The following is a 56,981-nucleotide window of genomic DNA, read 5'->3' as shown; positions in this document are numbered from 1 at the left end:
TCGGCCTCGTGGAGGACGATGGGTACGACGGCAGGGGATTCGACCCCGACGACGACTTCGAGCCCGAGCTCGACCCGGAGCCCGAGCGTGACCACCGCCGGCACGAGCCGGTGCACCAGTCACACCAGTCACATCAGTCCCAAAGGGATGAATCGGTACGAGTGGTGCAGCCCCCGGTGCAGCGTGAACCGGTGGCGCACGCCACTTCGCTCCCCGCGGAATCGGCGCGACCCGCCCGGATCGCTCCCGTGGCGTCCATCACACAAGAACGTTCGAGTCTGGAGAAGAACGCACCGGTGATCATGCCCAAGGTCGTGTCCGAGCGAGAGCCTTACCGGATCACCACGTTGCACCCGCGGACCTACAACGAGGCCCGTACCATCGGGGAACACTTCCGTGAGGGCACCCCGGTGATCATGAATCTGACTGAGATGGACGACACAGATGCGAAGCGACTTGTCGACTTTGCGGCCGGTTTGGTGTTTGGTCTTCACGGCAGCATCGAGCGGGTGACGCAGAAGGTGTTCCTGTTGTCGCCTGCTAACGTCGATGTCACGGCGGAGGACAAGGCCCGCATCGCAGAGGGCGGGTTCTTCAACCAGAGCTGAGACGTACGACCGGAAACAGCGGTAGAGCAACACGGAATTGGGGAGAGGGAAACACCGGACATGAGCGTGGTCTTGACGATCCTCTACATCGCGCTGACGGTGTTCTTCATCGTGTTGATCTTCCGGTTGGTCATGGACTACGTCTTCCAGTTCGCCCGCTCATGGCAACCCGGCAAGGCGATGGTGGTCGTTCTGGAGGCCACCTACACTGTCACCGATCCACCGCTCAAGCTTCTGCGGCGGTTCATTCCGCCGCTGCGTCTCGGGGGCGTGGCGCTCGACCTGTCCTTCTTCGTGCTGATGATCATCGTTTTCATCCTGCGTGCGGTGGTAGCCAGCGGGATGGGAGCGGTGTGAGAGATGCGGTCTTGCCGAATGCCGACGACTACGTTGAGGTGAAGAGATGCCGTTGACCCCCGAGGACGTGCGGAACAAGCAGTTCACGACCGTCCGCCTCCGAGAAGGCTATGACGAGGACGAGGTCGATGCCTTCCTCGATGAGGTCGAAGCCGAACTGACGCGCCTGCTCCGCGAGAACGAGGACCTGCGCGCCAAACTGGCCGCGGCCACGCGCGCCGCTGCGCAGAACCAGCAGAACATGCGCAAGCCGCCGGAGCCCCAGGACCAGCAGGGCGGCATGCAGCAGGGTGGCATGCAGCAACAGGGCGGTATGCAGCAGCAGGGTATGCGAGGTCCCGGTGGACCCGTACCCGCCGGCATATCGGGCCCGCCGCAGCAGATGGGGGGCCCCATGGGTGGCCCGCCCCAGCTGCCGAGCGGTGCTCCGCAGCTGCCCGCAGGCCCTGGTGGCCAGGGGCAGCAGGGTCCCGGCCCGATGGGTCAGGGACCGATGGGCCAGGGCCCCATGGGTCAGGGCCAGATGCAGCCGCAGATGGGCCAGGGCCAGATGGGCCAGGGTCCCATGGGCGGCCAGCCTCCCATGCAGCAGCAGATGGGCGGTCCGATGGGCGGCCCCATGGGTGGTCCGATGGGCGGCCCCGGTCAGGGTCCCGGCGGCGACAGCGCCGCGCGGGTGCTCTCGCTGGCCCAGCAGACCGCCGACCAGGCGATCGCCGAGGCCCGTTCCGAGGCCAACAAGATCGTCGGCGAGGCCCGCAGCCGCGCCGAGGGTCTGGAGCGGGACGCCCGTGCCAAGGCCGACGCCCTGGAGCGGGACGCGCAGGAGAAGCACCGCGTCGCGATGGGCTCCCTGGAGTCCGCCCGCGCCACGCTGGAGCGCAAGGTCGAGGACCTGCGTGGCTTCGAGCGCGAGTACCGCACGCGTCTGAAGTCCTACCTGGAGTCGCAGCTGCGTCAGCTGGAGACCCAGGCGGACGACTCGCTGGCCCCGCCGCGCACCCCGGCGACCGCGTCGCTGCCGCCGTCCCCGGCGCCCTCCATGGCTCCGGCCGGCGCGAGCGCCCCGTCGTACGGTGGCAACCCGGGCGGCATGGGTGGAGGCATGGGCGGTGCCCCGGCTCCGGCCGCGCCCTCCTACGGCGGTCAGCAGCAGATGTCTCCGGCCATGACCCAGCCGATGGCTCCGGTCCGGCCGCAGGGCCCCTCTCCGATGGGGCAGGCTCCCTCGCCGATGCGTGGGTTCCTCATCGACGAGGACGACAACTGACGATTACTGGTACGCCGTAGGCGTCGGCAGCGTTCAGGGCGGGGCCCCGGATTTTTGATCCGGGGCCCCGCCCTTTGTCGTGTGGGTGTGGGCGGATGTTCGACGTGTGCAACGCCGAAGGCCCGGGGCGCCGGATTTCTTCGGTGCCCCGGGCCTTCGTGGGTTGCCCGGTGGTGGGTGCTGGGCGGGGGTGGGTCTCGCTCACCAGCGCTTGCCCGCAGCTACGCATGGCAGGGCTGGGAGCTGACCGCGCCCCGTCAGGGGCGCGGGCAGGTGTCAGACCTTGCGCAGGCGGAACGTCAGTGTCAGGGGCTCGTCCGTGAACGGGGCGCCGTACGTGTCGTCGGCCTCGCCGGAGGCGAAGTCCGTTGCGAGGACCTCGTCCGCGATCAGGGGCGCGTGCTCGGTCAGGGCCGCGGTGACCGCAGGGTCGGTCGCCTGCCAGCGCAGGGCGATGCGGTCGGCCACGTCCAGGCCGCTGTTCTTGCGGGCCTCCTGGATCAGGCGGATCGCGTCACGGGCGAGGCCCGCACGGCGGAGTTCCTCCGTGATCTCCAGGTCGAGGGCGACCGTCGCGCCGGAGTCGGAGGCCACCGACCAGCCCTCGCGGGGCGTCTCCGTGATGATCACCTCGTCGGGGGCGAGGCTGATGGTCTCGCCGTCGACCTCGACCGTCGCCGTGCCCTCGCGCAGGGCCAGAGACAGGGCGGCCGCGTCGGCGTTCGCCACGGCCTTGGCCACGTCCTGGACGCGCTTGCCGAAGCGCTTGCCCAGCGCGCGGAAGTTGGCCTTGGCGGTGGTGTCCACCAGGGAGCCGCCGACCTCGGAGAGGGAGGCCAGGGAGCTGACGTTCAGTTCCTCCGTGATCTGCGCGTGCAGCTCGGGGTTCAGGGCGTCGAAGCCCGTCGCCGCCACCAGGGCGCGGGAGAGGGGCTGGCGGGTCTTGACGCCCGACTCCGCGCGCGTGGCCCGGCCCAGCTCGACCAGGCGGCGCACCAGGACCATCTGCTTCGACAGCTCGGGGTCGATCGCGGAGAGGTCCGCCTCCGGCCAGGCGGCCAGGTGCACCGACTCGGGGGCCCCCGGGGAGACCGGCACGATCAGGTCCTGCCAGACCCGCTCGGTGATGAACGGGGTCAGCGGGGCCATCAGCTTGGTGACCGTCTCGACGACCTCGTGCAGGGTGCGCAGCGCGGCCTTGTCGCCCTGCCAGAAGCGGCGGCGCGACCGGCGCACGTACCAGTTGGAAAGGTCGTCGACGAACGCCGAGAGGAGCTTTCCGGCGCGCTGGGTGTCGTACGCCTCCAGGGCCCCGGTCACCTGGTCGGTGAGGGCGTGGAGCTCGGACAGCAGCCAGCGGTCCAGGACCGGGCGGTCGGCCGGGGCCGGGTCCGCCGCGCTGGGCGCCCAGTTCGACGTGCGGGCGTACAGGGCCTGGAAGGCGACCGTGTTCCAGTACGTGAGGAGCGTCTTGCGGACGACCTCCTGGATGGTGCCGTGGCCGACGCGGCGGGCCGCCCAGGGGGAGCCGCCGGCCGCCATGAACCAGCGGACGGCGTCGGCGCCGTGCTGGTCCATGAGCGGGATCGGCTGGAGGATGTTGCCCAGGTGCTTGGACATCTTGCGGCCGTCCTCGGCGAGGATGTGGCCGAGGCACACGACGTTCTCGTACGACGACTTGTCGAACACCAGGGTGCCGACGGCCATCAGTGTGTAGAACCAGCCGCGGGTCTGGTCGATGGCCTCGCTGATGAACTGGGCCGGGTAGCGGGACTCGAAGAGTTCCTTGTTCTTGTACGGGTAGCCCCACTGCGCGAACGGCATCGAGCCCGAGTCGTACCAGGCGTCGATGACTTCCGGGACGCGCGTGGCCGTGCTGCCGCAGCCGTCCTGGGGGCAGGGGAAGGTGACCGCGTCGATGAACGGGCGGTGCGGGTCCAGCTCGGACTGGTCGGTGCCGGAGAGCTGGGACAGCTCCTCGCGGGAGCCCACGCAGGTGAGGTGGTTCTCCTCACAGCGCCAGATCGGCAGCGGGGTGCCCCAGTAGCGGCTGCGGGAGAGCGCCCAGTCGATGTTGTTGTTGAGCCAGTCGCCGAAGCGGCCGTGCTTGACCGAGTCCGGGAACCAGTTCGTCTTCTCGTTCTCCTGGAGGAGACGGTCCTTGACGGCGGTGGTGCGGATGTACCAGGACGGCTGCGCGTAGTAGAGGAGCGCGGTGTGGCAGCGCCAGCAGTGCGGGTAGCTGTGCTCGTAAGGGATGTGCTGGAAGAGGAGGCCGCGCTGCTGGAGGTCCTCGGTGAGCTTTTCGTCCGCCTTCTTGAAGAAGACGCCGCCGACCAGCGGGACGTCCTCCTCGAACGTGCCGTCCGGGCGGACGGGGTTCACGACCGGCAGGCCGTACGAGCGGCAGACCTTGAGGTCGTCCTCACCGAAGGCGGGGGACTGGTGGACCAGACCCGTACCGTCCTCGGTCGTCACGTATTCGGCGTTGACGACGAAATGCGCCGCTTCCGGGAACTCCACGAGTTCGAACGGACGTTGATAGGTCCAGCGCTCCATCTCGGCGCCGGTGAAGGTCTGGCCGGTGGTCTCCCAGCCCTCGCCGAGCGCCTTGGCGACGAGCGGCTCGGCGACGACGAGCTTCTCCGTGCCGTCCGTGGCGACCACATAGGTGACCTCGGGGTGGGCGGCGACCGCGGTGTTGGACACCAGCGTCCACGGCGTGGTCGTCCACACCAGGAGCGCGGCCTCACCGGCGAGCGGACCGGAGGTGAGCGGGAAACGGACGAAGACCGAGGGGTCGACGACCGTCTCGTAGCCCTGCGCCAGCTCGTGGTCCGACAGGCCGGTGCCGCAGCGGGGGCACCAGGGGGCGACGCGGTGGTCCTGGACGAGCAGGCCCTTGTTGAAGATCTCCTTGAGCGACCACCAGACGGACTCCACGTACTCGGGGTCCATGGTCCGGTAGGCGTCGTCGAGGTCGACCCAGTAGCCCATGCGGGTCGTCAGCTCGGTGAAGGCGTCGGTGTGCCGGGTCACCGAGTCGCGGCACTTGGCGTTGAACTCGGCGATGCCGTACGCCTCGATGTCCTTCTTGCCATTGAAGCCGAGCTCCTTCTCGACCGCCAGCTCCACGGGGAGGCCGTGGCAGTCCCAGCCGGCCTTGCGCGCCACGTGGTAGCCGCGCATCGTGCGGAAGCGGGGGAAGACGTCCTTGAAGACGCGCGCCTCGATGTGGTGGGCGCCCGGCATGCCGTTGGCGGTGGGCGGACCCTCGTAGAACACCCACTCGGGGCGGCCCTCGGACTGCTCCAGGCTCTTGGCGAAGATCTTCTGCTCGCGCCAGAAGTCGAGCACCGCGTGCTCGAGCGCGGGCAGATCGACCTGGGCGGGCACCTGGCGGTACGTCGGCTCTGTCATGAGCGGGCTTCCTCCAACGGACTTGCTGCCTTCCGTCGGAGGGACGAGAGCTTCGATCCTTCGAACGCCGTGTGCGGCGCGCTCCCGCGGTACCACCCTCCTTGGCTCCCCCGCGCGCCGTACGCGCCGGTGAACCCCCTCATTGAGGTCGCGATACCGGGTCTACTCGCCGCGCCCCACGGACTGCGCCATCGGGTGCGGGTTTCTTCCGGCGGCTCCGGGGTGATCTTCACATCGCGCTCGCCCCCGGGCTTCCACCGTCCCCGGGTCGCTCTGGGCTGCGTACGACGCTACTCGTCCCCATCCACGCTTCTCGCTCCGCCCAGTGTACGGCGCCGTACGGACAGCGGCCGACCGGTTTTCCGGAGGCCGGGGGCGCGCTGCGGCGGGGCTTTGGCCGGGTTTGTCGGGCGGGGGCGTGGTGACCTGCGGGATGACCCGAATGGAGCGGGTCGGGCGTCCGGATCCTGGGACGTCCGGCGCGGCGGAATACCCGGCGGGGAGCTGGGCACAACGCTTGCAGGCTCGTCGCGCGACGGTCGTGAGGCGGGTGAAATGAGTGGTCTGCCCCGTTGCCGCGGGACTCGGGTCGATTTATCGTCCCAGCACGATGCGCGTGCAAGATCACAATATGTGAAGGGGCGCGGCCATGGTGGCGAAGAAGACGGCCGTACCGCGGTCGGCGTCCGGCAGATCCACGGTGGCCTCCGGTGGTGGGGACGAGGGGCAGAAGGCCGCGGCGGTGAAGGCGGCAGGCAAGAAGAGGGTGGCGAAGAAGGCGGTGGCCGCGAAGGCATCGGCCACGAAAGCGGTGGCGAATAAGGCGGCGGCGGGCAGGAAAGCCGCAGCTGAGAAGTCCGTCGCCGAGAAATCCGTCGCCGGGAAGTCTCCCGCCGGGAGGTCGGGCGGCGGCAAGTCGGGCGGCGGAGGGTCGGTCGGTGGCGGCTCGGCCGGTGGCGGGTCGGGCGTCGGGAAGAGCGCGGCCAAGAAGGCGACGACGGCCAGGACCACGGCCAAGAAGAGCACCTCTGCGACGAAGAGCACGGTCAAGAAGGCGGGCGCGGCCGAGGCCGCCGAGACGACGGGAGCCACGACGGTGGTTGCGAAGAACACTCCTGGTACGGCTACGGCGGCGAAGAAGAAGCCCACCGCCGTCCCCAAGGCACGGCCCGCCGCGGTGGAGCCCGGCGAGCTCGCGGTACGCCCCGGTGAGGACCCCTGGAGCCCCGAGGAGGTGACCGAGGCCCGGACGGAGCTGCAGTCCGAGGCGGTGCGGCTGAGGACCGAGCTGGAGGCCTCCGAGCGGGCCCTGACGGGGCTGATGCGGGACTCCGGGGACGGCGCCGGCGACGACCAGGCCGACACCGGGGCCAAGAACATCACGCGCGAGCACGAGCTGTCCCTCGCCCACAACGCGCGCGAGATGCTCGACCAGACGGAGCGCGCCCTGGACCGGCTCGCCTCGGGCACCTACGGACTCTGCGAGAACTGCGGCAATCCGATCGGAAAGGCGCGAATGCAGGCGTTCCCCCGAGCCACCCTGTGCGTCGAGTGCAAGCAGAAGCAGGAACGGCGCTAGCGATCGCCGACTGAGCCCCTGGTCCGCGGCGGGCGTGTCGTACCTTTGTCCTCAGTCAGGAACCTAGGTTGAGGGACTCACGTGGCAGAGGCGGAGCGCATCATCGGTACGCCGGACATTCCAGACGCGGCGGGGGCCGACCCGGAGCAGTCCGACGGCGGCGAGGACGCCGCGGCGCAGCGGGTCGAGGCGACCACCGCGCAGCCGCGCGGCAGGCGCCGGATCGCCGTGCTGTTCGGGGTCGCCGCGCTGGCGTACGCGCTCGACCTGGTCAGCAAGATGATCGTGGTGGCGAAGCTGGAGCACCACGAGCCGATCGAGATCATCGGGGACTGGCTGAAGTTCGAGGCGATCCGCAACGCGGGCGCGGCCTTCGGCTTCGGCGAGGCCTTCACGATCATCTTCACGATGATCGCGGCGATCGTGATCCTGGTGATCGCCCGGCTCGCCCGCAAGCTCTACAGCCTGCCCTGGGCGATCGCGCTCGGTCTGCTGCTCGGCGGCGCGCTGGGCAACCTCACCGACCGGATCTTCCGGTCGCCCGGCGTCTTCGAGGGCGCGGTCGTCGACTTCATCGCGCCGAAGGGCTTCGCGGTCTTCAACCTCGCGGATTCGGCCATCGTGTGCGGCGGCATCCTGATCGTGCTGCTGTCGTTCCGGGGGCTCGACCCGGACGGGACCGTTCACAAGGACTGAGTCCACCTGGGACTGAGCCGACCCGGGGCTGACGGGGCGACGGGGGTTTTCCACAGGCGCGGTCGGGCGTGTCGTGGCGGTCCGGCATACTCGTCGGGTGAGCACGATTCCCGAGATCCGTACCCTGCCCGTGCCCGACGGCCTGGAGGGCGAGCGTGTCGACGCCGCCATCTCCCGCATGTTCGGCTTCTCCCGCACCAAGGCGGCCGAGCTCGCCGCCGCGGGGAAGGTCACGGTCGACGGGTCGGTGGTCGGCAAGTCGGAGCGGGTGCACGGCGGGGCCTGGCTCGAGGTCGAGATGCCGCAGGCGCCCGCGCCGGTGCAGGTCGTGGCCGAGCCGGTCGAGGGCATGGAGATCGTGCACGACGACGATGACGTGGTCGTGATCGTCAAACCGGTCGGGGTGGCCGCCCACCCCAGCCCCGGCTGGTCCGGGCCGACCGTCATCGGCGGGCTCGCCGCCGCCGGGTACCGGATCTCGACCTCCGGCGCCGCCGAGCGCCAGGGCATCGTGCACCGGCTCGACGTGGGCACCTCGGGACTCATGGTGGTCGCCAAGTCGGAGTACGCGTACACGTCGCTGAAGCGCCAGTTCAAGGAGCGGACGGTCGACAAGCGGTACCACGCGCTGGTCCAGGGCCACCCCGATCCCACGAGCGGCACCATCGACGCGCCGATCGGGCGGCACCCGAACCACGACTACAAGTGGGCCGTCACCGCCGAGGGCAAGCCGTCGGTCACGCACTACGACCTCATCGAGGCGTTCCGGGCCGCGTCCCTGCTCGACATCAAGCTGGAGACCGGGCGCACCCATCAGATCCGCGTCCACATGTCGGCCCACCGGCACCCCTGCGTCGGCGACCTCACGTACGGCGCCGACCCGACGCTCGCCAAGCGGCTCGGGATCACCCGTCAGTGGCTGCAGGCCGTACGGCTCGGCTTCGAGCATCCCGGGGACGGCAGCTGGGTCGAGTTCGAGTGCGACTACCCGGCCGATCTGCAGAAGGCCCTGGACAAGGTCCGGGAGGAGACGTACGCGTGAGCCCCGTGCCGGTGTCCTACGAGGTGCGCGTCGCCGACGGTCCCGCTGACCGCGAGGCCTGTTTCGCGGTGCGCAAGCAGGTCTTCGTCGTCGAGCAGGGCGTGCCGGAGGACCTGGAGTACGACGCCTACGACGCCGGGGCCGTGCATGTGCTCGCCGTGCGGGACGACGGGACACCCCTCGGCGCCGGGCGGCTGTTGTACGGGGAGGCCGCCGCCGGCAAGACCGGTGGGGAGCCCGGTGTGGGGTCCCTGGGGCGGTTGGCCGTCGTGGCGGAGGCCCGGGGGCTGGGGGTCGGGGTCGCGCTGGTGCGGGCCGTCGAGGAGGCGGCACGGGAGCGCGGGTTGACCGCGGTCGACCTGGGGGCCCAGACACACGCGCTGGGTTTCTACGAGCGGCTGGGGTATGCGGCGTACGGACCGGAGTTCCTGGACGCGGGGATACCTCATCGCGCGATGCGGCGCAGGCTTTAGCCTTCCGCGGTGCGGGTGGGGCACCCTGGGCATCCGGTCGGTCGTGATCGTCTAGCACCAGCGGAGCGCCCCCATGGATCAGTTGGCCCTGTTTTTCGTCCTGCTGGTCGGCGCCGTGGTCAGTGTGCCGGTGGGGGAGCGGCTGAAGCTGCCGGCGCCGGTGCTGATGACGCTGCTGGGCATCTCCCTGGCCCTGCCCGGGTTCGTGCCCAATGTGGAGATCCCGCCGGAGTTCATCCTGCCGCTGCTGCTGCCCCCGCTGCTGTACGCGGCGGTGCGGCGGACGTCCTGGCGGCAGTTCACCGCCAACCGGCGACCGATCTTCCTGCTGGCCGTCGCGCTGGTGTTCGTGACCACCGCCGCGGTGGCCGCCGTGGCGAACGCGATCGTGCCCGGACTGCCCCTGGCGGCGGCCGTGGCGCTCGGCGCCCTCGTCGCGCCGCCCGACCCGGTGGCGGCGACCGCCGTGGCCGGGCAACTCGGGCTGCCGCGACGGCTGGTGTCGATACTGGAGGGCGAGGGCCTCTTCAACGACGTCACGGCCATCGTGCTGTACCACGTGGCCATCGCCGCCGCCGTCAGCGGATCGTTCTCCTGGTCGAGCGCCGCGCTGCAGCTCGTGCTGTCGGCCGTCGTCGCTCTCGCCGTGGGGATCGGGCTCGGCTGGGCCGCCAACAAGCTGATGGACTTCCTCGAGGACGCGACGCTGCAGATCGGGCTGACGCTGCTGGTGCCGTACGCGTCGTACGTGATGGCCGAGGAGCTCCACGGGTCCGGGGTGCTCGCCGTGCTCACCACCGCGTTGTTCCTCGCGGAGTACGCGCTCGGGGCGGACGATGTCATGACGCGGCTCGCCGGGCACACCGTCTGGGACGTCGTGGACACGCTGGTCACCGGGGTCGCCTTCGGGCTGATCGGGCTGGAGCTGCACAACGCGATCCGTACGGCGTCCGGGCGGTGGGGCGAGATGCTCGGCTGGGCGGCGGCCGTCGTGGTCGTCGTCGTGTTCGTACGGCTGGTGTGGTTGCTGCCGGCGACGTGGCTGGCGCGCCGGTTGCACGCGAAGCGGGACTACGACGAGGAGATCCCGATGTCGTGGCGCGAGACCGTGGTGATGTGGTGGTCGGGGATGCGCGGGGTGGCCTCCGTTGCGTTGGCGCTGGCGATTCCGTTGGAGACGGACAGTGGGGCGCCGTTCCCGAACCGGGACGAGATCGTGTTCATCGCGTTCGGGGTGATCATGGCGACGCTGGTGCTGCAGGGGCTCACTCTGCCGTGGCTGGTGCGGCGGTTGGGGGTGCGGGCGGATGAGGGGGCCGAGAAGGAGTTCGAGAAGGTGCTGGCCGTGCGGGCGGCGAAGGCGGCGAAGCGGCGGCTGAAGGAGATCGAGGAGGTGGAGGAGCTGCCGGAGGAGATGTCCGAGCGGTTGTTGCGGCGGGCCTTCGAGATCGGGGTGCGGATCAGTCCGGAGGTGGGGGAGGACGAGCGGCGCGAGGGGCATGAACAGCGGGTGCGGCGGCTTCGTCGGATGCGGCGGATCCAGGGGGAGATGCTGAGTGCGGCGCGGCATGAGGTGCTGGCCGCGCGGAGTGAGCCGGGGGCGAATCCCGAGGTGGTGGATCGGGTGTTGCGGCATCTGGATGTGCGTAGCCTGCGGTGAGCTTTTGGCCGCTCCTTGCCCACCCGTGCCCGCCCGTGACTCCTCGCTGCAGAGGTGGGGGTCGCTAGTGGGGGCTGGGCGTCGTTGACGGCTGCGGGTGGGGGGGGATTGCCCGCCCGCGCGTCGCCCGTCACTCCCTGGTGGAGGAGTGCGGGTTTCCCGTGGGGCTGGGCGTCGTTGGCGGCTGCCGGGCGTGGGGTGGGGAGTGGGGGGTTTGTAGGGTCGGGGTATGGCTCGCAATGTGGTGATCAGCGGTGGTGGGACGGGGATCGGGCGCGCGGCCGCGGAGGTGTTCGCGGCGGACGGGGACCGGGTGTTGCTCCTCGGGCGACGGGCGGAGGTGCTGGAGAAGGCGGGGGTGGCCGGGGCGGTGACGTATGCGGCCGATCTCGCAGATCCGGGGAGCGTGCGCGGGGTCGCCGAGTTCGTGGCGGGGGAGTTCGGGACCGTGGATGTGTTGATCCACAGTGCCGGGGGGAACGGTGGGCTGGAGCCCGGGGTGGACGGGGGCGATCCGCTCGACGCCGTCGCGCATGCCTGGGGCGTCAACTTCCGGTTGAACACGCTGACCGCCGTCCTGCTCACCGAGGCGTTGCGGGGCCGGTTGGCCTCGCCGGGTGGGCGGGTGCTCTTCCTGTCGTCGATCGCGGCGTATCGGGGGTCAGGGAGTGGGGCGTACGCCGGGTCCAAGGCGGCGCTGCATCCGTACGCCTTCGATCTCGCGCGGGAGTTCGGGCCGCGCGGCATCACGGTGAACGTCGTGGCGCCCGGCTATGTGGAGGACACCGAGTTCTTCGGCGGTCAGGTGGAGGAGGCGCGGCGGGCCCGGCTCGTCGCGGAGACCTCGACGGGCCGGGCCGGTACGCCCGCGGACGTCGCCGACACGCTGCACTGGCTCGCCTCACCCGGCGCCGGACATGTGACCGCGCAGATCGTCCAGGTCAACGGAGGCGCCGAGCGCGGGCGCTGAAGACGTGGGGCGGCCCCCCGAGGTTTCGGGGGGCCGCCCGTGTTCGTGTCGGCGTGACGGTGGTGGGTGTGCTCAGCCTCGGTCCGGGGCCCTCGGGGGCTCGTGGACGCGGCTTCGGTTGGTGCGTAGGGGTGTGGCGTCGCCGTTGTGGGAGTTGGGGTGGGTCGGGGGGAGGACCGCGTCGGCGGTGTTGACGCGGGGGAGGGCGTACGGGTGGGTCTCGGTGAGCCACTGGATGAGCTGTTCGCGGACGGCGACGCGGACGGTCCACAGGTCGTCCGGGTCCTTGGCGGTCACCAGCGCGCGCACCTCCATGGTGGAGGGGGTCGAGTCGGTGACCGTCAGGTCGTAGTGCCGGCCGTCCCAGGCGGGGCAGGAACGCAGGATGTCGCGGAGTTTGTCGCGCAACGCGGGCAGCGGCGCGGCGTGGTCGACGTGCAGAAAGATCGTGCCGGTCATCTGGGCGCCGCCCCGCGACCAGTTCTCGAACGGCTTCGATGTGAAGTACGACACCGGCATCGTGATCCGGCGTTCGTCCCAGGTCCGGACCGTCAGGAACGTGAGGGTGATCTCGTCGACCGTGCCCCACTCGCCCTCCACCACGACCACGTCGCCGAGGCGGACCAAGTCGCCGAAGGCGATCTGCAGGCCGGCGAAGAGGTTGCTCAGCGTGGACTGCGCGGCGATACCGGCGACGATGCCCAGAAGTCCGGCCGAGGCCAGCAGCGAGGTGCCGGCCGCGCGCATCGCCGGGAAGGTCAGCAGCATCGAGGCCACCGCCACCACACCGACGATCGCCGCGACCACTCGCATGATCAGCGTCACCTGGGTGCGGACTCGGCGCACGCGGGCCGGATCGCGGTGGGCGCGGGCGTAACGGCTGTACGTCGTCTCGACTATCGCCGCCACGATCCGGATCACCAGCCAGGCCGTCGCGCCGATCAGCACCAGCGTGAGGGTGCGGCCGACCGCCGTGCGGTGCTGTTCCAGCAGTTGCGCCTCGTCGTACGACGCTCTGAGGAAGGCCGCGCACAGGACCAGCTGGTAGGGGATGCGGCCGCGGCGCAGCAGGCCCCACAGAGGTGTCTCGTGGTGCTGCTGGTCCGCCTTGCGCAGCAGCAGATCGGTCGTCCAGCCGATGAGCAGCGTGAGGACGACCGAGCCACCGATGACGATCAATGGGCGGAGTAGGTTCTCCATGCCTTCGAACGTAACCGGCCATGCGGGGTCATGAACATGTGACTTCGGCCGCGCTCTGGGTAGGGGCGCCGGGATCGGGCGGCGGACGCGTTGTCGGACCCGGCTGGCACCATGGCCCCATGAACATCGTGCTCTTCCACTCGACCTACGGTCTGCGGCCCGCCGTACGCCAGGCCGCGGACCGGCTGCGCGCCGCCGGACACGAGGTGTGGACCCCCGACCTCTTCGACGGCAGGACGTTCGACACGGTCGAGGACGGCAGGGCCCTCAACGAGGAGCTGGGCCGTGAGGAGCTCCTCAAGCGGGCGGTCCTGGCCGCCGCGCCCTACTCGGAGCGAGGGCTCGTCTACGCCGGGTTCTCGCTCGGTGCCGCCGTCGCGCAGACCCTCGCCCTGGGCGACAAGAACGCCCGCGGGCTGCTGCTCCTGCACGGTACGTCGGACATCGCCGCCACCGCCTCCGTGGACGACCTGCCCGTCCAACTGCACGTCGCCGAGCCCGACCCCTTCGAGCCCGACGACTGGCTGAGCGCCTGGTACCTGCAGATGCGCAAGGCCGGCGCCGACGTCGAGGTCTACAGATACGCCGGTGCCGGCCACCTCTACACCGACCCCGACCTCCCCGACTACGACGAGGAGGCCGCCGAGGCCACCTGGCAGGTGGCGCTCGGCTTCCTCGAAACCCTGTGAGTCCGGGGGCGGATCACACCGGGTCGTACGTCCGCTCCACCTTCTGCGTCCCGCTCCGCGTCCGGTAGGAGCGCGCCCAGGACGAGGTCGCGTCGGCCTTCGTACGGTCGGACAGGACGTAGAAGTCCATCTGCGCCCGCGCGGCGGTGATGTCCAGGACGCCGTAGCCGTGCCGGTCGGTGTCGACCCAGTGGACGTGCCGGTTCGCGGCGCGGATCAGCGGGGAGGCCACCGCGGAGACCGTGCCCTCCGGGACCTTGACCAGGTCGTCCAGGTTGTCGGAGGTGACCGACGTGACCACGAACTCGGTGGCGGCGGAGGCCGACAGCGGGTACGTGCCGGCGTTGACCGGCACGTCGTTGGCCCAGGCCATGTGGATGTCGCCGGTGAGGAAGACCGTGTTGCGGATCGCGTTCGCCCGCAGATGGGCGAGGAGTTCGCGGCGGTCGTCGGTGTAGCCGTCCCACTGGTCGGGGTTGAGGGCGAGACCCTCCTTCGGCAGACCGAGGAGTTCGGCGAGGGGTTCGAAGAGGTCGGCGGTGAGGTTGCCGAGGGCGAACGGGGCGATCATCACCGAGTTTCCGACCAGTCGCCAGGTCGTGTCGGAGGACTTCAGCCCGGCCTTCAGCCAGTCGAGCTGGGCCCGGCCCGTCAGCGTGCGGTCCGGGTCGTCGACCTCGCCGTCGCCTATGCCCACCTGCTGCGAGCGGAAGGAACGCAGGTCGAGGAGCGAGAGGTCGACGAGCTTGCCGAAGCGCAGCCGTCGGTAGGTGGTGCCCGCGACCGCCGGGCGCACCGGCATCCACTCGAAGTAGGCCTGCTTGGCCGCCGACTGACGGGCCGCCCAGGTGCCCTCCGTGCCCTCGGTGTGGTTCTCGGCGCCGCTCGACCAGGCGTCGTTGGCGATCTCGTGGTCGTCCCAGATGGCGACGACCGGCGCGGCCGCTTGCAGGGCCTGGAGGTCCGGGTCGGTCTTGTAACGGGCGTGCCGGACGCGGTAGTCGGCGAGGGAGCGGATCTCGTGGGTCGGCGCGTGCGGGCGTACGACCCGGTCGCGGGTGCCGTACTCGCCGGTGCCGTACTCGTAGATGTAGTCGCCGAGGTGCAGCCACGCGTCCAGGTCGCCGCGTGCGGCGAGATGCCGGTAGGCCGCGAAGTGGCCGCCCTCCCAGTTGGCGCAGGACACCACGCCGAAGCGCAGGCCGGTGACGGACGCGTCGGCGGCGGGGGCGGTACGGGTGCGCGCGACGGGGGAGTCGGTGCCGTCGGCCGAGAAACGGAACCAGTAGTCCGTGGCGGGCGCGAGGCCGCGTACGTCCGCCTTGACGGTGTGGTCGGACGACGCGCTCGCCGTCGTCGAACCCTTGGCGACGACACGGGTGAACGCCTTGTCCAGGGCGACGGTCCAGCCGACCTCGACGTCCGGGCCGACACCGGAGCCGGGCAGCGCGGCGGCGGTGGGCGTCACCCGGGTCCACAGCAGGACACCGTCGGGCAGCGGGTCACCGGAGGCCACGCCGTGCAGGAAGGCGGGGGCCTCGGCCGCGCGCGCCGGGATCGCGGCCGCCAGCGGCGCCGCGAGGACGGCGCCGGCCGTGGCCGCCTTGACCACCGTACGGCGGCTCGGGGCGGACGAACTCGTGGGTCTGGTCGGGGAGTCGGGGCTGGAGTGAGATCTGCGACTGGTCACGGCGGATGAGATTACTGATGGGTAGGGCCGGAGGTAAGACAGAAGCCCGAAATCCGCTCAATGTTCAGACAGCCGTGCGTTGTTCGTCGGATCGGACTCCGCGATCAGGGCTTCGGGGAGCCGTTCCCCCGGCGGTCACCGGTCCCCGGCATAGCGTCTGGCCAGGGCGATCAGGGCCGCGCGGTCGGGGCTGTCGGTGCGGTGGCGGAGGCTGGCGAGGTGCTTCTCGACGGTGCGGGGCGAGAGGAAGAGGTGGTCGGCGATCTCCTGGTTGCCGAGCCTGGCGGCGAGCAGACGCAGCACCTCGTACTCCCGGGCGGTCACCCCCACGCGGCGCAGCTCCGCCGGGATCGTGTCGTGGCCCTGGCGGCGGCGCGGCACGGGCGAACCGGCGTCGCGCAGCAGCGCCCGGCACGCGGCGGACACCCGGGTCGTGCCCCGCTCGTGGAAGAACTGCTCGGCCGCGCGCAGCCATTCGACGGGGCGGCCCCAGCCGTCGGCGAGTGCGGCCTGCGCGCCCAGCCGCAGACAGAGGTGGGCGGCCAGCGGGATCGCGGCGGTGTCGGTCAGGGCCTCCTCCGCCGTCTTGGCGGCCTCGGCGGCCCGGCCCTCGCGGCCCAGCAGGACGGCCCGGGACCAGCCGGCGAAGGGACGGTCCCAGTGCACCTGGGCGAGCCGCCCGGTGCCGGGGCCGTCGAGCTCGACCCAGTCGGTCGTGCCGCGCAATGTGCGCAGCAGCAGGTACGGGCCGAGGAAGCCGGTGACGCCACGGGTGCTGGGCAGCGCCCGCATGACGGCGTCCGCCTCGGTGAACTCCGCCAGCGCGCGGTCGTGTTCCTCCCGCAGCAGGGAGCAGATGCCCTGGGCCCAGCCCCACACGGAGGTGTCGGCGTAGCCCCAGAGTGCCCCCGCGCCGCGCCCGGCGAGCGCGCGCTCCAGCGTGCGCAGGGTGGCGTCGAGCTTCTCCCGCTCCCCGAGCGCGGCGGCGATGATGCCTTCCACGCCCGCGCCGATCAACTCCACCTCGCGCAACCGCAGTCGGCGGGCCGTCTCCCGGAGGCGACGCGCGGACTCCGTGGCCCGGTCCTGCTCGTCGCGCAGGATGTGGGCGAGGGTCAGATGCATGTCGGCCCAGGCGGTCATGAGCACGGCGCCGGTGTCCTCGGCGGCCGCGCGCGCGGCGAGCAGCCGGTCGGTGCCGGTGAACCGGACGCGGTCGAGCACGCCCAGTTCCAGCAGACCGCGGATCCGCCACACCGGCAGCGCGTGGGCCTCGGCGGTGGCGACCAGCCGCGCGAACGCGTCCTCGGCCTCGCCCAGGTCCTTGGGGCGCAGGCAGTAGCCGAGCATGTTGAGCGCTTTGCACGCCACCTCCGGCAGCCCCACCTCCTCCGCGGTCGCGACGGCGCCCTCGGCGAGCGCGCGGGCACTCTCCAGCCGGTCCGGGCGCCGCGAGTTGAGCACCAGGTGGGCAGCGACCGCGTCCAGCGCGGCGCGGGACGCCGGGTCGGGCGTGTCGCCGAGCAGGTCCCTCGCCTGCCGTACGGCGGTCAGGCCCTCCTCCCACTGCTGCGCGGTCGCCGCGGCCCGCGCCCGGGTCAGAAAACCCGCCGCCCGTCGGCCGGCCGGCGCGCCGGCCGCCGTCAGGACACGGTCCAGCCGGTCACCGAGTGCGGGTACGCGCCGTACGTCCCCGGTGAGGACCAGCGTGCCGAGCAGCTCCTCCAGCAGCCGGGCCAGGGCCTCGGGCGGCGCGTCCGGCGTGTCGGCGATCAGTTCCAGGCCCCGGTCGAGGAGTTCCACGGCGGTCAGCAGCGCGCCCCGTGCGACGGCCTGCCGACCGGCCCGGGCGAGCAGCACGGCCGCCCGCGCCGGCCGGCCCCCGGCGACGCACAACTCCGCGGCGAGCCGGTACAGATCGTCACCGGCGGCCTCGCCGAGGGAGACGGGGGAGAGAGCGGCGGCTGTGGGCGGGGTGCGGGGAGGGTCGGCTGGTTGTGTCCGGCCGGGAGCACCAAGGGGCTCCGAGGAGTGGGTGTTCCCGGGGACCGGCGTGTCGGGGGTCGCTGGGGCTGGGGTGGTCGGGCGTGTCGGGGTGGGCCCGTCGGAACGCGTCCCGCTCGGGGGCGTCTTCTCGCCGCTCACCCCCCACGCCCCCTCGATCGCGTCCGCCGCCGCCAGGCACAGGGCCGCCCGTTCGGCCGGGAGCAGGCGGCGGGTGATGGCGTCGGCCGTGAGGGCGTGCCGGAAGGAGTGCCAGCCGGGGTCGGCGGGGGTGGTGGCGTCGGCGACGAGGTGGGCGTGCGAGGCGTGGCGGAGCTGGGCGAGGGCGGTGGCGCGGTCCAGGCCGGCGGCGTGGGCGGCGACGTCCACGGGGAAGCGGCGGCCGAGGACCGCCGCCGCCTCCAGCAGGGCGACACCGGCGGGCGGCAGCTGGTCCACGCGCTGCAGGACGGCCGCGGCGACGGTGGCGGGGACACCGGCGTCGAGCGAGCCGGTCACCGTCCAGCGGTCCCCGTTCCGGACGAGACCGCCCCCGTCGATCATGGCGCGCAGCAGCTCCTCCACGACGAAGGGCACGCCCTCGGACACGGTGTGCAGCCGGTTCAGTACCGCGGCCGGGACGTCCTCGGCCGCGTCGTGGCCCAGACAGCGGGCCGCCAGCTCGGCGGTGTCGGCCGCCCCGAGGCGGGCGAGTCGGATCGTCCGGGCCGTACGGCGGGACGTGGCGGCCCCGGCGAGGTCGAGCGCCGGGCCGGACTCGCCGCGCAGGGTCGCCAGCAGGACGGTCCGCTGCCCCGAGAGGTTGTCGGTCAGGTAGTCGACGATGGCGAGCGTGTCGGCGTCCGCGTCGTGCAGGTCCTCCAGCACCAGGACGCAGCCGCCGTCCCGGCCGAGGACGTGCAGGAGCCGGAGCACCGCCTCGGCGTACCCGACGAGGGGGGCGCCGTCCTGCGGCGCCAGCCCGCACAGCCGGGTCAGCAGCGGCTCGTAGAGGCCCAGATCCCCGTCCGAGGGCGCCCCGTCGCCCCGTAAAGCGGAGAACACGGCCTCCGCCAGGGGGCGCAACGGCACCGCGCGCCCGGCGGACGCGGCTCGTCCGCGCAGGACACGCGCCCCGGCGTGCGCGGCGGCGGAGGCGGCTTCCTCGACGAGCCGGGACTTGCCGATGCCCGGCTCGCCCAGCACGAACACCGACGAACCCCGGCCGTCCCGGCCCGCCCGGACGACGGCCGCCAGCAGCTCGCGCTCCGCCTCCCTGCCGACCAGGGCGGGCGAGGACAACGACGAGACCGGCGGCTCCAGCGAGAACGACGGCTCCAACGAGAACGACGACAACTCAAGGCCCCCTGCGCCCTGTCGGGATGGTCGTGGCAACCCCGTACGCCTCCCGTACGCCGCGCGCACGTCCCCTCCGTACGCCGGGGGCGCCGCCCCCGTACGCCACCCCCTCCGGGCATTCCTCGCACGCGTCTTCGAGGCGCGTACAGAGTAGCCCCCGGTTTCACAGGGGCCGCACAACTACATGGGGGATCTTCCCCGATACCCGGCGCCCCGGACTCCGGCACGCTGCTGTCTCGGCAGGGCAGGGGGGACAGGGCATGACCCGGGGGGACATGCCCTGCCTGCTTCTTTCACTTTCGGCAGGGAGGTCGTCGATGCAGCGTGCCCGGGTGTGGGTCGCCGCCGGAGTGCTGGGTGTAGTCCTGTGCGGGTGCTCGTCATCCACCGGGAGCAGCGGCAGCACCGGGAGCACCGGAGGAGGCAGCGCCGGCTCGTCGTCGTCGGCCGGTGCCGCCGCCGACGAGCCGGAGGTTCCGCTGACCACCCAGGACCTGGAGCGGGTCTGCACGGACGGACTCGGCTTCGCGGGACTCCCGGCGTACGACCGTACGAAGAAGACGGTGCACCCGGCGCAGCTCATGAACAGCACCGGCGACGGCTGGAACAGCAGCGTGCCCCTCGACGGGGACTTCCCCAAGGGCTGGTTCCTCGGCTACGAGGACAAGCCGGCCCAGACGGAGCTGGTCGTCTGCGTCGAGCGCACCAAGGCCACCGCGACCGGCAAGGTCTGCGACATGGAGGCCGACGGCAAGCCGCTGAAGATCAAGACGTACAACACCTCGTACCGGCTGCGGGTCGTCGAGGCGCGCACCGGCAAGGAGCAGTACGCGCACAGCGGCAAGGTCGAGTCCGACGAGTGCCCGGCCTACATCTTCACCTCGGACGACGAGGACGCCGACAAGTACTACAACGAGGTCCGGCCCGAGGACTACCGCAAGCGCGTCAAGCCGTACATCGCGCCGTAGCCGTAGCCGTAGCCGTAGCCGTAGCCGTAGCCGTAGCCGTAGTCGCGTCGAGCACGCGGCTACGGCCACCACGTCGCCAGGTCGCTACTTCGTGACGCCCGCGTCCTTGAGCGCCGTCTCCCAGTCCGCGACCGAGGACGGGTTCTTGATCGTCTTGTCGTTGATCTTGATGGTCGGGGTCGACTCGACCCCCTCGGCGTCGGTGAACGACTTGCTCATCCGCATCGCCCAGGCGTCGTAGGTGCCCTTCTCGACGGCGTCCTGGAACTTCTTGTTGTTCTTCAGCGCGTCGACCGTGTTCGCCACCTTGATCAGATAGCTGTCCTTGGCGAACTCGTCGGTCGACTCCGACGGGTGGTACTTCGCCGAGTACAGCGCCGCCTTGTAGTCGAGGAAGGCCTCGGGGCTGACGTTCAGGGCGGCGCCGAGCGCGCTGAGGGCGTTCTTCGAGCCCTCGCCCGTGAGGTTGCCGTCGAGGAAGGTGCCGAGGGTGAAGGAGAGCTTGTAGTCGCCGTCCTCCATGCCCTTGTTCACCGTCTCGCCGACGGTCTGCTCGAAGCTGGCGCAGGCCGGGCAGCGCGGGTCCTCGTACAGGTGGACCACGTTGTCGGACTTGGAGTCGCCGATCAGGACGGTCGTGCCGTTCTTGCCGGAGGAGTTGGCCGGCGCGACCACCGTGGCGTCGGCGGCCGCCTCCCACTTCGTGGGCTTGTTGTTCTGGACGACGGCGTAGCCGATGCCGCCGGCTATCGCGAGGACCGCGACGATCGACGACGCCACGATCGCCTGGCGCCTGACCTTCGCGCGCTTGGCCTGACGCTCGCGCTCCAGACGCAGCCGCTCACGGGCCGCCGACTTCGCCGCGTTGCTGTTCCGCTTGCTCATAAGGGTGACTCCCTGGGAAACGCGCACCCGGGGTGCGCGGATGGGTGTGACGTGGAGGTGCTCGTGCCTAGAAGGTGGTCACGCGAACGTGACCGAGCACGGCGGTCCACGCCGTCCCAGGGAGTGGGCGAAGAGGAGGGTGCGGGCGGTGGCCGTACGGTCCGCGACGCGCCGCGGCCGGTGCTCCGCCGGAGCGGGCCGCACCAGGACGGAGGCGACCGCGAGCAGCAGCGGCCGGAAACCGGCGGCGACCGCGGCCTCCAGCAGCTGGGCCAGCGCCCGCTCGCCCCGCCGCAGCCAGGCGGCGGCCAGCAGCCCCACGCCGATGTGCGCGGCGAGCAGCAGCCAGGCGGCGGTCGGACCGGCGCCCGCCAGCAGTGTCGCCGCCCGTTCGGAGCCGCCGGTGACCCGCGCCAGCGGTGCGCCGACGCTGCCGCCGCACAGCACGTCCAGCCCGACCTGGCGCAGCGGACCCGTGACGGGGCCGCCCGCCTCGCCGTAGCAGGCGTGCTGACCCGCGGTGAACACCGTGTCGGCGGCCAGCTCCAGCGGGATCAGTACGCCGGCGATCCGTCCGAAGCCGCGCTCACGGCCGGCCAGCGCGTACGAGACGGCGAAGACGACGGCGGTGATCGCGGCGACGGTGGTCAGCGGGAGCGGGACCCCGGACAGCAGCACGTGTGACGCGGTGCCGAGCGTCACGACGACCGTCGTGAACAGCACCGCGCGTACGGCTCTGAAGTGGGTCCCGGATATGTCCATGGCGTCGGAGAGTCTCCCACGTTCACCCGTAAGGGACCGCTAAAGGGCCCCTGTGAGTGACGAGTTCGAAAGGATGCCGGACGGCTCGGACGGCTACAGGCCGGGGATCCGGCCGTTGCGGAAGAGGTCGACGAAGATCTGGTGGTCCGCACGCGCGCGGGCCCCGTACGCGTGGGCGAAGTCCACCAGGAGCGGGGCGAAGCCCTCCTCGTCCGCCGCGATCGCCGCGTCGATGGCCCGCTCCGTGGAGAACGGCACCAGGGACTGCCCGGTCAGGTCGTCCGCCGCCGCGTGCATCGTGGCCGTGGCCCGGCCGAGGTCGGCGACGACCGCCGCGATCTCCTCCGGGTCGTCGATGTCGCTCCAGTCCAGGTCCACCGCGTACGGCGAGACCTCGGCGACCAGCTGCCCGGCGCCGTCCAGCTCGGTCCAGCCCAGCCAGGGGTCCGCGTGCGCCTGGAGGGCGCGCTGCGAGATCACCGTGCGGTGGCCCTCGTGCTCGAAGTAGTCACGGATCCGCTGGTCGGTGATGTGCCGGGAGACGGCCGGGGTCTGGGCCTGCTTGATGTAGATCACGACGTCGTTCTCCAGGGCGTCGCTCTGCCCCTCCAGCAGGATGTTGTACGACGGCAGGCCCGCCGAGCCGATACCGATGCCCCGGCGGCCGACGACGTCCTTCACCCGGTACGAGTCGGGGCGGGTCAGGGACGACTCCGGGAGCGTCTCCAGATAGCCGTCGAAGGCGGCCAGCACCTTGTAGCGCGTGGCCGCGTCCAGCTCGATGGAGCCGCCGCCCGGCGCGAAGCGGCGCTCGAAGTCGCGGATCTCCGTCATCGAGTCCAGGAGGCCGAAGCGGGTCAGCGAGCGGGCGTCACGCAGCGCGTCCAGCAGCGGGCCCTGGGCGGTGTCCAGCGTGAACGGAGGCACCTCGTCCCGCTTGGCGCCGGTCGCTATGGCGTGGATCCGCTCGCGGTAGGCGGCCGCGTAGATCTCCACCAGCTCCGTGATCTGCTCGTCGCTGAGCGCCTTCGCGTACCCGATGAGCGCCACGGAGGCGGCGAAGCGCTTCAGGTCCCAGGTGAAGGGGGCGACGTACGCCTCGTCGAAGTCGTTCACGTTGAAGATCAGGCGGCCCGTGGAGTCCATGTACGTGCCGAAGTTCTCCGCGTGCAGGTCGCCGTGGATCCACACGCGCGAGGTGCGCTCGTCCAGGTACGGTCCGGCACCTTCGCTCCCACCACCCCGCCCGGCGTTCTCCTCCTCCAGGTCCTTGTAGAACAGGCACGCCGTGCCCCGGTAGAACGCGAAGGCCGAGGCCGCCATCTTCCGGAACTTCACGCGGAACGCGGCCGGGTCGGCGGCCAGGAGCTGGCCGAAGGCGGTGTCGAAGACGGCGAGGATCTCCTCACCGCGTCGCTCGTCGTTGAGCTTCGGAACCGACATCGCTGGGTGCCTCCTGGTGGATCACGGGTGGGTCGACATCACAACGTGCGAGCGCGCACGGGAGTGCCCACGACTCCTCCCCGAAAGGTACGGGGGACACCCCTCGCCGTGTCAGTGCCGAGGCATAGACTTCGACGCTGTCCCCCAGACTGTCCGCAGCCCGTGGGGAAGTCGTTCACGCCTGTTTTCCCTGTGTCCCCTGGAGGCCGAAGCCGTGTCAAAGCCGCCGTTCACGCACCTGCACGTCCACACCCAGTACTCGCTGCTGGACGGTGCCGCGCGGCTGAAGGACATGTTCGAGGCGTGCAACGAGATGGGCATGACCCACATCGCCATGTCCGACCACGGCAACCTGCACGGGGCGTACGACTTCTTCCACTCCGCGAAGAAGGCCGGCGTCACCCCGATCATCGGCATCGAGGCGTACGTCGCCCCGGAGTCCCGGCGCAACAAGCGCAAGATCCAGTGGGGCCAGCCCCACCAGAAGCGGGACGACGTGTCCGGTTCCGGTGGTTACACCCACAAGACGATCTGGGCGGCGAACAAGACCGGCCTGCACAACCTCTTCAAGCTCTCCTCCGACGCGTACGCCGAGGGCTGGCTGCAGAAGTGGCCCCGGATGGACAAGGAGACCATCTCCCAGTGGTCCGAGGGGCTCATCGCCTCCACGGGCTGCCCCTCCGGCGAGCTGCAGACCCGGCTGCGCCTCGGCCAGTTCGACGAGGCCCTGAAGTCGGCCGCCGAGTACCAGGACATCTTCGGCAAGGACCGGTACTTCCTGGAGCTGATGGACCACGGCATCGAGATCGAGCACCGGGTCCGCGACGGTCTGCTGGAGATCGGCAAGAAGCTCGGCATCCCGCCCCTGGTCACCAACGACTCGCACTACACGTACGCGCACGAGGCGACCGCGCACGACGCGCTGCTGTGCATCCAGACCGGCAAGAACCTCTCCGACCCGGACCGGTTCAAGTTCGACGGCACCGGCTACTACCTGAAGTCCACGGACGAGATGTACGCCATCGACTCCTCGGACGCCTGGCAGGAGGGCTGCGCCAACACCCTGCTGGTGGCCGAGCAGATCGACACCAGCGGCATGTTCGAGGCGAAGAACCTGATGCCGAAGTTCGACATCCCCGAGGGGTACACGGAGGTCAGCTGGTTCCGCGAGGAGACCATGCGCGGCATGCACCGCCGCTTCCCGGACGGCATCCCGGACGACCGCATGAAGCAGGTCGAGTACGAGATGGACACCATCATCTCGATGGGGTTCCCGGGCTACTTCCTCGTGGTCGCCGACTTCATCATGTGGGCCAAGAAGCAGGGCATCGCGGTCGGCCCCGGCCGAGGCTCCGCGGCCGGCTCGATCGTCGCGTACGCCATGGGCATCACCGACCTCGACCCCATCCCGCACGGCCTGATCTTCGAGCGGTTCCTCAACCCCGAGCGCATCTCCATGCCCGATGTCGACATCGACTTCGACGAGCGCAGGCGCGTCGAGGTGATCCGGTACGTGACGGAGAAGTACGGCGCCGACAAGGTCGCCATGATCGGCACCTACGGCAAGATCAAGGCGAAGAACGCCATCAAGGACTCCGCGCGCGTGCTGGGCTACCCGTACGCGATGGGCGACCGGCTCACCAAGGCCATGCCCGCCGACGTCCTCGGCAAGGGCATCGACCTCAACGGCATCACCGACCCCTCCCACCCGCGCTACAGCGAGGCGGGCGAGATCCGGTCGATGTACGAGAACGAACCGGACGTGAAGAAGGTCATCGACACCGCCAAGGGCGTCGAGGGCCTGGTCCGGCAGATGGGTGTGCACGCCGCCGGCGTGATCATGTCCAGCGAGCCCATCGTCGACCACGCCCCGATCTGGGTGCGGCACACCGACGGCGTGACCATCACCCAGTGGGACTACCCGCAGTGCGAGTCGCTCGGCCTGCTGAAGATGGACTTCCTCGGCCTGCGCAACCTCACGATCATGGACGACGCCATCAAGATGGTGAAGGCCAACAAGGGCATCGACCTGGAGATGCTCTCCCTCCCGCTGGACGACCCCAAGACCTTCGAACTGCTCTGCCGAGGCGACACGCTCGGCGTCTTCCAGTTCGACGGCGGCCCCATGCGCTCGCTGCTCCGCCAGATGCAGCCCGACAACTTCGAGGACATCTCCGCCGTCTCGGCCCTCTACCGGCCCGGCCCGATGGGCATGAACTCGCACATCAACTACGCCGAGCGCAAGAACGGCCGCCAGGAGATCACCCCGATCCACAAGGAGCTGGAGGAGCCGCTCGAAGAGGTCCTCGCGGTCACCTACGGCCTGATCGTGTACCAGGAGCAGGTGCAGAAGGCGGCGCAGATCATCGCCGGGTACTCGCTCGGCGAGGCCGACATCCTCCGCCGCGTGATGGGCAAGAAGAAGCCCGAGGAACTGGCGAAGAACTTCACCATCTTCCAGGCCGGCGCCAAGAAGAACGGCTACAGCGACGAGGCCATCCAGGCCCTGTGGGACGTACTGGTCCCGTTCGCCGGCTACGCCTTCAACAAGGCCCACTCCGCCGCGTACGGCCTGGTCTCCTACTGGACGGCGTACCTCAAGGCCAACTACCCGGCCGAGTACATGGCCGCGCTGCTCACCTCGGTCAAGGACGACAAGGACAAGTCGGCGGTCTACCTCAACGAGTGCCGGCGCATGAAGATCAAGGTGCTCCCGCCGAACGTCAACGAGTCCGAGCAGAACTTCGCCGCCCAGGGCGACGACGTGATCCTCTTCGGCCTCTCCGCCGTCCGCAACGTCGGGACGAACGTGGTGGAGTCGATCATCCGCAGCCGCAAGGCCAAGGGGAAGTACGCCTCCTTCCCGGACTACCTCGACAAGGTCGAGGCGGTCGCCTGCAACAAGCGGACGACGGAGTCGCTGATCAAGGCGGGCGCCTTCGACTCCATGGGGCACACCCGCAAGGGGCTCACCGCGCACTTCGACCCGATGATCGACAACGTGGTAGCGGTCAAGCGCAAGGAGGCCGAGGGCCAGTTCGACCTCTTCGGCGGCATGGGCGAGGACGACACCAGCGAGCCGGGCTTCGGGCTCGACGTGGAGTTCACCACGGAGGAGTGGGACAAGACCTATCTCCTCGCCCAGGAGCGGGAGATGCTCGGTCTCTACGTCTCCGACCACCCCCTCTTCGGTCTGGAGCACGTGCTCGCCGACAAGGCCGACGCGGGCATCGCCCAGCTCACCGGCGGCGAGCACGCGGACGGCGCGGTCGTCACCATCGGCGGCATCATCTCGGGCCTCCAGCGCAAGATGACCAAGCAGGGCAACGCCTGGGCCATCGCCACCGTCGAGGACCTGGCCGGCTCCATCGAGTGCATGTTCTTCCCGGCGACCTACCAGCTCGTCTCCACGCAACTCGTCGAGGACGCCGTCGTGTTCGTCAAGGGCCGCCTCGACAAGCGCGAGGACGTGCCGCGGCTGGTCGCGATGGAGATGCAGGTCCCCGACCTGTCGAACGCGGGCACCAACGCGCCCGTGATCCTCACCATCCCGGCGACCCGCGTCACCCCGCCCATGGTCAGCCGGCTCGGCGAGATCCTCACCCACCACAAGGGCGACAGCGAGGTCCGGATCAGGCTCCAGGGCCCGACGAAGACGACCGTGCTCCGCCTCGACCGGCACCGGGTCAAGCCCGACCCGGCCCTGTTCGGCGACCTGAAGGTACTGCTCGGACCCTCCTGCCTGGCAGGCTGAGCGGACCCGGCCGGACCCCGGACCGACTCGGGGTTCGACGGGCGTGAACGCGCGAGGGGCGCATCCGGTCTTCCGGACGCGCCCCTCGGTGTATCTGGGCTGCAACAGCCTTTACGCAGATGTCAGTTGTGACCGAAGCGCTTCTGCCGGCCCTTGCGGGCCATGTCGCCGGGCGTCACCTGGGTCGCGCGCTGCTCGGCCTGCGTCTCCAGCGAGGACTGCTGGGCCTGCTGCTGACCACGCTCGGACTGGGGCTGCTTTCGGTCCTGCTTCTTGTTCTTGGCCATGGTGATCTGCCTCCTGTGGGGGATCTAGGGGCCAGGGCCGCGACCAGACTCACATAGCATGACAAGGTGCGCATTTCGGAAAATCACCGTCCGTGACGAGAGTTGTCCGACCGCGGGCCGTGGCAGAGGGGGCGCGCGCCCGGATACGCCACGCCGAAGATCGAGTTCCGGCCGTTAACCTCCGCGCGGTCGGGCAGACTCGAAGGAAGCCCGAAGCAAACCTCCCGGAAAGAGGGTGGATCGCGTGGACCGCTGCATCGTCCTGGTGGACGCCGGGTATCTGCTCGGCGCGGCCGCCAGCCTCCTCGCCGGGGAACCCTCCCGCTCCCGCATCACCGTAGATCACGCCGCCCTCATCCAGGGGCTGCGCGAGCGCGCCGAGGCCGACACCGAACGGCCGTTGCTGCGCATCTACTGGTTCGACGGCGCCCCCGACCGCGTTCCGCAGCCCGAGCACCGCCGGCTGCGCGTGATGCCCCGGGTGACCGTCCGGCTGGGCGCGCTGACCCGCAGCGACGGGCGCTGGGCGCAGAAGGGCGTGGACGCCGCCATGCACGCCGAACTGACCGAACTGGCCCGCAACCGCGCCTGCTCCGACGTGGTCCTCGTGACCGGCGACGGGGACCTGCTGCCCGGCATGATGGCCGCCAAGGAGCACGGCGTCGCCGTCCACCTGTGGGCCGTCCAGGCCGCCGACGGCGACTACAACCAGTCCGAGGACCTGGTGGCCGAGGCCGACGAGCGGCGGGTGCTCGACCGGATGTGGATCACCAAGGCCGTACGGGCCAAGGACCTCGGCGGGGTCTGCGCGCCCCAGCCGGTGCCGCGGCCGGAGATCGCCGCGATCCTGTCGGCCCCGCTGCCCGAGTCGGCGCTCGCGGCGGCCGCCGAGCGGGCGCCCGGAGACCCCGAGCACGCCTCGGCGGCCGGCGCCGCGCGCAACGGCAGCGAGGAACGGGCGTCCGCCCCCAAGGGCGTACCGACGCCGAAGGATCTCGCGGCGATGCGCGGGCCCGGGGCGCACGCCGTGCAGCACCCGGCCACCGCCACGCTCAGGTGGTCCTCCGACAAGGGCTGGGTGGACCGGCCCGGGGGCGCGGCGGAGCCGCCGGAGGCCGCGGCGATGCCGACGCTGGCGCAGCTGACGACGGCGGAGCAGCGGTGGGCCGACCGGGAGGAGGACATCACGACCGTGGGCGGCGATCCCTTCGAGGTCGGACAGGTGTTCGCCCGGCGGTGGATGGCCCGGCTGACCGATCAGTCGCATCTGCAGAAGCTGTCGGGGATGTATCCGAGGGTGCCGCACCGGGTGGACGGGGAGCTGCTGCGGTACGCGGCGCGGTTCGGGCTGCTGGCGCACAAGGACGATCAGATCGACGAGCACGACCGGTACGCGATCAGGGCCGGGTTCTGGCGGGAGATCGATGTGCGGACCGGGGTGGAGCACGCGCCGGCGGGGGAGCGGTAAGGGCGCCTCACGGGCCGGGGCTGACTGTTTTCGGGCGACTGCGGGTTGATTCTGGCTGGTCGCGCAGTTCCCCGCGCCCCTGACGGGGCGCGCTGCAGTGCCCCGGAGACGGGATGGCCCCCCGGACCCCGTAGGCTCGTCCCTCGTGAGTACGCGTACGGCACAGGCGGTCCGGCATGGTGGGGATGTCGTGTGCGCTGTGCGGGGGCTCACCAAGACCTATCCGGCGACCCGGGGACGGCGCGGGACGCCGGCGACTCCCGAGGTGCGGGCCAACGACGCGGTGGCGCTCGAGGTCCGGCGCGGGGAGATCTTCGGGCTGCTGGGGCCCAACGGGGCCGGCAAGACCACACTCGTACGACAGCTGACCGGGCTGATGCGGCCCGACGACGGCACCGTCGAGATCCTGGGCCACGACATCGTGCGGCACCCGGAGCGGGCCGCGCGGATCCTCGCCTACCTGGGGCAGGAGTCCACCGCCCTCGACGAGCTGACCGTGGCGCTCGCCGCCGAGACCACCGGACGGCTGCGCGGGCTGGACGTACGGCGGGCGCGGGCCGAGCGGGACGCGGTGCTGGAGGAGCTGGGGCTGACCGGGCTCGCCGCGCGGCCGCTGAAGAAGCTGTCCGGCGGTCAGCGGCGGCTCGCCTGCTTCGCCACCGCGCTCGTCGGGGAGCGCCCGCTGCTCGTGCTCGACGAGCCCACCAGCGGAATGGACCCGGTGGCCCGGCGCGCCGTGTGGGCCGCCGTCGACCGGCGGCGCGCCGAGTCCGGCACCACCGTCCTGCTGGTCACCCACAACGTCATCGAGGCCGAGACCGTGCTCGACCGGGTCGCCGTCCTCGACCACGGCCGGGTCATCGCCTGCGACACGCCGGCCGGGCTGAAGGAGCAGGTCGCGGGCGAGGTGCGGGTCGACCTGGTGTGGCGGGAGAAGGCCCCGCTGGACGTGCCCGAGGTCGCGGTCCTGCGCCCGCGCGCGGTGGAGTCCGGGCGCCGCTGGACGCTCCGGCTCGCACCCGAGGAGGCGCGCGCCGTGGTGGCCACCGTGACCGGGGGCGCCGCCTTCGTGGCGCTCGACGACTTCACCCTCGCCACCCCGAGCCTGGAGGACGTCTACCTCGCGCTCGGCGGCAGCGCGGGCAGCGTGCAGGGACTGGTCAAGGGGTGAGGGACGCGGGCGTGAGCCGGAGAACAGTCGGTGCGCAGGTGAACGACGGGGCAGCCGCAGCCGTACGACAATGGGCGACAGCCGAAGCGATGAGGAGCAGCTCGACGTGAGTGTCGTACCCGCCGAGATCCTGCCGGGCAAGGCCCTGGCGGTGGAGGAGCGCGTGGCGCGCGGAGCCGCCGAGCTCGGGCCCCGCGCGCGCCTGTGGCCGTCGCTCTGCGCGGTGTACCGGGCGCAGCTGTCCCGGGCGCGGGTCGCGCGGATCCCGCTGCTGTTCGTCGCCACCTTCCAGTCGATCGGGATCATGATCCTGATGCGCGGGGTGGTGGACGGCGGCGCCGAGGCGCACGCCGTGGTCGCCGGTTCGTCGGTGCTCGTCGTCGCGTTCGTCGCCCTGAACCTGCTGGCCCAGTACTTCGGGCAGCTGCGGTCCAGCGGCGGGCTCGACCACTACGCGACCCTGCCCGTCCCGCCGGCGGCCGTGGTGCTGGGCGCGGCGGGGGCGTACGCCTCCTTCACCGTGCCGGGCACCGTCGTGACCGCCGTCTTCGGCTGTGTGCTCTTCGGGCTGCCGCTGACCCACCTCTGGGTGCTCGCCGCCGTGATCCCGCTCGCCGGGGCCGCGCTCGCCGGCCTGGGCGCCGCGCTGGGGCTGCTCGCCCCGCGCCCGGAACTGGCCACCGTGCTGGGACAGCTCGGCATGTCGGCGGCGCTGCTGCTGGGCGTGCTGCCGGCCGACCGGATGCCGGGCTTCGTCCAGTTCGCCCGGGACCTGCTGCCGTCGACGTACGGCGTGGAGGCTTTCGCGCGGACGTTCGGGCCGAACCCCGACTGGGCGTTCGTGCTCGGGAACCTCGCCGTGTGCGCGGGGGTCGGCGTCGTCTCGCTCGCCGTCGCCACCTGGGCGTACCGGCGGGCCGCCGTCCGGTGACGCGGCGCGCGGGCGGGCCTGGCACGATGGCAGAGTGACCGCACCGTTGACTCCTCCACCGCCGCCGCACGACCAGTCCCCGAACGACCCGTGGGCTCCGCCGCCCACCAGCGGTGGGGGCGGGGCGGAACCCTGGTACGGGCCGGAGAAGCCGGAGAAGCCGGCCGGCCCCGGGCTCAGGACCGAGGTGATCGAGGCCGCCGTCGTCACCGTGGTCATGGCGCTGCTCGGTGGCGCGCTGCTGGGTGTCCTGTGGTGGTGGCTCGCGCCGCACGTGCCGCTCGTCTCCGACGGCTCGGCCGTCTACTTCAAGGACACCGAGGGCGAGCAGGCCGTGGGTGTCGACGGGACGTTCACACTGCTGGCCCTGGGCGCGGGGGCGCTCAGCGGGCTCGTCGTCTTCCTGCTGCGCCGGCGTGGCGGGGTGCCGCTCACCGTGGGGCTCTTGATCGGCGGGCTGCTCGGGGCCGTGGTGGCATGGCGGCTCGGGGTGTGGCTCGGGCCCGGGACCGATGTCGCCGCGCGGGCGAAGGAGGTCGGGCAGGGGGTGACGTTCTCGGCGCCGCTGAAGCTCGCGGCGAAGGGGGCGTTGTTGGCGTGGCCGTTTGCCGCGTTGTTGGTGCACCTCGGATTGACGGCGCTGTTCGGACCGCGTGATCCCGAGCCGTTCGAGTCCGAGCCGGGGAAGGACGGGTACGGCGCGCCGGTGGTGTGATTTCCGGGCGCCTGATAGCTCGGGGGTTCGGGTGCGTCGGCGGGTGCGGGTGAGTGGGGCTTCTCGCGCAGTTCCCCGCGCCCCTGAAAAGCAGGGGCTGCGCCCCCTGCTTTTCAGGCCCGCAGGGCCTGGTGCTTTTAGGGGCGCGGGGAACTGCGCGAGAAGCCCCACCGGGCCGGCAGCCGAGAACGCGCCGCCCCCCGAACGTCACGCGCGAGCGATCCGCGCGGACACCGCCGCCGTGAGCTTCGCGAGGTCACCCGGGGACAGTTCGACCTCCAGGCCCCGCCGCCCGGCCGAGACGCAGATCGTGTCGTGCGCGTCCGCCGACGCGTCCAGCACCGTGCGCAGGCGCTTGCGCTGGCCGAGGGGGGAGATCCCGCCCCGCACATAGCCCGTCGTGCGCTCCGCGAGCGTGGGGTCGGCCATCGCCGCCCGCTTGCCGCCGACCGCCGTCGCCAGCGACTTCAGGTCCAGCGAGCCCGCCACCGGCACGACAGCCACCACGAGCGCGCCGTCGACCTCCGCCACCAGGGTCTTGAAGACCCGCTCGGGCGACACGCCCATCGCCTCGGCCGCCTCCTCGCCGTAGGAGGGATGCGCCGGATCGTGCTCGTAGGCGTGCACGGTGTACTCCACGCCCGCCGCCGTCAGGGCCACCGTCGCCGGTGTGCCGCCCGCCTGCTGCTTCTTCGACTTCTTCGCCATCGGCCTTCTCGTGTGCGTCAGTTGAGGCTCGTCGGTCCCCGCGTCAGCTCCGACGCGGGCAACGACGGCAGACTACGGATGATCGCGGACTCGGCGCGCAGGAGTTTCAGCTCGTCACGCAGCCGGGACGCCGTGTCGGGGGCCTGGAGGAGCCGCTGCTTGGCGGGCGTGTCGAGCATCATCGCCGCCGCGACCAGGTACGAGACGACGGCCGGCTCGTCGGGCAGGTCCGCACCCGTCGACAGCGAGCGCTCCCGGGCGCCCGCGAGCCGCTTCTGGTACTGGCGGAACGCCCGCAGGACACCCTCGGCGAGCGCGCCCGCCTCGTCGCCCGGCTCCTCCGGCAGCTCCTCCAGGTCCGCCACCAGGAACGGACCCGTGGTGTCCACCGAGCGCAGGCGCACGCGGGTGGTACCCGTCGCGAGGACCTCGTACGTGCCGTTGTCGCGCTCCCGGATGGTGGCCGCGTCCGCGATGCAGCCCACGGAGTGGAACGCCTTCGTCGGTTCCTCGCCGAAGCCCGCCGTGGGACCCCGGTCGGGCAGCGCGGTCGGATCCGGCATGCCGGGGGCGCTCGGCGCGACCTCGTGGCCGTCGCGGATGGCGACCACGGCGAAGCGGCGGGGTTGGTCCTCGGGGGTCTTCAGCAACTCGCGCATCATGGCGCGATAGCGCTCCTCGAAGATGTTCAGAGGAAGCACGAGCCCCGGGTACAACACCGAGTTCAGGGGGAAGAGCGGCAGCCGGACGGTGGTCACGAGGCCAGAGCCTAATGGTCGTCGGGGCGCACGCGTTCGTCCGTACTCGTTTGGTGACCTCCGCCGGGAGCTACCCTTCGCCCCGCTCGGGCCTCTTCGGCCGTGCGCGCAGCGGGATCGAGCACGCCACCTCCAGCCGTACGCCGTCCCGCAGCTGGAGGAATTGGCCCAGCGGATCGTCCGACACCCGGTCCCAGGGGAACGACGTGGCGTACGGGCCGATCATGCGCAGCTGGGCCAGGGCGTCGGACCAGCGTTCCAGCCGGACCAGGACGTAGGTCAGGAGGTTGCGTACCTCGGCCGGCCACGGGTCGCCGGGGCCGTACTCGGCGGAGAGCGCGATCGCGCCGTCCGCCGCCCCGTCCAGCCGCGCGCGGGGGATCGCGGCCCCGCCGCCGTCGGCGAGGTACGCGAAGGCCGCCCGCATCGGCAGGGCCCGGACGAGGGACCCGGGGAGCGCGTCCTCGGCGGCCCGCTCGGCGAAGTCGAAGCACTCGCGGTGCGAGCCGTACCACGCGGCGGACAGGTACTTCAGGGCCGAGACATGACAGCCGTAGTGGTGCGGTGAGCGGCGGACCGCCTCCGTCCACAGCCGCTCGAAGCCGGTGTGGTCGAGCCCGGTGCCCCGGGCGTGGTCGAGCGCGATCCGCCAGGGCACCGGATCGCGCGGCTCGCCCTCGGCCGCCGCCGTGATCAACGGGCCGGCCTCGCGCAGCAGTTCGGCCCGGGCGGGGGAGCGCCAGCCGCGGGCCACCGCCAGTTCGGCCCTGACCAGCAGGAGGTCCGGGTCGTGCGGGGCGGCCCGGTGCCAGGTCCGCAGCCACGCGTCGCGCGCGTGGGCGAACGCGGCCAGCCGCAGCGCGTACCGGTCGCGGTTCTCCCACTCGGCGGCCTCCCGGGTGGTCGCCAGCAGTTTCGCCGCGGGGGTGTGGTCACCGCGGCCGGCCGCCACCAGCGCGGGCCCGAGCCGCTCGTCGGGGGCGTCGAGCAGCACCTCGTCGTCGGCCGGCAGCCCCACGGCGAGCCGTGAGGTGTGACGCGCCATCCGGGCCGTACGGACGAGCGCACGCAGCGGATCCATGGCGCCTGGCCCCCCTATGTGCGCCTCGCCCGGTGCCGCTCTCGCGGGCCGGGTGCTCACCGTCGTGGTGTCGCGGATTGATGGTTCGCTGTGAAGACGGAGGGACGACGCGTCAGGTTGTCTGGATCGGAGATCGGTACGAAATCGCCGGTCAACTCCGATACGGAACCGGTCAGTTCCTGCTCAGCAGGCGGGTGGCGCCCGCCGCCACCGTCGTCGCCAGGATCCACCCCAGGATGATGACCACCGCCGCCAGCCACTGCCAGCTGTTCTCCAGCTGCCAGTAGCCGACCTGGCCGAGGTCGATGACCGGCAGCAGCAGGTCAAGGGCGAACAGGGACGCGTTCCAGTCCGGGTGTTCGCCGCTCTTCATCGGCGGATGCTCGGCGTGCGAGAAGGCGTACGAGGTGAGCGCCCACAGCACCGCCATCCACACCGCCGCCCGGCCCGGCCGGTACCCGTAGGCGACCGTCCAGTCCTGCGCGTACCCCCAGAGCTTGGCCGCGAGCGGCAGGTTCTCCCGCCGGTGGCGCTGCTTGGCGAGGAGCACCTCGCGGGCGCCCTCGTCGTCTCCGCCGGCCCGCAGCACGGTCGCCAGTCGCTCGTACGGCTCCGGGCTGTACTCGGCGGTCGCCGCCGCCACCCACTCCAGCCGTTCGGCCAGCGGGAACTGGCCGCGCGGTACGAGGGTCTCGTACTGGAAGCCGCCCATGTGGAGGTTGCCCGGGCCGGGCCAGCTCTCCGACTTGTCGATCAGGACGCCGACACGGGCCCCGGACAGGACGACCTTGCCGCGCTCGGGCTTCTCCCCGAGGAAGCGCAGCTCGGGCACCTGAACGCGGCGCAGCGACAGTTCCTGTTCGTCCGTGAAGGTGAACCGGGCCCGCTCCAGGTCGACGGAGTCCCCGAACCGCCCGTCGTCCAGCCTGATTCCGCCCTGGCACTCGAAGCGCTGCACCCGGGTCCCGCGCGCGGGCGTGCTGCCGCTGGTGTGCAGCGGATTGCCGAGGCCGGCCGGGGTCAGATACAGGGTGCGCTCGACGGTCAGCTGCGGCGCGTTCAGGGCGAGGCGGCCGTAGGGGTTGGCGAGCCGGCTGCCGCGCAGGCTGAGCGAGGCGCCGACCGTCGCGCCGCGCAGGCTCAGCTCGCCGTGCGACTCCAGCATCTCGGCCTGGACGTCCTGGGCGACGGTCAGCCCGTCGGCGGAGAGCGAGCGGCCGTGCCGGTCGCGGTAGACGACCGCCTGGTTGAGCAGCAGATCGGTGCCGATCTGGGCGTCCGCCAGCCGCACCCCGTTGTGGAAGCGGCAGCGCGGCAGATGCAGATCGCCCTCCGTGTGCAGCCGGGCGGCCTCCAGCCGGGGCACCGAGCAGTCCACCAGCCGGACGGTCGTGAACCGGGCCTCCGGCAGCAGGATCTCCTTCTCGAACCGGCAGCCCTTCATCTCCACGTACGGCACCACCTGGCCGCCCGCGAGCTCCAGCACGCCCATGATCTGGACGCCGACCAGCTTCAGCGCGGACACCCGGCCCGCCAGCGCGGGCGGGCCGTCCAACAGCAGCCAGGCCACGATCCGGGCCCGCACCGACCGCTCGGGACCCCAGGGGTGGCCGCCGTGCGGATCGTCCACGGCGACGTCCCCGTCCCGCAGGTCGTACACGCTGCCGTTGCGGAAGGCCTGCCACATGCCCGCTTCCGCGGCGGTCAGGTCCTCCGGCAGGTCCCCGTCGTCCCGGATGCCGGGCCCCTCGCTCACGACTCTTCCTTCCCCCGTCCACGGCATTCACGTGTATCGCGCAACTGTTCACGCTGGTGATGCCCGCTGAGTGACAGCCTGAACGCTAGACGTGAAGAGGATCTTCCGGGTTCCCGCCCGAGCCGTATCAGCCATTGGAACGCGCGGACGGCCGCCGACGCGGGTCTGAGAGAATTGGGCCTGTGATCTCCCGAATCGATCTGCGCGGCGACGCCCTCCCCGAGGGACCCGCCCTGCGCGACCTGCTGCCCCGAGCCGACTTCGACGTCTCGGCCGCCCTGGAGAAGGTGCGTCCGATCTGCGAGGCCGTGCATCATCGGGGCGACGCGGCGCTGATCGACTTCGCGGAGAAGTTCGACGGGGTACGCCTGACCTCCGTGCGGGTACCCGTCGAGGCCCTCACCGCGGCCCTGGAGCAGCTCGACCCGGCCGTCCGCGCGGCCCTGGAGGAGTCGATCCGGCGCGCCCGCACCGTCCACCGCGCGCAGCGCCGCACCACCCACACCACCCAGGTCGTCCCCGGCGGCACCGTCACCGAGAAGTGGGTGCCGGTCGAGCGCGTCGGCCTGTACGCCCCCGGCGGCCGGTCGGTCTACCCCTCGTCCGTGATCATGAACGTGGTCCCGGCGCAGGAGGCCGGTGTTCCGTCCATCGCCCTCGCCTCACCGGCGCAGGCCGAGTTCGACGGGCTCCCGCACCCCACGATCCTGGCCGCCTGCGCGCTGCTCGGCGTCGACGAGGTCTACGCGGCCGGCGGCGCCACCGCCGTCGCGATGTTCGCGTACGGCACCGAGTCCTGCCCGCCCGCCCCCATGGTCACCGGGCCGGGCAACATCTGGGTGGCCGCCGCCAAGCGGTACTTCACCGGCGTCATCGGCATCGACTCCGAGGCGGGCCCGACCGAGATCGCGGTCCTCGCCGACGACACCGCCGACCCGGTGCACGTCGCCGCCGACCTGATCAGCCAGGCCGAGCACGACCCGCTCGCCGCCGCCGTGCTCGTCACGGACTCCGTCGCGCTCGCCGACGCGGTCGAGAAGGAACTCCAGCCGCAGGTCGAGGCCACCAAGCACATCGAGGACCGCATCCGCCCGGCTCTCGCGGGCCGCCAGTCCGCGATCGTGCTGGTCGACGGCGTCGACGAGGGCCTGCGCGTCGTCAACGCCTACGGCGCCGAGCACCTGGAGATCCAGACGGCCGACGCCGCCGCCGTCGCCGAGCGGGTCGTCAACGCGGGCGCGATCTTCATCGGCCCCTGGGCCCCGGTCTCGCTGGGCGACTACGCGGCCGGTTCCAACCACGTGCTCCCCACCGGCGGCTGCGCCTGCCACTCCTCCGGCCTGTCCGTCCAGTCCTTCCTGCGCGGCATCCACATCGTCGACTACACCGAGGACGCGCTGGCCGAGGTCGCGCACCACGTGGTGACGCTGGCGGAGGCGGAGGACCTCCCCGCGCACGGCGCGGCGATCAAGGCAAGGTTCGGCTGGAAGGTGCCTGGCAAGTGAGCTTCGGAATCGACGACCTCCCCGTACGGGACGAACTGCGCGGCAAGAGCCCCTACGGCGCGCCCCAGCTCGACGTCCCCGTACGCCTGAACACCAACGAGAACCCGTACCCGCTGCCCGAGCCGCTGGTCGAACGGATCACCGAGCGGGTGCGCGAGGCGGCCCGGAACCTCAACCGCTACCCCGACCGGGACGCGGTCGAGCTGCGGACCCGGCTCGCCGCGTACCTGACGGACACCTCCGGCCACCAGGTCGGCCTCGCCAACGTGTGGGCCGCCAACGGCTCCAACGAGGTCATCCAGCAGCTGCTGCAGACCTTCGGCGGGCCCGGCCGCAGCGCCATCGGGTTCGAGCCCTCGTACTCGATGCACGGCCTGATCTCCCGAGGGACCGGCACGGAATGGATCTCCGGCCCCCGCAACGACGACTTCACGATCGATCTCGCCGCCGCCCAGAAGGCGATCGCCGAGCACCGGCCCGACGTCGTCTTCATCACCACCCCCAACAACCCCACGGGCACCGCCGTCCCGGCCGAGACCGTCCTCGCGCTGTACGAGGCCGCGCAGGCGGCGAAGCCGTCGCTCGTCGTGGTCGACGAGGCGTACATCGAGTTCAGCCACGGCGACTCGCTGCTGCCCCTCATCGAGGGCCGGCCGAACCTCGTCGTCTCGCGCACGATGTCGAAGGCGTTCGGCGCGGCCGGCCTGCGCCTCGGCTACCTCGCCGCCCACCCGGCGGTCGTGGACGCCGTCCAGCTGGTCCGGCTGCCGTACCACCTGTCGGCCGTCACCCAGGCGACCGCCCTCGCCGCCCTGGAACACACCGGCACCCTGCTGAAGTACGTCGAACAGCTGAAGTCGGAACGGGACCGGCTGGTGGAAGAGTTGCTGGCGCTCGGCTACGAGGTGACCGCGTCCGACGCCAACTTCGTGCAGTTCGGCCGCTTCGACGACTCCCACACCGTGTGGCAGCAGATCCTCGACCGGGGTGTCCTGGTCCGGGACAACGGAGTACCGGGCTGGCTCCGGGTCACCGCCGGCACCCCCGAAGAGAACGACGCGTTCCTCGACGCGGTCCGTGAACTCAAGAAGGAGCAGAACGCATGAGCCGCGTAGGACGCGTAGAGCGGACGACGAAGGAGACGTCGGTCCTCGTCGAGATCAACCTCGACGGCACCGGCAAGACGGAGATCTCCACCGGGGTCGGCTTCTACGACCACATGCTCGACCAGCTCGGCCGCCACGGTCTGTTCGACCTCACCGTGAAGACCGACGGCGACCTGCACATCGACTCCCACCACACCATCGAGGACACCGCCCTCGCGCTGGGCGCCGCCTTCAAGCAGGCCCTCGGCGACAAGGTGGGCATCTACCGCTTCGGCAACTGCACGGTCCCGCTGGACGAGTCCCTCGCCCAGGTCACCGTCGACCTCTCCGGCCGCCCCTACCTCGTGCACACCGAGCCCGAGAAGATGGCGCCGATGATCGGCGAGTACGACACCACGATGACCCGGCACATCCTGGAGTCCTTCGTCGCCCAGGCCCAGATCGCGCTGCACGTCCACGTGCCGTACGGGCGCAATGCCCACCACATCGTCGAATGCCAGTTCAAGGCGCTCGCCCGGGCCCTGCGCTACGCCTCCGAGCGCGACCCGCGCGCCGCCGGCATCCTGCCCTCCACGAAGGGCGCGCTGTGAACGGGCTGTCCACCGTCCTGATCGTCGTCGGCCTCTTCCTGGTCGGCGGGATCATCTCGTTCGCCAAGCAGCAGATGCCGAAGAGCCTCATCACGCTGCTCTCGATCGGCGCCGCGATGTGCCTCGTCGCGGGCATCCTGCGGCTGGAGGTGTGGAATTGAGCACCGCGTCCAGGAACAACGCGTCCAAGAAGGTCGTCGTCTTCGACTACGGCTTCGGCAACGTGAGGTCCGCCGAGCGCGCCCTCGCACGCACCGGCGCCGAGGTCGAGATAACCCGTGACTTCGACAAGGCCATGAACGCCGACGGGCTGCTGGTCCCCGGCGTCGGCGCCTTCGCCGCCTGCATGAAGGGCCTCAAGGAGGCCCGCGGCGACTGGATCATCGACCGGCGCCTCTCCGGCGGCCGCCCGGTGATGGGCATCTGCGTCGGGATGCAGATCCTGTTCGCACGCGGCATCGAACACGGCGTGGAGACCGAGGGCCTCGACGAGTGGCCCGGCGCGGTCGAACCGCTCCAGGCCGAGATCGTGCCCCACATGGGCTGGAACACCGTCGACGCCCCCGCCGGCACCGAGCTGTTCGCCGGCCTCGACGCCGACGCCCGCTTCTACTTCGTGCACTCCTACGCCGTCCACGACTGGACCCTGGAGACGCACAACCCGACCCTCACCACGCCCAAGGTCACCTGGTCCACGCACGGCAAGCCGTTCGTGGCGGCCGTGGAGAACGGCGCCCTGTGGGCCACGCAGTTCCACCCCGAGAAGTCCGGCGACGCCGGAGCGCAGCTGCTGAACAACTGGATCGGAACCCTGTAGCCATGGCAAAGCTCGAACTCCTCCCCGCCGTCGACGTCCGTGACGGCCAGGCGGTCCGGCTCGTCCACGGCGAGTCCGGCACGGAGACCTCCTACGGCTCCCCGCTCCAGGCCGCGCTCGCCTGGCAGAGCGCGGGCGCCGAGTGGCTGCACCTGGTCGACCTGGACGCCGCGTTCGGCACCGGCGACAACCGGGACCTGGTCGCCGAGGTCACCCGGGCCATGGACATCAAGGTCGAGCTGTCCGGCGGCATCCGGGACGACGCCTCCCTGGCGAAGGCCCTGGCCACCGGCTGCACCCGGGTCAACCTCGGCACCGCCGCCCTGGAGAGCCCCGAGTGGGTCGCCAAGGTCATCGCCGAGCACGGCGACCGGATCGCCGTCGGCCTCGACGTACGCGGCACGACCCTGAAGGGCCGCGGCTGGACCAGCGAGGGCGGCGACCTCTACGAGGCGCTGGAGCGCCTCGACAAGGAGGGCTGCGCGCGGTACGTGGTCACGGACATCGCCAAGGACGGCACCCTCCAGGGCCCGAACCTGGAGCTGCTGAGGAACGTCTGCGCGGCCACCGACCGCCCGGTCGTCGCCTCCGGCGGCGTCTCCTCCCTCGACGACCTGCGGGCCATCGCCGAGCTGGTGCCTCTCGGTGTCGAGGGCTCCATCGTCGGGAAGGCGCTGTACGCGAAGGCGTTCACCCTGGAAGAGGCCCTGGAGGCTGTGTCGTCATGACGTCCGATGCCGTGCGGCGGGTGCAGAGCGGGAGTCCCTGGGAGGAGTCCTTCGGTTTCGCGCGCGCCGTCGCGGCGGGCGACCGCGTCCTGGTGGCCGGCACCACGGCCTTCAAGGGCGACGTGCTCCACGGGGAGGGCGACCCCTACGAGCAGGCCAAGGTGGCCTTCACCAGCGCGGTCGAGGCGCTCGGCGAGTTCGGGCTCGGCGCCGCGTCCGTCATCCGCACCCGGATGTACCTGACGCACATGCGGGACGTGGAGGCCGTGGGGCGGGCCCACAAGGAGATCTTCGACCCGGTGCGTCCGGCCGCGACCCTGCTGGTCGTGGAGGGTTTCGTCGACCCGCGCATCCTGGTCGAAGTGGAGATCGAAGCATTCCGGGGCTAGGCCTCCGTCGAGCCAGCCCCAGCCCTACTGGGTTTTTCTAAGGAGCCGTGGATTCATGACCCTGGCGGTCCGAGTCATCCCCTGCCTGGACGTGGACAACGGCCGGGTCGTCAAGGGTGTCAACTTCCAGAACCTGCGCGACGCGGGCGATCCCGTCGAGATGGCGAAGGTGTACGACGCCGAAGGCGCCGACGAGCTGACGTTCCTGGACATCACCGCCTCGTCGGGCAACCGCGAGACCACCTACGACGTGGTGCGCCGCACCGCCGAGCAGGTCTTCATCCCGCTGACCGTCGGCGGCGGCGTCCGTACCGCCGAGGACGTCGACAAGCTGCTGCGGGCCGGCGCCGACAAGGTCGGCGTCAACACGGCGGCGATCGCCCGCCCCGACCTGATCCGCGAGATCGCCGAGCGCTTCGGCCGCCAGGTGCTGGTCCTGTCGGTCGACGCCCGCCGCACCGGGTCGGGCTCCTTCGAGGTCACCACCCACGGCGGCCGCAAGGGCACCGGCATCGACGCCGTCGAGTGGGCCCACCGCGCCGCCGAACTGGGCGCCGGCGAGATCCTGCTCAACTCGATGGACGCCGACGGCACCAAGGACGGCTACGACCTGGAGATGATCACCGCCGTCCGCAAGCACGTGACCGTCCCGGTCATCGCCTCCGGCGGCGCCGGCAAGCTCGCCGACTTCGCCCCGGCCATCGAGGCGGGCGCCGACGCCGTCCTCGCCGCCTCCGTCTTCCACTTCGGCGACCTGCGCATCGGCCAGGTCAAGGACGCGCTGCGGGGGGCCGGTCACCCCGTCCGGTGACGCCGCCGGACCGGCGATGTAAGCCCCGGACGCATGGTGGCCGGGGCTTACATCGGCGGTCAGCAGCCGGCCGGGGCCCACCGCCGGGGCGCACGCACCGCGACTCCGCTCAGATCCCCAGCTGCTTCGTCTCGTGCAGCTTGGCGATCGCGTCCTTCTCGCCGTCCAGCTCCACTTCGGCCACCTGCTGGCGGCCGTACAGGAACAGCAGCAGCTCGGAGGGCTCACCGGTGACGGTGACCACCGGGGTGCCGCGATGGGCCACCGCCGTCCGGCCGTCGGGACGGCGCAGGACCAGACCCGTGGGGGAGCCACGGCCCATGAGGCGCGAGGTGCGCTCCAGACGGGACCACAGGGCGTCCTGGAAGACATGGTCGAGCTCACGCGGGGTCCACTCGGGCTGCGCCCGGCGGATGTCCTCGGCGTGGACGTAGAACTCGATCGTGTTCGAGGCCTCGTCGATCTGCTTGAGGGAGAAGGGCGAGAAACGCGGCGGGCCGGTCCGCACGAGCTGGATCAGCTCCTCGTACGGCTTCGCGGCGAACTCCTCCATCACCCGGTCCAGGCGGGACGCGAGCTGCTTGATGAGGATGCCCCCGGCGGCGTCGGGGCGGCGCTCACGCACCACCACGTGCGCGGCCAGATCACGGGTCGTCCAGCCCTCGCACAGGGTGGGGGCCTCGGGGCCCGCGGTCTCCAACAGGTCGGCGAAGAGAAGCCGTTCACGCTTGGCATGGGTCGACATGTCAGCCAGCCTACGACCGTGCCACCGCCGCGCCCAGCGCAGGTCCGGCCGAGGCGGGACGAGCCTCCCTGGGCCGGGGAGGCACGGGCGCCCGGTCGGGATGGCATTTCGTATGACAAGCAGGTCCGGCCTGTGGACAACGGACGAGGCCGATCGGCGCGGCGCGGCACAATGGCACGCATGACCAGCACGCCGTCCTCCAGCAGCCCCCTCGGTCCCGGAGACCCCACCGGCCCCGGCACCCCCAGTGCGCTGGACCCCGAGATCGCCGCCCGCCTCAAGCGCGGCGCCGACGGGCTCCTGCCCGCCATCGCCCAGCAGTACGACACCGGTGAGGTGCTCATGCTCGGCTGGATGGACGACGAGGCCCTGCACCGCACCCTCACCACCGGGCGCTGCACCTACTGGTCGCGCAGCCGCCGCGAGTACTGGGTCAAGGGCGACACCTCCGGCCACTTCCAGTGGGTGAAGTCCGTCGCCCTGGACTGCGACGCCGACACCGTCCTCGTCAAGGTCGACCAGATCGGCGCCGCCTGCCACACCGGCGACCGCACCTGCTTCGACGAGGACGTGCTCAAAGCCGTGGAAGGCGCCCCGGGCGCCGCCGATTCCGACGTACCGACACAGGATCAGTAAGGTCAGCCGCCATGGACCTCGAGACGTTCCGCAAGCTGGCCACCGACCGTCGGGTCATCCCCGTCAGCCGCAAGCTCCTCGCCGACGGCGACACCCCCGTCGGGCTCTACCGCAAGCTCGCCGCCGAGCGCCCCGGCACCTTCCTGCTGGAGTCCGCGGAGAACGGCCGTTCGTGGTCTCGCTACTCCTTCGTGGGCGTCCGCAGCCACGCCACCCTCACCGCCCGCGACGGCCAGGCCCACTGGCTCGGCACCCCGCCCGTCGGCGTCCCCGTCGACGGCGACCCCCTCGCCGCCCTGCGCGCCACCATCGAGGCGCTCCACACCCCCCACCAGGAGGGCATGCCGCCCTTCACCGGCGGCATGGTCGGCTACCTCGGCTACGACATCGTGCGCCGCCTGGAGAAGATCGGCCCGGGCGAGCGGGACGACCTGCAGCTCCCCGAGCTGACCATGCTGCTGACCAGCGACCTCGCGGTCATGGACCACTGGGAGGGCTCGGTCCTGCTGATCGCCAACGCCATCAACCACAACGACCTGGACACCGGCGTCGACGAGGCCCACGCCGACGCGATCGCCCGCCTCGACGCCATGGAGGCCGACCTCGCCCGGCCCGTGGCCCAGCCCCCGGCGGCCCTCCCGCCGTCCGAGCTGCCCGAGTACACCGCGCTGTGGGGCGGCCCCGACTTCCAGGAGGCCGTCGAGGACATCAAGGAGCGCATCCGGGCCGGCGAGGCCTTCCAGGTCGTCCCCTCCCAGCGCTTCGAAACCCCGTGCACGGCAAGCGCGTTGGACGTCTACCGCGTCCTGAGGGCCACCAACCCCTCCCCGTACATGTACCTGTTCCGCTTCGACGGCTTCGACGTCGTCGGCTCCTCCCCCGAGGCCCTGGTCAAGGTCGAGGACGGACAGGCCATGGTCCACCCCATCGCCGGCACCCGGCACCGGGGCGCCACCCCGCAGGAGGACCAGGCCCTCGCCGACGAACTGCTCGCCGACCCCAAGGAGCGCGCCGAGCACCTGATGCTCGTCGACCTCGGGCGCAACGACCTGGGCCGGGTCTGCGAACCGGGCTCGGTCGAGGTCGTCGACTTCATGTCCGTCGAGCGGTACTCGCACGTCATGCACATCGTCTCCACCGTCACCGGCCGGGTCGCGCCGGGCCGCACCGCCTTCGACGTCCTCACCGCCTGCTTCCCCGCCGGCACCCTCTCCGGCGCCCCCAAGCCGCGGGCCATGCAGATCATCGACGAACTGGAGCCCTCCCGCCGGGGCCTGTACGGCGGCTGCGTCGGCTACCTCGACTTCGCCGGGGACTCCGACACCGCCATCGCCATCCGCACGGCCCTCCTCCGGGACGGCACGGCCTACGTCCAGGCCGGCGCCGGCATCGTCGCCGACTCCGACCCCGTCGCCGAGGACACCGAATGCCGCAACAAGGCGGCAGCGGTCCTGAGGGCGGTGCACACGGCCAATCGATTGGGGCAGTAGGGCGCTGCCGACCCGTCGGATGACGCGGTCGGCAGCACGTGGTGCCTCTTCAGATGTGCCATAGGGCGCTTCTCACTTGAACCCTCCCCTTGTGGAGCCCAAGGGGATTTCTGGCTCACGCCGCCCGGCTACTCAGCGAGAGGCCAGGTCCTACGCGCTCAACACCAGCCGGGTTGGAACCAGCCCGGATTCCCGCCAGGAAACACCACGTGGTCGGGCCCTTGCTGCGAGGGAACCCCTGCTTCACCTGATCGTGTGAGTAATCTCCGGAGTTTTCCGAAGAACCCCGGGTGACAACCCACCCGGGGCTCAGGCGATAGTGGGGTACGTGACCGCCGTACCTCGCCCCCGTTCCGAACCCGCGTCCGTCCGCTCCGGTCGGCGCAGTCTCGCGCTGGCCCTGATCAGCGGTGCGCTCGGCGCGGCCGTCGCGCTGCTCGCCACCCGGCAGCGCTGGTCGGAGGGCACCATCACGGTGGCCGGCGGCTCCTTCCCGCTGACCGCCAAGGGCAGCGACGTCACGGGCGTCCCGGCGTCCCTCGCCGTGGTGGGCCTCGCCGCGCTCGTCGCCGTCTTCGCCGTACGCCGCTCCGGGCGCGTCCTGGTCGCCGCCCTGCTCGCCCTCTCCGGCGCGGGCACCGTCGCCGCGGCGCTGCTCGGGGCGTACGACAGCGCGGCGCTCGACGACAAGGCGGCCGAGGCCTCCGGCGACAGCGGCGCGACCGTCGACGCGCTCAGCCACACCGGCTGGCCGTACGTCGCGGCCGTCGGTGGCGCGCTCATCCTGCTCGCCGGGCTGCTCGCCCTGCGCTACGGACGGCTGTGGCCCACGATGTCCGGCCGCTACGAGCGCGACGGCACCCCCCGGCCCCGCAAGGCCAGGCCGGTCGACCCCGACCGGCCCGAGGACATGTGGAAGGCCCTGGACCGGGGCGAGGACCCGACGGGACACGACCCCGCCTGAGGTCCGCCCGGACACGGACGCGCGGGCCGCACGGACGGATCCGGGAACGTGAGAGTGGACACCCCCGCTCATGGCACCCGTACCCGTACGGAACAATGGACGACGAGCGTCCGACTCAGCACAGGCATCGAGCGTCACGCATCGAGCACGACGCAATGAACAACGAGGAGCAAGTCATGGCGGGCAGCAGCCACGGTCACACCCCGGCCGCCTGGACCGGCGTCACCATCGCCTTCATCGGTTTCTGCGTCTCGGGCGCCTACATGGTGATGGCCCAGCCGCTGGGATTCTGGGCCGGCATGGTCATCGTCGTCCTCGGCGGCGTCGTCGGCATGGTCATGCGCGCCATGGGCATGGGCCAGCCGAAGGACGCGCACGCCGTGTACGAGAAGGCGGCGGTGCGTTCCGGCAGCGCGGCCACGTCGACCACCGAGCCGGCCGCCGCCCAGAGCTGACGTCCGCGGGAGGGGCGGCCCGGCGGGATCGAACCGCCGGGCCGCCCCTCGTGCGCGTGTACGGCCCGCGCGGGGCAGAATGCGGTGTGTGAACGCCGAGACCACACCCACGGCACATCCCGCACCGACCGCGCCGCAGCGGGGCCGCGCGCTCCGCGGCCTCTGGGTGCCCGCCGCCGCGCTCACCGTCGTCGGCAGCGCCTTCGCGTACGTCGCGGCCGTCGACCCCAACGAACCCGGCCACTACCAGGTCTGCCCGCTGTGGCGCTTCACCGGCCTCTACTGCCCCGGCTGCGGCGGTCTGCGCAGCGCGCACGCCTTCGCGCACGGCGACCTCGCGACCGCGCTCACCGACAACGCGCTGGCCGTCGCGGGCTTTCTGGGATTCGCGGTGCTGTGGACCGTCTGGGTGGTCCAGGTGGCGCGCGGACGACCCCTGCGGCTTCGGTTCGGGACCGTTCAGATGTGGTCGCTCGGCGCGTTGGCGCTGGTCTTCACGGTTGTCCGGAACCTGCCGTTCGGTGGCTGGCTCCACCCTTGATCAACAGGCGAACGTCCAGGTAATGGGACCGTCGTCAACCGGATGCGAGGCCTACGCCCTCCTGCGGATACCATCGCAGTGAACCGCCTGAACCCCGAGAACCGCCCGACTGTCAATACATGACCGTCAAACGTTGTCACTGATTTTTGCCGTTTCCACCGTTTCACCGTCTGAAAGGGGGCCGCTCGCGTGAGTGTGCTCGACGAGATCATCGACGGAGTCCGTGCCGACCTCGCGGAGCGGCAGGCGCGCGTCAGCCTCGACGAGCTCAAGGAGCGCGCGGCGAAGGCTCCGGCGGCCAAGGACGGCGCGGCCGCGCTGCGCGGCGACGGCGTCAAGGTGATCTGCGAGGTCAAGCGTTCCAGCCCCTCCAAGGGCGCGCTCGCCGCGATCGCCGACCCGGCCGGGCTCGCGGCCGACTACGAGGCGGGTGGCGCGGCCGTCATCTCCGTCCTCACCGAGCAGCGCCGCTTCGGCGGCTCGCTGGCCGACCTGGAGGCCGTCCGCGCCCGCGTGGACATCCCCGTCCTGCGCAAGGACTTCATCGTCACCTCGTACCAGCTGTGGGAGGCGCGGGCGTACGGCGCCGACGTGGCGCTGCTGATCGTCGCGGCCCTCGACCAGCCGGCCCTGGAGTCGCTGATCGAGCGCGCCGAGTCCATCGGGCTCACCCCGCTCGTCGAGGTCCACGACGAGGACGAGGTCGACCGCGCGGTCGACGCCGGCGCCCGCGTGATCGGCGTCAACGCCCGCAACCTCAAGACCCTCGAGGTCGACCGCACCACGTTCGAGCGGGTCGCCCCCGAGATCCCGGACTCCATCGTCAAGATCGCCGAGTCCGGCGTCCGCGGCCCGCACGACCTCATCGCCTACGCCAACGCCGGCGCCGACGCGGTCCTCGTGGGCGAGTCCCTCGTCACCGGCAAGGACCCCAAGACGGCCGTCGCCGACCTGGTGGCCGCGGGCGAGCACCCGGCGCTGCGACACGGCCGGAGCTGACCCGGCCATGACCGTCCGCACGGCCGTGACCGGTGTCGCCCACACGGGTGAGGCGGTACCGGTAGGCTGTGCCGCGATGTTCTCGATCACCATGACCCCCAGGGACCCCTACGCCCGCCTCGCGCGCGGGTGCCGTCCCCGTGGCTGCCGGGCGCCCGCCCGTCGTGTCCACGGGCGCCGGGTCCGCTATGTCATCGGTGACGAGCCGGGTCAGGTGAACGGCATGCGATGGCCCAGGACACGTACGCGGACGCCTGCGGGCAGCTGAGCCGCGTTTCCCTTCGCTGAACGCCGGGTGTCGCTTCCCCGGCGGCGGGTGAGAGGGGAGACGGTCGGTTCGGCACCACCGATCATCGCCGTTCGTGGTCACTCGCCGTCTCGGCGGGGGCCCGCCCGAGGGCGGCGTGCGCGTACGTGATCGCTGTGAGTCATAGTCCGACCGACGACGGGGCCACGCCCCTGCGAGGTAGTCGCATGTCCAGTGAGTTCTTCATTCCCGACCCCGAGGGCCACGTCCCCAGCGCCGAGGGGTACTTCGGCGCGTTCGGCGGCAAGTTCATCCCGGAGGCGCTGGTCGCCGCCGTGGACGAGGTCGCCGTGGAGTACGACAAGGCGAAGCACGACCCCGAGTTCGCGCGCGAGCTCGACGATCTGCTCGTCCACTACACCGGCCGGCCCAGCTCGCTCACCGAGGTGCCCCGGTTCGCCGAGCACGCCGGGGGAGCGCGGGTCTTCCTCAAGCGCGAGGACCTGAACCACACCGGGTCCCACAAGATCAACAACGTGCTCGGGCAGGCCCTGCTCACCAAGCGCATGGGCAAGACCCGGGTGATCGCCGAGACGGGAGCGGGCCAGCACGGCGTCGCCACCGCCACGGCCTGCGCGCTCTTCGGCCTCGACTGCACCATCTACATGGGCGAGATCGACACCCAGCGGCAGGCCCTCAACGTCGCCCGGATGCGCATGCTCGGCGCCGAGGTCGTCGCCGTGAAGTCCGGCTCCCGCACCCTCAAGGACGCCATCAACGAGGCGTTCCGGGACTGGGTCGCCAACGTCGACCGCACCCACTACCTCTTCGGGACCGTGGCAGGCCCCCACCCCTTCCCCGCCATGGTCCGCGACTTCCACCGGGTCATCGGCGTCGAGGCCAGACGGCAGATCCTCGAACGCGCCGGACGGCTGCCCGACGCGGCCGTCGCCTGCGTGGGCGGCGGATCGAACGCCATCGGGCTCTTCCACGCCTTCATCCCGGACGCCGGCGTACGCCTCGTCGGCTGCGAGCCGGCCGGGCACGGCATCGAGACCGGCGAGCACGCGGCGACCCTGACCGCCGGGGAACCGGGCATCCTGCACGGCTCGCGCTCCTACGTCCTCCAGGACGAGGAGGGCCAGATCACCGAGCCGTACTCGATCTCGGCCGGCCTCGACTACCCGGGCATCGGCCCCGAGCACGCCTACCTCAAGGACAGCGGCCGCGGCGAGTACCGCGCCGTCACCGACGACGCGGCCATGCAGGCACTGCGTCTGCTGTCGCGCACCGAGGGCATCATCCCGGCCATCGAGAGCGCCCACGCGCTCGCCGGGGCCCTGGAGGTCGGCAAGGAGCTGGGCAAGGACGGGCTGATCGTCGTCAACCTGTCCGGGCGCGGCGACAAGGACATGGACACGGCCGCGCGCTACTTCGGCCTGTACGACGAGGGCGCCGACGCCGAGGTCGCCGCCGACGCGGCCGATCTCGCCGAGATCGAGGGGGACGCCAAGTGAGCGGCAACATCCAGCTGTTGAGCGACACCCTCGCCGCCGCCAAGGCGGAGGGCCGGTCCGCGCTGATCGCCTATCTGCCGGCCGGGTTCCCGACCGTCGACGGCGGTATCGCCGCGATCAAGGCGGTCTTCGAGGGCGGCGCCGACGTCGTCGAGGTCGGGCTGCCGCACAGCGACCCGGTCCTCGACGGACCCGTCATCCAGACCGCCGACGACATCGCCCTGCGCGGCGGCGTCAAGATCGCCGACGTGATGCGCACGGTCCGCGAGGCGTACGAGGCCACCGGGAAGCCGGTGCTCGTCATGACGTACTGGAACCCGATCGACCGCTACGGCGTGGAGCGCTTCACGGCCGAGCTCGCGGAGGCGGGCGGCGCGGGCTGCATCCTGCCCGACCTGCCCGTCCAGGAGTCGGCGCTGTGGAGGGAGCACGCGGAGAAGCACGGCCTCGGCACCGTCTTCGTGGTCGCGCCCAGCAGCAAGGACGCCCGGCTCGCGGAGATCACCGCGGCCGGCAGCGGCTTCGTCTACGCGGCCTCGCTGATGGGGGTCACGGGCACCCGGGAGTCGGTGGGCGCACAGGCCCAGGACCTGGTGGAACGCACCCGGGCCACGGGGTCGGGCCTGCCGGTCTGCGTCGGCCTCGGCGTCTCCAACGCCGAGCAGGCCGCCGAGGTCGCCGGGTTCGCCGACGGTGTGATCGTCGGCTCCGCGTTCGTGAAGCGGATGCTGGACGCTCCCGACGAGGCGGCCGGCCTGGACGCCGTACGGGAACTGGCGGGCGACCTCGCGAAGGGAGTACGCCGGGGCGCGTGAGGCAGCTCGTGACGTTCACCCGTTTGTCGTACGGGGATCGCTGGACGTAACGGGCAGTTCGCTCACTCGAACGGGTGGAAGTGGGATCGGGGAGGCGCTGAGCGCCTCCCCGGTTCGTTCTGCGGGATGTGAGCGAGAAGAACCGTGAGGGAAAGCGCACCGCCCGGGAACGGCTGGCGGAGGAGCGCGAGAAGCAGAAGGCCGCCGAGAAGCGCCGTCGGGTGCTGATCGTGGGCGCCTCCGTGGTGTGCGTGCTGGGGCTGGCCGCCGTGATCGGCGTCGTGGCGGCGAACGCGGGCAAGGACGACGGGTCCGACGCCTCGGGCCCGGTCGTCGCGCCCTCGGGGGCGAACGGCGAGGACAGCCTCGCGATCCCCGTCGGGGACGCAGGCGCCAAGTCGACCCTCTCCGTGTGGGAGGACTTCCGCTGCCCGGCCTGCAAGTCCTTCGAGGACGCCTACCGCTCGACGATCCACGAACTGACCGAGGCCGGAAAGCTGAAGGTCGAGTACCACCTCGCCACCCTGATCGACGGCAACATGGGCGGCAGCGGCTCCCGCAAGGCGGCGGGCGCCGCGGCGTGCGCACAGAACGAGGGCAAGTTCCCCGCGTACCACGACGTGCTCTACGAGAACCAGCCGCCCGAGACGGACGACGCCTTCGCGAGCGAGACCAAGCTGTTCGACCTGGCGAAGAAGGTGGACGGGCTGGACACCGCCGCCTTCCGCACCTGTGTGGAGGAGGGCAAGCACAACAGCTGGGTCGCCAAGTCGAACGAGGCCTTCCAGAAGGGCGGCTTCTCCGGCACGCCGAGCGTCTTCCTCAACGGCACCAACATCTACGCGGACCAGTCCATGACCCCCGCCAAGCTGAAGCAGATGGTGGAGGCCAGGGCCGCCGGGTGAGACGGGGGCGCCGCGCGGGGTCCGTGGGGCGTCAAGGCAGTTGAGGTACGGCGTTATGGACCCGTTGCCGGGCCGCCCGCCGTCGGCCGGGCCCGGCAGGGTAGCGTCGACCCTGCCATGGAACTTGCCTACATTCCCAGCCCGTCGCGCGGGGTGCTGTACCTCGGTCCCGTCCCGCTGCGCGGCTACGCCTTCTGCATCATCATCGGTGTCTTCGTAGCCGTCTGGCTCGGCAACAAACGCTGGGTCGCGCGGGGCGGACGGGCCGGCACGGTCGCCGACATCGCCGTCTGGGCCGTGCCCTTCGGCCTCATCGGCGGGCGGCTCTACCACGTGATCACGGACTACGAGCTGTACTTCAGCGAGGGCCGTGACTGGGTGGACGCCTTCAAGGTCTGGGAGGGCGGCCTCGGCATCTGGGGCGCGATCGCCCTCGGCGCGGTGGGCGCGTGGATCGGCTGCCGTCGGCGGGGCATCCCGCTGCCCGCGTACGCCGACGCCGTCGCGCCCGGGATCGCCCTCGCCCAGGCGATCGGGCGCTGGGGCAACTGGTTCAACCAGGAGCTGTACGGCAAGCCGACGGATCTGCCGTGGGCCGTGGAGATCACGTCCTCCACGGACGGCCGGCTGCCGGGCACGTACCACCCGACCTTCCTCTACGAGTCGCTGTGGTGCATCGGCGTCGCGCTCCTCGTCATCTGGGCGGACCGCCGGTTCAAGCTCGGGCACGGGCGGGCGTTCGCGCTGTACGTCGCCGCGTACTGCGCGGGGCGGTTCTGGATCGAGTACATGCGGGTCGACGAGGCCCACCACATCCTCGGCCTGCGCCTCAACAACTGGACCGCGCTGCTGGTCTTCGTCCTCGCCGTGATCTACCTCGTCCTGTCGGCCCGCAAGCGGCCGGGGCGGGAGGAGATCGTCGAGCCGGGTGTCTCCGACGGTGACGGGGACGAGGGCGCGTCCGCTGTCGTGGCCGGTGACGCGGAGCCGGAGTCGGAGTCGAAGTCGGAGGAGTCTTCGGCCGAGGCTGATGCCGAGGAGAAGAAGGACGCGGGGGCTTCCGGCGCTGGGGGCGTGAAGAAGGAGCCCGAGTCGGCGGAGAAGAGCTGACCGCCGCTGTTGGTTCGGTTGCTGTGGTGCCTACCCACCTGTCCCTTCGGGGGCGGGTGGGTTTTTGGTTCGGGGGTGACTGGGGGCGGTGGGTGGGTGCGGGTGAGTGGGGCTTCTCGCGCAGTTCCCCGCGCCCCTAAAAGAACAGGCCCTGCGGGCCTGAAAAGCACGGGGCGCAGCCCCTGCTTTTCAGGGGCGCGGGGAACTGCGCGACCAGCCCCCACCGGGCGGAGGTGTGGGGGTCGAAGGGGCGCAGCCCCTTGAGGATGGGACGGGTAGGGGCGGCGGGGGCGATCAAAGCCTGCTGGGGCGGGCCGCAAGGGTCAGGGTCCTGCGCGCCGCCGCGACCACGGCCGGGTCGATGAAGCGCCCGTCGGGAAGGGCCTGCGCCCCGGCCGTGGTGGTCGCCGCTCGAAGGGTCCGCTCGGCCGACTCCACCTCCTGGGGAGTTGGGGTGTAGGCCCGTTCGATCACCGGAAGCTGACGGGGATGGATCGCGGCACGGCCCAGAAACCCGAGCGCGCGCCCGCGCGCCGACGTGGCCGCCAGGCCCTCCAGATCTCTCGTGTCCGGGTAGATCGACTGCGCGGGCGACGGGAGACCGGCGGCACGGGCGGCGAGGATCACCCGGGAACGTGGCCAGTCGAGGGCCCGGTCGTCACTGACGGCCAGGTCGGCGCGGAGATCCGCCTCACCGAGGGCGATGCCCCGGAGGGCGGGGTGCGCGGTGGCGATGTCGTACGCCCGTTCCACGCCGAGCGCCGATTCGAGGAGGGCGTAGAGGGCGACCGCTCCTCCCTCCGCCGGCGCGGTTCGTTCCGCGACCCGCGCCACCTCGTCGGGGGACGTGATCTTCGGGAGGCGGAGGGCGGTCAGGCCGGGGAGCGGGGCGAGGGTTTCGAGGTCCTCCTCGGCGTCCGGGGTGTCCAGGGCGTTGACGCGTACGTGGACCGGCACGGGGGGCGGGGTCGAGAGGAGTTCGGCGGTGGCCGCGCGGGCGTAGGCCTTGCGGTCGGGGGCGACCGCGTCCTCCAGGTCCACGATCACCACCTCCGCGCCGGAGGCCAGCGCCTTGGTGACCACCTCCGGGCGGTCGCCGGGGACGTACAGCCAGGTCAGGGGGAAGGACGTGGACGAGCGGGGGGTCACAGGGCGCCCTCCCGGCGGAGGGTCTCGATCTCCAGGCCGGACAGGCCCAGTTCGGTCAGGATCGAGTCCGTGTCGGCGCCGTGCGCACGGCCCGCCCAGCGGATCGCGCCGGGGGTGGCGGAGAGGCGGAAGAGGACGTTCTGCATGCGCAGGGGGCCGAGGTCGGGGTCGTCGACGGTGGTGATCGTGTCCAGGGCGCGGTACTGGGGGTCGGTCATCACCTCCCGTACGTCCTGGATGGGGGCCACCGCCGCCTCCGCCTTCTCGAACGCCTCGATCACTTCCTCCCGGGTGTGGCGGGCGATCCACGCGCCGACCGCCTCGTCCAGGACGTCCGCGTTCCCGGCCCGCTCCGCCCCCGAACCGAACCAGGGTTCGTCGATCAGCTCGGGCCGTCCGACCAGCCGCATCACCCGTTCCGCGATCGACTGGGCCGAGGTGGAGACCGCCACCCAGGAGCCGTCCGCCGTGCGGTACGTGTTGCGGGGCGCGTTGTTCGCGGAGCGGTTGCCCGTGCGGGGCTGGACGTGGCCCAGCTGGTCGTACCAGAGGGGCTGGGGGCCGAGGACGGTGAGGATCGGCTCGATGATCGCCATGTCGACCGTCTGCCCCTGTCCGGTACGGTCACGCGCGGCGAGCGCCGTCATCACCGCGTACGCCGTCGCGAGGCCCGCGATGGAGTCGGCCAGGCCGAAGGGCGGCAGGACCGGTGGGGCGTCCGGCTCGCCGGTGATCGCGGCGAATCCGCTCATGGCCTCGGCGAGCGTGCCGAAGCCGGGGCGGTGCGCGTACGGGCCGAACTGGCCGAAGCCGGTGACGCGGGCGAGGACCAGACCGGGGTTCGCCGCCGACAGCTCCTTCCAGCCGAGACCCCATTTCTCGAGGGTGCCGGGGCGGAAGTTCTCGATGATCACATCGGCGGTGGCGGCGAGGCGCAGGAGCGTGTCCCGGCCGCCGGGGGTGGAGAGGTTCAGCGTCAGGGTGCGCTTGTTGCGGCCCAGCAGCTTCCACCACAGGCCCACGCCGTCCTTCGACGGGCCGTGGCCCCGCGACGGGTCCGGTTTCGTGGGGTGCTCGACCTTGATGACCTCCGCGCCGAAGTCGCCGAGCATCGTGGCGGCGAGGGGGCCCGCGAAGAGGGTGGCGAGGTCGAGGACGCGGAGGTGGCCGAGCGGAGGGTCGTACGCCTGGGTCGGGGGCGGCGCCTGGGTCATGGGTGGGGGGTCTCCCGGAGGGTGAGGTGGGCCAGGGTGTCGAAGCCGACGCCGTTGAAGTCGGCGATCGAGGTGGCCAGGCGGTTCTTGAGGGGTGCCGTCCAGCGGTCGGGGAGTGCGGTCGGGGAGCCGGTGAGGAGGCCCGCGATGCTGCCCGCCGTCGCACCGTTGGAGTCGGTGTCCCAACCGCCGGACACCGAGCGGCAGATGGCGGCCGTGTAGTCGCCGTCCGCGTGGGTGAGGGCGGCGGTGAGCAGGGCGGTGTTGGGGATGGCGTGGACCCAGTGGTGGTCGGCGTAGGTGGCGTGGAGTTCGTCGACGATCGTGTCGAAGTCCCGGATCTCCGTGGCCAGTCGAAGAGCGTGGTGGATCGCTCTCGCGAGGCGGGAGTGCGGGGGGACGACCGTCAGGCCGGTGCGGAGGCAGTGGTGGATGTCGTGGGTGCCGGTGGCCGCCTCGGCGATGGTGGCCGCGACGAACATCGCCGCGTAGACGCCGTTGGCGGTGTGGGTGAGGGTGGCGTCCCGGTGGGCCTGTTCGGCGGCGGCGGCCGGGTCGCCGGGGTTGGTCCAGCCGTGGACGTCGGCGCGGATCAGGGCGCCGATCCATTCGCGGAACGGGTTGCGGTGGCGGGCGGTGTGGGGTGGCTCGATGCCGGTGAGGAGGTTGCGGTAGGCGACGCGCTCGGCGGTGAAGGTGCGGCCCGCGGGGAGTTCGTCGAGCCAGAGGGTGGCCACGTCGGTGGTGGTGAAATCCCGGCCGTGGCGGGCCAGGAGGAGGAGGTTGAGCAGGGGGTAGTTGAGGTCGTCGTCCTCGGGCATGCCGTCGATGTTCTCGGCGAGGGAGGTGGGGGCCGAGCGGCGGTTCCAGGGGTGGGCGGCGAGGAGGTCCTGGGGGACGCCCCGGGCGGTGAACCAGGTGGTGAGGGGCCAGTTGCCGGTGGCGGCGGCGAGTCGGCGGATGGCGGGGAGGGGGAGTTTCTCGACGGGCTTGCCGAGGAGGCAGCCGGCGGCGCGGCCGAGCCAGGCGGCTTCCAGGCGAGGTGCGTAGGTGGTTGAGGTGGGGCGGGTGGGCTGGGTCGGGTGTGCGGGCCAGTCGCCGCACAGGGCCTTGATCCTGGGCAGGTCCGTCGGCTCGTCGTCGCTCAACTGGCTCGGCAGGTCCGCCAGTTCGTCGAGGAGGTCTTCGGCGAGTTGGCGGAGGTAGCGGGAGGCGCGGTGGGGGGAGGCGCCGGCGCGGAGGGGGGCCGGGGGGCCGCCTGCGGCTCGCCAGCGGGCGGCGACGGCCGAGGGCTCGCGGCCGTCCTGGAGGGCCTGGTGGAGTTCGTGGCCGAGGAGGTCCTCGGGCTGCACCCAGGTCAGACGCAGGGGGGTCACCGGACGGGCGCCAGGGCGGTGAAGGCGGACTCGTGGGCGCGACGGCGGCGGACGTCCTGGTCGTGGATCTGGAGCGTGACGTCCGTCAACGTCCGGGCGGGGGCGTGCAGGTCCAGGCGGCTCGCCTCCGCCACCGTCTTGGCCCAGTCGGACGGGACCTCCGAGCCCAGCGCGCCGGCGACGGCGCCGGCCATCGTGGCGATGGAGTCGCAGTCGCGGCCGTAGTTCACCGAACCCAGCACCGCGTGGCGGTAGTCGCCGCGGGCCACGATCAACATGCCGAGCGCGATGGGGAGTTCCTCGATCGAGTGGAGACGGGAAGGGCGGCGGGCGCCGAGGGAGGGGGCGCGGTAGTCGGGGCCGACCGTGTCGAACGGGGTGACCGCCTCGCGGAGCGGCCGCAGCGCGGACTCGAAGTCCGTGTGACGGCGGGCCACTTCGCACACCGACTCGATCGCCGCGCGGGTGCCGTCCTTCGCCAGGGCGAGGCAGGCCTCGACGACCGACTCCGCCGTCGCGCCCGGCGCGCACGCCGCGGCGACCGCCGCCGCGAACACGCCCGCCGCCTCCCTGCCGTACGACGACTGGTGGGCGCCCGCGACGTCGAGCGCCTCGGCGTACGCGCCGCGCGGGTCGGCCGCGTTGACCAGGCCGACGGGGGCCATGTACATCGCCGCGCCACAGTTGACGATGTTTCCGGTGCCGGCCTCGCGGGGGTCGATGTGGCCGTAGTGGATCCGGGCCACCAGCCACTTCTCGGCGAGGAAGACCCGCTGGAGGGGGAGGGCCTCGGCCTCCAGCTCGGGGATCCAGCGCGGCGTGGTCATCATGTCCGGCACCAGGTGCTCGGCGACGGCGTACGCGTCGAGGTGGTCGCGTACGCGGTCGTACACCCGGACGAGCGCATGGGTCATCAAGGTGTCGTCGGTGACGTGGCCGTCGCCCTTGTGGTACGGGGCGATGGGGCGGGCGGTGCGCCACTCGTCGCCGTTCCACGGGCCGACGACACCGTGCACACGGCCGCCGTGACGTTCGAGGATCTGCTCCGGGGTGTAGCCCTCCACCGGGCCGCCGAGGGCGTCGCCCACGGCGGCGCCGACGAGGGCGCCGGTGATGCGTTCGTCGAGCGTGGCGTCCGGAGCGGCTGCGGCCGCGGGGGCGGGCGCCGCGGCGGGGGCGGGATGCGATG

The 56,981-nt window shown here is 71.6% G+C and carries 52 protein-coding genes (2 of these 52 only partly in view); 35 read left to right on the top strand and 17 right to left on the bottom strand.

Going from position 1 to position 56,981, the window contains the following annotated elements; genetic code table 11:
- The 3 genes in view from L3078_RS12240 to L3078_RS12230 are tightly spaced (at most 60 nt apart) and all read left to right on the top strand, a layout consistent with a single transcriptional unit that may run on beyond the window.
- Positions 1–608 carry the 3' portion of a cell division protein SepF gene (locus tag L3078_RS12240; protein ID WP_239753469.1) on the top strand. It extends 34 nt beyond the left edge of the window, so only the last 608 of its 642 coding nucleotides appear in the window; its start codon lies beyond the left edge, outside the window; its stop codon occupies positions 606–608.
- Between the two features lie 60 nt (positions 609–668).
- Positions 669–965 carry a YggT family protein gene (locus L3078_RS12235; RefSeq protein WP_033528111.1) on the top strand — a complete coding sequence of 99 codons (297 nt, stop codon included), beginning with the start codon at positions 669–671 and terminating at the stop codon, positions 963–965.
- 46 nt (positions 966–1,011) lie between these two features.
- The gene (locus L3078_RS12230) at positions 1,012–2,235 is read left to right on the top strand and encodes a DivIVA domain-containing protein (RefSeq protein ID WP_239753468.1); all 1,224 of its coding nucleotides are present in this window, start codon (positions 1,012–1,014) and stop codon (positions 2,233–2,235) included.
- Between the two features lie 276 nt (positions 2,236–2,511).
- Here L3078_RS12230 and ileS read toward each other — a convergent pair whose 3' ends face one another.
- A complete protein-coding gene (gene ileS, locus L3078_RS12225) occupies positions 2,512–5,655 on the bottom strand; it encodes an isoleucine--tRNA ligase (RefSeq protein WP_239753467.1) in 3,144 nt (1,047 codons plus the stop codon).
- Positions 5,656–6,304: 649 nt separating this feature from the next.
- Between ileS and L3078_RS12220 the strand changes: the two genes are divergently transcribed.
- The 6 genes from L3078_RS12220 to L3078_RS12195 all read left to right on the top strand — a co-directional run bounded on the left by L3078_RS12220 (position 6,305) and on the right by L3078_RS12195 (position 12,075).
- Positions 6,305–7,234, top strand: coding sequence for a TraR/DksA family transcriptional regulator (locus L3078_RS12220; RefSeq protein ID WP_239753466.1), 930 nt, complete (start codon positions 6,305–6,307; stop codon positions 7,232–7,234).
- Positions 7,235–7,315: 81 nt separating this feature from the next.
- Complete coding sequence (lspA, locus tag L3078_RS12215; RefSeq protein ID WP_239753465.1) at positions 7,316–7,930, top strand: signal peptidase II; 615 nt, start codon at positions 7,316–7,318, stop codon at positions 7,928–7,930.
- A gap of 97 nt (positions 7,931–8,027) precedes the next feature.
- On the top strand, positions 8,028–8,972 hold the full coding sequence (locus L3078_RS12210) for an RluA family pseudouridine synthase (RefSeq protein WP_184895226.1): 945 nt from the start codon (positions 8,028–8,030) through the stop codon (positions 8,970–8,972).
- Positions 8,969–9,445, top strand: coding sequence for a GNAT family N-acetyltransferase (locus L3078_RS12205; protein WP_239753464.1), 477 nt, complete (start codon positions 8,969–8,971; stop codon positions 9,443–9,445). The genes L3078_RS12210 and L3078_RS12205 overlap by 4 nt, the downstream gene beginning before the upstream one ends.
- 73 nt (positions 9,446–9,518) lie before the next feature.
- Positions 9,519–11,105, top strand: a complete 1,587-nt coding sequence (locus L3078_RS12200; RefSeq protein ID WP_239753463.1) for a Na+/H+ antiporter — start codon at positions 9,519–9,521, stop codon at positions 11,103–11,105.
- A gap of 229 nt (positions 11,106–11,334) precedes the next feature.
- Positions 11,335–12,075, top strand: a complete 741-nt coding sequence (locus L3078_RS12195; protein WP_239753462.1) for an SDR family NAD(P)-dependent oxidoreductase — start codon at positions 11,335–11,337, stop codon at positions 12,073–12,075.
- Between the two features lie 72 nt (positions 12,076–12,147).
- Here L3078_RS12195 and L3078_RS12190 read toward each other — a convergent pair whose 3' ends face one another.
- Positions 12,148–13,275 carry a mechanosensitive ion channel family protein gene (locus L3078_RS12190; protein WP_239753461.1) on the bottom strand — a complete coding sequence of 376 codons (1,128 nt, stop codon included), beginning with the start codon at positions 13,273–13,275 and terminating at the stop codon, positions 12,148–12,150.
- A 38-nt stretch (positions 13,276–13,313) separates the two neighbouring features.
- On the opposite strand from L3078_RS12190, the gene L3078_RS12185 reads away from it, so the two are divergent.
- The gene (locus tag L3078_RS12185; protein WP_392314596.1) at positions 13,314–13,964 is read left to right on the top strand and encodes a dienelactone hydrolase family protein; all 651 of its coding nucleotides are present in this window, start codon (positions 13,314–13,316) and stop codon (positions 13,962–13,964) included.
- 13 nt (positions 13,965–13,977) lie between these two features.
- Here the strand turns inward: L3078_RS12185 and L3078_RS12180 are convergent, their stop codons facing one another.
- Together L3078_RS12180 and L3078_RS12175 are read right to left on the bottom strand one after the other, a co-directional pair.
- Positions 13,978–15,654 (bottom strand): alkaline phosphatase D family protein, encoded by a 1,677-nt coding sequence (locus tag L3078_RS12180; RefSeq protein WP_239753459.1) that lies wholly within the window; start codon positions 15,652–15,654, stop codon positions 13,978–13,980.
- Positions 15,655–15,789: 135 nt separating this feature from the next.
- Entirely contained in the window at positions 15,790–18,993 is a 3,204-nt protein-coding gene (locus L3078_RS12175; protein ID WP_239753458.1) for a helix-turn-helix transcriptional regulator, read from the bottom strand.
- A gap of 320 nt (positions 18,994–19,313) precedes the next feature.
- Here L3078_RS12175 and L3078_RS12170 point away from each other — a divergent pair, with 320 nt between their 5' ends.
- Positions 19,314–19,964, top strand: a complete 651-nt coding sequence (locus tag L3078_RS12170; RefSeq protein ID WP_239753457.1) for a hypothetical protein — start codon at positions 19,314–19,316, stop codon at positions 19,962–19,964.
- A gap of 84 nt (positions 19,965–20,048) precedes the next feature.
- Here L3078_RS12170 and L3078_RS12165 read toward each other — a convergent pair whose 3' ends face one another.
- The 3 genes from L3078_RS12165 to L3078_RS12155 all read right to left on the bottom strand — a co-directional run bounded on the left by L3078_RS12165 (position 20,049) and on the right by L3078_RS12155 (position 23,054).
- The gene (locus L3078_RS12165; protein WP_239753456.1) at positions 20,049–20,849 is read right to left on the bottom strand and encodes a DsbA family protein; all 801 of its coding nucleotides are present in this window, start codon (positions 20,847–20,849) and stop codon (positions 20,049–20,051) included.
- A gap of 78 nt (positions 20,850–20,927) precedes the next feature.
- Positions 20,928–21,611 (bottom strand): hypothetical protein, encoded by a 684-nt coding sequence (locus L3078_RS12160; RefSeq protein ID WP_239753455.1) that lies wholly within the window; start codon positions 21,609–21,611, stop codon positions 20,928–20,930.
- Positions 21,612–21,704: 93 nt separating this feature from the next.
- Positions 21,705–23,054 carry a DUF2252 domain-containing protein gene (locus L3078_RS12155; protein WP_239753454.1) on the bottom strand — a complete coding sequence of 450 codons (1,350 nt, stop codon included), beginning with the start codon at positions 23,052–23,054 and terminating at the stop codon, positions 21,705–21,707.
- Positions 23,055–23,268: 214 nt separating this feature from the next.
- On the opposite strand from L3078_RS12155, the gene dnaE reads away from it, so the two are divergent.
- Positions 23,269–26,808: a DNA polymerase III subunit alpha gene (dnaE, locus tag L3078_RS12150; protein ID WP_239753453.1), complete on the top strand. Its 3,540-nt coding sequence runs from the start codon at positions 23,269–23,271 to the stop codon at positions 26,806–26,808.
- Positions 26,809–26,930: 122 nt separating this feature from the next.
- Here dnaE and L3078_RS12145 read toward each other — a convergent pair whose 3' ends face one another.
- On the bottom strand, positions 26,931–27,095 hold the full coding sequence (locus L3078_RS12145; RefSeq protein ID WP_239753452.1) for a hypothetical protein: 165 nt from the start codon (positions 27,093–27,095) through the stop codon (positions 26,931–26,933).
- 244 nt (positions 27,096–27,339) lie between these two features.
- Here L3078_RS12145 and L3078_RS12140 point away from each other — a divergent pair, with 244 nt between their 5' ends.
- The 4 genes from L3078_RS12140 to L3078_RS12125 all read left to right on the top strand — a co-directional run bounded on the left by L3078_RS12140 (position 27,340) and on the right by L3078_RS12125 (position 31,380).
- The gene (locus tag L3078_RS12140; protein ID WP_239753451.1) at positions 27,340–28,563 is read left to right on the top strand and encodes an NYN domain-containing protein; all 1,224 of its coding nucleotides are present in this window, start codon (positions 27,340–27,342) and stop codon (positions 28,561–28,563) included.
- Positions 28,564–28,708: 145 nt separating this feature from the next.
- Entirely contained in the window at positions 28,709–29,734 is a 1,026-nt protein-coding gene (locus L3078_RS12135; protein ID WP_239753450.1) for an ABC transporter ATP-binding protein, read from the top strand.
- Between the two features lie 106 nt (positions 29,735–29,840).
- Entirely contained in the window at positions 29,841–30,665 is an 825-nt protein-coding gene (locus L3078_RS12130; protein WP_239753449.1) for an ABC transporter permease, read from the top strand.
- 34 nt (positions 30,666–30,699) lie between these two features.
- Positions 30,700–31,380 carry a DUF2567 domain-containing protein gene (locus L3078_RS12125; protein ID WP_239753448.1) on the top strand — a complete coding sequence of 227 codons (681 nt, stop codon included), beginning with the start codon at positions 30,700–30,702 and terminating at the stop codon, positions 31,378–31,380.
- Between the two features lie 207 nt (positions 31,381–31,587).
- Here the strand turns inward: L3078_RS12125 and ybaK are convergent, their stop codons facing one another.
- The 4 genes from ybaK to L3078_RS12105 form a co-directional block, all read right to left on the bottom strand.
- A complete protein-coding gene (ybaK, locus tag L3078_RS12120) occupies positions 31,588–32,088 on the bottom strand; it encodes a Cys-tRNA(Pro) deacylase (protein ID WP_239753447.1) in 501 nt (166 codons plus the stop codon).
- 17 nt (positions 32,089–32,105) lie between these two features.
- Positions 32,106–32,846, bottom strand: a complete 741-nt coding sequence (locus L3078_RS12115) for an LON peptidase substrate-binding domain-containing protein (protein WP_239753446.1) — start codon at positions 32,844–32,846, stop codon at positions 32,106–32,108.
- Between the two features lie 70 nt (positions 32,847–32,916).
- Positions 32,917–33,927 carry a hypothetical protein gene (locus L3078_RS12110; protein ID WP_239753445.1) on the bottom strand — a complete coding sequence of 337 codons (1,011 nt, stop codon included), beginning with the start codon at positions 33,925–33,927 and terminating at the stop codon, positions 32,917–32,919.
- 172 nt (positions 33,928–34,099) lie between these two features.
- Positions 34,100–35,683 (bottom strand): oxidoreductase, encoded by a 1,584-nt coding sequence (locus L3078_RS12105; RefSeq protein ID WP_239753444.1) that lies wholly within the window; start codon positions 35,681–35,683, stop codon positions 34,100–34,102.
- A 182-nt stretch (positions 35,684–35,865) separates the two neighbouring features.
- On the opposite strand from L3078_RS12105, the gene hisD reads away from it, so the two are divergent.
- The 8 genes from hisD to hisF are packed head-to-tail and all read left to right on the top strand — an operon-like array spanning position 35,866 to position 41,629.
- Entirely contained in the window at positions 35,866–37,188 is a 1,323-nt protein-coding gene (gene hisD / locus L3078_RS12100) for a histidinol dehydrogenase (protein WP_239753443.1), read from the top strand.
- Complete coding sequence (locus L3078_RS12095) at positions 37,185–38,294, top strand: histidinol-phosphate transaminase (protein WP_239753442.1); 1,110 nt, start codon at positions 37,185–37,187, stop codon at positions 38,292–38,294. Before hisD ends, L3078_RS12095 begins: the two co-directional genes overlap by 4 nt.
- Positions 38,291–38,884 (top strand): imidazoleglycerol-phosphate dehydratase HisB, encoded by a 594-nt coding sequence (gene hisB / locus L3078_RS12090; RefSeq protein ID WP_149822680.1) that lies wholly within the window; start codon positions 38,291–38,293, stop codon positions 38,882–38,884. The genes L3078_RS12095 and hisB overlap by 4 nt, the downstream gene beginning before the upstream one ends.
- Positions 38,881–39,045 (top strand): hypothetical protein, encoded by a 165-nt coding sequence (locus L3078_RS12085; protein ID WP_033528086.1) that lies wholly within the window; start codon positions 38,881–38,883, stop codon positions 39,043–39,045. Before hisB ends, L3078_RS12085 begins: the two co-directional genes overlap by 4 nt.
- A complete protein-coding gene (gene hisH / locus L3078_RS12080; protein WP_239753441.1) occupies positions 39,036–39,701 on the top strand; it encodes an imidazole glycerol phosphate synthase subunit HisH in 666 nt (221 codons plus the stop codon). Before L3078_RS12085 ends, hisH begins: the two co-directional genes overlap by 10 nt.
- A gap of 2 nt (positions 39,702–39,703) precedes the next feature.
- Complete coding sequence (gene priA / locus L3078_RS12075) at positions 39,704–40,429, top strand: bifunctional 1-(5-phosphoribosyl)-5-((5-phosphoribosylamino)methylideneamino)imidazole-4-carboxamide isomerase/phosphoribosylanthranilate isomerase PriA (protein WP_045555279.1); 726 nt, start codon at positions 39,704–39,706, stop codon at positions 40,427–40,429.
- Entirely contained in the window at positions 40,426–40,818 is a 393-nt protein-coding gene (locus L3078_RS12070; protein ID WP_086802851.1) for a RidA family protein, read from the top strand. Before priA ends, L3078_RS12070 begins: the two co-directional genes overlap by 4 nt.
- 55 nt (positions 40,819–40,873) lie before the next feature.
- On the top strand, positions 40,874–41,629 hold the full coding sequence (gene hisF / locus L3078_RS12065) for an imidazole glycerol phosphate synthase subunit HisF (RefSeq protein WP_239753440.1): 756 nt from the start codon (positions 40,874–40,876) through the stop codon (positions 41,627–41,629).
- Positions 41,630–41,738: 109 nt separating this feature from the next.
- On the opposite strand, the gene L3078_RS12060 is transcribed toward hisF, so the two are convergent.
- Entirely contained in the window at positions 41,739–42,374 is a 636-nt protein-coding gene (locus L3078_RS12060) for a TIGR03085 family metal-binding protein (RefSeq protein WP_239753439.1), read from the bottom strand.
- Positions 42,375–42,554: 180 nt separating this feature from the next.
- Here L3078_RS12060 and hisI point away from each other — a divergent pair, with 180 nt between their 5' ends.
- The 11 genes from hisI to lgt all read left to right on the top strand — a co-directional run bounded on the left by hisI (position 42,555) and on the right by lgt (position 52,053).
- On the top strand, positions 42,555–43,010 hold the full coding sequence (hisI, locus tag L3078_RS12055) for a phosphoribosyl-AMP cyclohydrolase (RefSeq protein ID WP_239753438.1): 456 nt from the start codon (positions 42,555–42,557) through the stop codon (positions 43,008–43,010).
- 11 nt (positions 43,011–43,021) lie between these two features.
- Complete coding sequence (locus L3078_RS12050; RefSeq protein WP_239753437.1) at positions 43,022–44,500, top strand: anthranilate synthase component I; 1,479 nt, start codon at positions 43,022–43,024, stop codon at positions 44,498–44,500.
- Between the two features lie 319 nt (positions 44,501–44,819).
- Complete coding sequence (locus L3078_RS12045) at positions 44,820–45,464, top strand: TIGR02234 family membrane protein (RefSeq protein ID WP_239753436.1); 645 nt, start codon at positions 44,820–44,822, stop codon at positions 45,462–45,464.
- A gap of 176 nt (positions 45,465–45,640) precedes the next feature.
- The gene (locus tag L3078_RS12040; protein ID WP_239753435.1) at positions 45,641–45,919 is read left to right on the top strand and encodes an HGxxPAAW family protein; all 279 of its coding nucleotides are present in this window, start codon (positions 45,641–45,643) and stop codon (positions 45,917–45,919) included.
- Between the two features lie 79 nt (positions 45,920–45,998).
- On the top strand, positions 45,999–46,460 hold the full coding sequence (locus L3078_RS12035; protein ID WP_239753434.1) for a DUF2752 domain-containing protein: 462 nt from the start codon (positions 45,999–46,001) through the stop codon (positions 46,458–46,460).
- Positions 46,461–46,649: 189 nt separating this feature from the next.
- Positions 46,650–47,459: an indole-3-glycerol phosphate synthase TrpC gene (gene trpC, locus L3078_RS12030; protein WP_239753433.1), complete on the top strand. Its 810-nt coding sequence runs from the start codon at positions 46,650–46,652 to the stop codon at positions 47,457–47,459.
- Between the two features lie 76 nt (positions 47,460–47,535).
- Positions 47,536–47,727, top strand: coding sequence for a tryptophan biosynthesis modulator TrpM (gene trpM, locus L3078_RS44725; RefSeq protein ID WP_329899319.1), 192 nt, complete (start codon positions 47,536–47,538; stop codon positions 47,725–47,727).
- A gap of 206 nt (positions 47,728–47,933) precedes the next feature.
- On the top strand, positions 47,934–49,223 hold the full coding sequence (gene trpB, locus L3078_RS12025; protein ID WP_239753432.1) for a tryptophan synthase subunit beta: 1,290 nt from the start codon (positions 47,934–47,936) through the stop codon (positions 49,221–49,223).
- A complete protein-coding gene (gene trpA, locus L3078_RS12020; protein ID WP_045555270.1) occupies positions 49,220–50,038 on the top strand; it encodes a tryptophan synthase subunit alpha in 819 nt (272 codons plus the stop codon). The genes trpB and trpA overlap by 4 nt, the downstream gene beginning before the upstream one ends.
- Before the next feature lie 128 nt (positions 50,039–50,166).
- On the top strand, positions 50,167–50,943 hold the full coding sequence (locus L3078_RS12015; RefSeq protein WP_239753431.1) for a DsbA family protein: 777 nt from the start codon (positions 50,167–50,169) through the stop codon (positions 50,941–50,943).
- A gap of 117 nt (positions 50,944–51,060) precedes the next feature.
- Entirely contained in the window at positions 51,061–52,053 is a 993-nt protein-coding gene (gene lgt, locus L3078_RS12010) for a prolipoprotein diacylglyceryl transferase (protein WP_239753430.1), read from the top strand.
- Positions 52,054–52,347: 294 nt separating this feature from the next.
- Here the strand turns inward: lgt and L3078_RS12005 are convergent, their stop codons facing one another.
- The 4 genes in view from L3078_RS12005 to L3078_RS11990 are tightly spaced (each overlapping or abutting the next) and all read right to left on the bottom strand, a layout consistent with a single transcriptional unit that may run on beyond the window.
- The gene (locus tag L3078_RS12005; protein ID WP_239753429.1) at positions 52,348–53,202 is read right to left on the bottom strand and encodes an HpcH/HpaI aldolase/citrate lyase family protein; all 855 of its coding nucleotides are present in this window, start codon (positions 53,200–53,202) and stop codon (positions 52,348–52,350) included.
- Positions 53,199–54,416: a CaiB/BaiF CoA transferase family protein gene (locus tag L3078_RS12000; RefSeq protein WP_239753428.1), complete on the bottom strand. Its 1,218-nt coding sequence runs from the start codon at positions 54,414–54,416 to the stop codon at positions 53,199–53,201. The genes L3078_RS12005 and L3078_RS12000 overlap by 4 nt, the downstream gene beginning before the upstream one ends.
- Complete coding sequence (locus tag L3078_RS11995) at positions 54,413–55,792, bottom strand: ADP-ribosylglycohydrolase family protein (protein WP_239753427.1); 1,380 nt, start codon at positions 55,790–55,792, stop codon at positions 54,413–54,415. The genes L3078_RS12000 and L3078_RS11995 overlap by 4 nt, the downstream gene beginning before the upstream one ends.
- Positions 55,789–56,981 carry the 3' portion of an ADP-ribosylglycohydrolase family protein gene (locus L3078_RS11990; RefSeq protein WP_239753426.1) on the bottom strand. The gene runs 10 nt beyond the window's last position, so only the last 1,193 of its 1,203 coding nucleotides appear in the window; its start codon lies off the right edge, out of view; its stop codon occupies positions 55,789–55,791. The genes L3078_RS11995 and L3078_RS11990 overlap by 4 nt, the downstream gene beginning before the upstream one ends.

The organism is Streptomyces deccanensis (assembly GCF_022385335.1).
GTDB lineage: Bacteria > Actinomycetota > Actinomycetes > Streptomycetales > Streptomycetaceae > Streptomyces > Streptomyces deccanensis.
Note: the sequence above shows the minus strand (reverse complement) of the source record. Positions and strands in the feature narration are given on the sequence as shown.

What these genes read in the sequence shown, in the direction of transcription:
- L3078_RS12235 (WP_033528111.1), top strand. Translation starts at nt 669, where the DNA reads ATGAGCGTGGTCTTGACGATCCTCTACATCGCGCTGACGGTGTTCTTC.
- L3078_RS12230 (WP_239753468.1), top strand. Translation starts at nt 1,012, where the DNA reads ATGCCGTTGACCCCCGAGGACGTGCGGAACAAGCAGTTCACGACCGTC.
- ileS (WP_239753467.1), bottom strand. Translation starts at nt 5,655, where the DNA reads ATGACAGAGCCGACGTACCGCCAGGTGCCCGCCCAGGTCGATCTGCCC.
- L3078_RS12220 (WP_239753466.1), top strand. Translation starts at nt 6,305, where the DNA reads ATGGTGGCGAAGAAGACGGCCGTACCGCGGTCGGCGTCCGGCAGATCC.
- L3078_RS12200 (WP_239753463.1), top strand. Translation starts at nt 9,519, where the DNA reads ATGGATCAGTTGGCCCTGTTTTTCGTCCTGCTGGTCGGCGCCGTGGTC.
- L3078_RS12195 (WP_239753462.1), top strand. Translation starts at nt 11,335, where the DNA reads ATGGCTCGCAATGTGGTGATCAGCGGTGGTGGGACGGGGATCGGGCGC.
- L3078_RS12190 (WP_239753461.1), bottom strand. Translation starts at nt 13,275, where the DNA reads ATGGAGAACCTACTCCGCCCATTGATCGTCATCGGTGGCTCGGTCGTC.
- L3078_RS12170 (WP_239753457.1), top strand. Translation starts at nt 19,314, where the DNA reads ATGCAGCGTGCCCGGGTGTGGGTCGCCGCCGGAGTGCTGGGTGTAGTC.
- L3078_RS12165 (WP_239753456.1), bottom strand. Translation starts at nt 20,849, where the DNA reads ATGAGCAAGCGGAACAGCAACGCGGCGAAGTCGGCGGCCCGTGAGCGG.
- L3078_RS12160 (WP_239753455.1), bottom strand. Translation starts at nt 21,611, where the DNA reads ATGGACATATCCGGGACCCACTTCAGAGCCGTACGCGCGGTGCTGTTC.
- L3078_RS12155 (WP_239753454.1), bottom strand. Translation starts at nt 23,054, where the DNA reads ATGTCGGTTCCGAAGCTCAACGACGAGCGACGCGGTGAGGAGATCCTC.
- L3078_RS12145 (WP_239753452.1), bottom strand. Translation starts at nt 27,095, where the DNA reads ATGGCCAAGAACAAGAAGCAGGACCGAAAGCAGCCCCAGTCCGAGCGT.
- ybaK (WP_239753447.1), bottom strand. Translation starts at nt 32,088, where the DNA reads ATGGCGAAGAAGTCGAAGAAGCAGCAGGCGGGCGGCACACCGGCGACG.
- L3078_RS12110 (WP_239753445.1), bottom strand. Translation starts at nt 33,927, where the DNA reads ATGGATCCGCTGCGTGCGCTCGTCCGTACGGCCCGGATGGCGCGTCAC.
- hisB (WP_149822680.1), top strand. Translation starts at nt 38,291, where the DNA reads ATGAGCCGCGTAGGACGCGTAGAGCGGACGACGAAGGAGACGTCGGTC.
- priA (WP_045555279.1), top strand. Translation starts at nt 39,704, where the DNA reads ATGGCAAAGCTCGAACTCCTCCCCGCCGTCGACGTCCGTGACGGCCAG.
- L3078_RS12070 (WP_086802851.1), top strand. Translation starts at nt 40,426, where the DNA reads ATGACGTCCGATGCCGTGCGGCGGGTGCAGAGCGGGAGTCCCTGGGAG.
- hisF (WP_239753440.1), top strand. Translation starts at nt 40,874, where the DNA reads ATGACCCTGGCGGTCCGAGTCATCCCCTGCCTGGACGTGGACAACGGC.
- L3078_RS12060 (WP_239753439.1), bottom strand. Translation starts at nt 42,374, where the DNA reads ATGTCGACCCATGCCAAGCGTGAACGGCTTCTCTTCGCCGACCTGTTG.
- hisI (WP_239753438.1), top strand. Translation starts at nt 42,555, where the DNA reads ATGACCAGCACGCCGTCCTCCAGCAGCCCCCTCGGTCCCGGAGACCCC.
- L3078_RS12050 (WP_239753437.1), top strand. Translation starts at nt 43,022, where the DNA reads ATGGACCTCGAGACGTTCCGCAAGCTGGCCACCGACCGTCGGGTCATC.
- L3078_RS12040 (WP_239753435.1), top strand. Translation starts at nt 45,641, where the DNA reads ATGGCGGGCAGCAGCCACGGTCACACCCCGGCCGCCTGGACCGGCGTC.
- L3078_RS12035 (WP_239753434.1), top strand. Translation starts at nt 45,999, where the DNA reads ATGCGGTGTGTGAACGCCGAGACCACACCCACGGCACATCCCGCACCG.
- trpM (WP_329899319.1), top strand. Translation starts at nt 47,536, where the DNA reads ATGTTCTCGATCACCATGACCCCCAGGGACCCCTACGCCCGCCTCGCG.
- trpB (WP_239753432.1), top strand. Translation starts at nt 47,934, where the DNA reads ATGTCCAGTGAGTTCTTCATTCCCGACCCCGAGGGCCACGTCCCCAGC.
- lgt (WP_239753430.1), top strand. Translation starts at nt 51,061, where the DNA reads ATGGAACTTGCCTACATTCCCAGCCCGTCGCGCGGGGTGCTGTACCTC.
- L3078_RS12000 (WP_239753428.1), bottom strand. Translation starts at nt 54,416, where the DNA reads ATGACCCAGGCGCCGCCCCCGACCCAGGCGTACGACCCTCCGCTCGGC.